This window comes from Streptomyces sp. NPDC048462, from assembly GCF_043200175.1.
GTDB lineage: Bacteria > Actinomycetota > Actinomycetes > Streptomycetales > Streptomycetaceae > Streptomyces.
Map to the genome: position 1 here is coordinate 2,311 of NZ_JBICXG010000029.1, position 56,023 is coordinate 58,333.

A 56,023-nucleotide genomic window follows, 5' to 3' on the forward strand; every position below is an offset into this window, starting at 1 on the left:
CGCGTCACCGAGTGCCGCGCGGGGGTTTGGCGCCGCATTCCCGACCGCTCGCTGGGGGTGCCGCCCGGGCGGGCGGGGGCCCCCGGCCCCCCGGGCCCCCCCCCCCGGGGGGGGGGGGCCGCGCCGCCGCTCACTGTTGTGCTGGCGAAGCTGGAAACTGCTGGAGCCAGTGGACGAGGGCAGCTACTTCAACCTGGGGAAGTTCGCGGTCGGCCCTCTCCACGGCGGCGCGTAGGACGGGCACCAGGGCCTGTAGGGCCAGCCACACGTCCTCGCCGACGTACTTGTGGCTCTTGGGAGCCCCAGCTGCCGTGCGCAGCTGCTCCTCGATCTGCGGAGCCATCTTGCGGATCTTCGCGAGGGACCGCGAAAGGTCGGCCGGGGTCGGTGCGGTTGGTTCCTGGCGCGGAAGCGGCAGGCGCCGCCGTACCACGTGGCTGTAGCGGGCGGCGTAGCCGAGCATGACCGCCGGCGGGCGGCGACGGTAGTTGGCGAAGCGCCCGTCGCCGGGATCACGCTGGCTCTCCCGCTTGTTGCACGGGTGGCACAGAAAGCCCCTGGCCTGGTCGGTCTGGTGGTCGTGGTCCAGGACGAGGGATTCGGAAGCCGTCCCGCCCATCCGGCCGTGGCGCCCGCAGATCGCGCAGCGGTCCTGCTGCCAGGTGAAGAGGCTCGCCTCCATGCTGAACGGCGCTGAGTCGAGAGCGGCTGCGGGCAGCGGCCAGAACCAGCACGCGGGGGCCAGGTGTGGGAGCCACCGGTCCACCAGCCTCTGGGCCCCTTCCAGTATCTGCTGTACGGCACCGAGCTCCTCCGGCTCCAGGTGACGCAGACAGGCGGGCACGCCGGGAAGAGTTCCGTACCTGCACGGTCGTCGGTCGCCGTCCCGGCCGCTGTTCCAACTGCCTCGGCAACGTCCGGCGCGGCGGCGCTCAACCACGCGCTGAGCTTGGAGTACCTGTTCAACGAGGAGCGGCGTCATGAGGCGGGCCATCCTCGGAGCCCGTAAGCCTCGCCCGCTGAAGTCGACCTGAACGCCGACGGCTTGGGGGCGGATCGTCGCATGGGACATAGCGGCACCGTAGGGGACCTACTGGCAGCTGCGCTTGGGTCTGGTGGTTACTCCGCGAAAGATCTTGTGGTGCCCTCTTGCCTCCTCCCGGTGTATGAGATTCAATACATGTATTGAATCTCATACACCGGGAGGAACCCACTGTGTTAGTCACCCTCGTCACCGCCGCACTCGCCATCGTCGGCACTCTGCTCGGCTCGATCGTCAGCGGCCGCTTCCAGGAGCGCGCCGCGGAGCGGTCCGTCCGCGTGAGCCACGGCGAGGCGATCCGCCGTGACCGCCTGGAGGCCGTCACCGCCCTCGCCTGCGCCATCAGCGACCACCGCAGGGCGATGTGGATGCGCGGCGACGCCGTCCTCAAGCAGGACGGCTCCGAGCGGATCGAGGCCCTGCGCGGCGAGAGCCACATGACCCGGTCCGCCGTCACCCGCCCGCTGGTCGCGCTGCGGGTGCTCATCAAGGACCAGGCGGTGCGCGCCGCGGCGGACGAGATGGTCACGCTGACGTACGCGCTGCGCGACGCCTACGCCACCACCGAGGCCCTGACCGCCGCCCGCGAGGCCGCGAAGGTCGCCCACGACTCCTTCGTCGACGTCGCCGCCGGCTACCTCAGCCGGACCGCCTGAACCCGACCAGCCGAGACAGGAGCCCGTCATGGAGCGCACGTCCACGGAGATCGTGAAGGCCGCCGCCATCACCGCCATCGAGACCCCCGCCGACCGGGGCGCCGTCGACAGCGAGCTCGCGTACCTGGCCTCGGCCTCGGCCGCGGCCGCCGCGCTCGGGCTGCTCGCCGACGCCATCAAGCGGGGCACCGCCGACCGCGAGAGCGTCGTCCAGGCCCTGAAGGAGGCGGCCGTCCACGAGCGCTTCGCCGACGTCCTGGCGGCCGCCTCCGAGGACGTCATGGACGAGACCGAGGACCCGTTCGACTTCGACGCCCGGCTGGACGCCGACAACCTCTCCGGCGCGGCCTCTCAGGTCCGCGACCTCTTCTGCTGGCTGTAGACCCACCCGCCGGCCCCGCCCGACACCCACGAAGGAGACAGCGTGTTCACCGGAACCGCCGAAGAACTTCGCGCCCGCCAGGCGCAGGCCCGCGAGCTCGCGGAGCAGGCCGCCGCGCTGCTGGACCAGATCGACGCCCTGGGCCTGGGCGCGGGCGGCGGGCAGCTGCACACCCCCGGCGGCATCATCCGTAACCGGCCCGGCCAGGGCTGGACCGTCGCCGACCGCTGACCGATCCACCCGAGGAAGGAGACCGCGGTGAGTACCGATCCCGCGTCCGACAACCACCGCCAGGAGCACCTCCTGGTCCCGCTCGCCGCCGAGGACGTCGCCGCGCTCGGCAGCGACGGCGAGCAGCTGGCCGCGCTGCTCGCCGCCGCGCTGCACGGCCTGGCCCGGCTGCGCACCGGCCGCGCGACCACTGCCGAGCTCGCGGCCGCCATCGAGAACACCACCGGCCTGCTGGAGCGGCTGGAGGCCGTACGGGACGCCGCCGTACGCCAGGACGCGGCCCGGGACGTCTCCATCTCCCACAGCGACCTCGCGGCCGCCATGCACCTGAAGAGCCGGGCCACCGCCCAGACCCGGCGCCGCACCCTGCTGCAGACGACGCCGGGCGAGCTGGAGCGGTGGGCCACCGGCACCACCGGCTGACCCCGATGCAGCGGCCCCTTGCAGCAGACGAACGCCCGTTTGCTGCAAGGGGCCGCTACCCGTGCAGCACCCGTGTCCCGCCCGGGGCCGGCCTCGAAATGTCATCGCTCTCCGGCACCACAGAACACCACCACCCACCCACCGAGCAGCAACCCACGGCCCACGAGCAGCACCAGGTGCTACCCGGTGGCAGCACACACAACAGCGCCCCGGACCTTCGCGGTCCGGGGCGCTGCTATCGGTGCTCGGGAGGCCCCTACGCCTCAACGTAAGCGACGATCGTGATCGTCCGCAGGGCCGTCACGAAGTAGATGACCCGCACACCGTCGATCTCGTCCGCGTAGTCACGCAGCAGGGTGCCAGGCACCGCCGTGCCCAACTCGGGGTTGACGCTGATCGCGACGATCGCGCGGTCCAGGCGGTGCGTCTCGGACGCGGTGAGCTTGGACAGCTGGGTGAGCGCGGGCTCCACCGTGATCACGCGCGAGCGGCGCGGGCCGTGCTCAGGCGACACGGGGCTGCTCGTCAGCAAGACGGGCGAGGTGCGCGTCGCGGGCCGTCTCCCACGGCACCCCGGACTCGGGCGAGGGGTAGCCGTTGGCGGCGATGTCCTCCAGCACCGAGGCGAGGACGTCGACCTTCGCGCGCTGGTCGGCCGCGTACGCGCGGACCGATTCGGCGGCGTGCTCATCGAGGGGCTGGCGTTCGGGCGCGGTGGCCGGCTGCTGGCTCATCCAGGGCTCCTGGGCTTCTCTCTGGGGTGTGTCACCACGGTAGCGCCGGGCCGGGCACCCGGGCCCCAGTACGGACGAACCGGGGGCCGACGCCGCACGGCTATGGGCGATTGGAGCGCCGGCACTCCCAGCCAGAGACTGCCCGGTGTCACTTTGACCGGTGGCGTTCAGCTGCCCTGGAGGACCTCGTTGCGCAGTCCGTGCAGCAGAGTCAGGGCGCCGGAGTCATCAGCGTCGGTGAACGCGTGGACCGCACCAAGGACCGAGATGCCGATCCGCTTGGCCGTGGCCAGGTCGTCGCCGACCAAAGCCGCCTGCTGGCGCAGGGCCTCGGCCAAGAGGAAGGTGAGGCGGGCCTGCGGGTCGGCGTTCAGCTCCGCGACCAGCCGACTGGATTCTTCGCTGTCCGTGCTCGCGGTGATGCCGAACGCCGCGACCAGGATCCGCTCCAGCGTGTGTCTCCCGTACGCGGCCAGGAGTGCCGGCAGTGGCCGCTCTCCCTCGCTACCCGTTCTCAGGACTGCGAGGCCCGCGTCGTTGTTGCCGACGATGGCCTCCAGTGCCGCCAGGGCTCGCAGTTGGTCATCGTCAGTCAGCTCGATCGCCATGGCACCGCAGGGTAGGCCAGCGCCGAAAACGTGCTGCGGTGTTCGCCTCTAAACCACCCATGAGCGTCTGGTACCTGGCAGTTCCTGATCAAAATGACACCGGACAGACGCCTCGGACGCGGTGACGCTCTGTTTACTCGTATGTGCGCGTCACGCTCGATCTTAAGTGTCACGCTCCCCACCGGAATCGCCCTCCAGAGGGGGTTTGTCCCGTGCCATCGAACCTGGACCGTTTGCCACTGAAGTTGGACGACCGGTGGTTCCGTGACAGCGAAGTTGGGCCGGGCGGGTGCCCCCTGAACGATCGCTACGCCAGATTCCCGGCTTCCGTCCCGGGCTCTTGGCCCGTGCCAGGCGCGACATCTACAGCAAGGAGCGCGACGGCGATGCGATCGGTCTTACGCCGACGCTCCGGATGACGTCCGAGATGCTCACGCGCGGCGGCCAGGGTCTCGGCCGAGGGGACGGCACTGCGGCCGAGCAGGCGCTGCACCATCTCTTCCTGCCCGAACCCGACCGCCCAGTCCAGGGCGGTCCTGTCCTTCATCACCGCGTTGATGTCCACCCCACGGTCCAGCAGCAGGTCGACTGTTTGCGGGTGTCCCTCGTCGCCGGTCGTGGCTGCCAGCACCAGCGGCACGTAGCCCAGCCGGCCCTGGGCTCCGGTACGGGCACCGGCATCGAGAAGAACCCCGACAACCGCCGTGTGCCCCCGGCTCACCGCCAGGCACAGCGGCGTCGACTCCTGGTACTCACCCGCCCGCTGCTCCAGATCAGCCCCCGCTCCGACGAGTCGGCGGACAACATCGGCATGCCCCTGCTCCACCGCCCGGTCCAGCGCCGTACGCCCGTCACGGTTCGGCGTATCCACCACGGCACCCTGCTCCAGCAGCCGGGCCACCTCGATCATGTCACCGTCGCCCGCCGACCTCACCAGTTGATCCGCGATGTCCATACCTCGATCATTCCGGACCTCCTGACCGGGGAACACCAGGGTCGTCCAACTTCATTGGCAAACGGTCCAGGTTCGATGGCACAGGACAGGGTTCACCGACTCAAAATTCAGATATACGGGTATATGCCCGGCGTGGCTTGGAGAGTAGCGTGACACCTGAGCCGAAGGAGCGTGACGGCTACTCTGCGTCGACATCACGGCCGTCCGGACCGGTGGCTGCACTCCCAGCAGTCGGCGCAGCCGCCGCACTCCTGGCACCACGCCTTCGGGGTGCGCGGGCAGTTGCACACGGGGTTGTAGTCGGGGTCGTCGTCGCCGGGGTAGAGGCTCTCGCCGAAGGGCGGCTCGGTCCAGGCGATGACCCGGCCGTCGGCGAGCAGGTCCTCGTAGTGGTGGCCGATCTGGCTGTGCTCGCTCCAGGTGGCCACGACCACCTCGTCCGCCGCGCTCACGCCGTGCCGCCCTTCATCGCCACCGCGGTCTCCAGCCACGCGGCGAGCGCGGTCGTGGCGTCCGGGTCAGCCTGGGCGAGACGGCCGACGAACTCGAGGCCGCCGTCGACCGGGGCGCCGGTGCGGGCGAGAGCGGCGAGCAGCGCGGCGCGGGCGCGCACCGAGGCGGGCAGGGAGCCGACGGCGGCCGCGCGGGCGGCCGGGTCGGCGTAGTGGCCGGTGCGGTCGGCGAGGGCGTGGGCGAACCAGTCGTCGACCGCCGAGACGCGGTCGTCGTAGTCGTCCAGGAGGGTGCGGGCGGCTTCGTCGCCCGGCCGGCTCGCCACGGTCCGGTCGAGTCGGCCGGCCCCGGCGAGGTCGAGCAGTTCGTCCGCCCTGCTGGCGAGCTGCTGCTGCTCCTGGCGGCGCTGCTGCTCGGCTTCCTCGCGGCGCCAGTCTTCGGCGAGCTCCTCCTGGACGACGACGTCGGCGTCCGGGTCGTACGGGCCGCCGGTCGCGGCGAGCAGCTGCACGACGCGCTGCCACTCCGCGAGCTCTGCGGCGCGACGGCCGCCGTCGTCGAAGGCGGATTCGTCGCGGCGGTCCAGGTGCGCCTGCTGCTCCGCTACTTCGAGCCCGGCCACCGCCTCGCTGTGCGTCATGCCCCGCGCGCGACGGCGTACCGAGGACCGGCCGACCTTCGCATAGTCGATCGGCGTGCGCGGGGCGCTGGCGCGGCCGCGGGCCTCGGGGACACGGCGCGGCCGCCACCCGTCGGACGTGTTCATCAGGACTCGCTTTCAGCTCGGATACGGAAATGAGGGACCGGCCGGTAATGCGGATCGATGGGCTGTTCAGACAGGTCTACAGCACGCCCGAATTCCGCGCTGCTAGAACGTGATGTTCAACCATTCCACGTCCGCGAATTTCACCTCCAGGCCCGCGCGGCCGCCACCGCCTTGACGGAAATAGGCGTCCGCGATGGCCTCCGCGACCGCTTCTTGCAGATCGCTCTCCGTCGCACCTTCCTCCTGCGCAGCGGTGATGGCGGCCGCGTGGGAGGGGCTGACGGCGACCGTGATGTCCCGTACGCGTCCCGCGTCCGAGGTGCCCTCCGGACCGAGTCCGAAGTACGCCCGGCAGGAGATGACCAGCCCGCCCGAGGACGCCGCGCGCTGCCTTGCCTGCGCTCTGACCTGCGGTTGCCACTCCGACTCGGTCTCCTGCACCAGCGCCTCCTTCAGGCGCTTGTTCGGCTTGGTGGATGCGCCCGAGAGGTAGCGCTGCACCGTCTTGAGGGAGACGCCCAGCCGCTCCGCCGTGCGCTTGGTGGAGCCCTTCTCCCGCGTGCGAAGGAATTTCATCTGCGCTCGTGCGGATTTCGGCGCGGGGCGGGTGAACAGGGCCCGCTCCGCGCGGGCGAGGCCGTCCAGGATCTTGGCGCGGGTCCGGGCCGCGCGCAGTACGTCGTCAGCAGTCATGTGATCATCAGGCCCGACCGGGCCTGTGGACAGAGGCCGACGGTGGGGCGCCGTACGGCCGGTCTCCACCCCTGCGGGTGACGCGCCCTGGTGGGTGCCGGCGCCGGGCCGCTACGTTCCCCTGGACTTGATGATCGAGGGGGAGGGCCAAGGGATGAGCGAGCGCCGCGCGTTACGGGAGCTGCGGGTCTTGATGTGGGTGGTCATCGCGATCGAGGTGCCGGTGTACCTGGTGTGGCTGGTCGAGGTCGGCTACCTGACCGGGCAGGAGCTGCCCCGCGGAGACGTCGCGCGGTGGGCGCCGCCGGTGCTGCTGCCGCCGGCGGCCGTGCTGTTCTGCGTGATGGCGGGCTGGACCTGGTGGCTGAGCGTGGTGGCCGGCACCCGGTCGGCGCTGCGGGAGCGGTGGATCGTCGCTTCGCTGGTGTTCGTCGCCGCCTTCTCCGTGTTCTGTGGGGTGGCCTCGGTCGACGACCCGTCGGTGTCGGTGGGTCTGCTGAGCGCCGTCGTGACCGGGCTCGGCATGACGGGGCTGTTCTTCATCCCGGCCGCCGCCTCCCGCGAGCTGCCCGACGTCATCCGGCGGCGCTCCCGTCGTACGGCGGCCGCGCCCGGCGAGGCGGACCCGGGCCCCCAGTAGGTCCGCCGTCGGATTGCCCAGGGCGCCGCACGGTGGGCATGCTGCGCGTTCCGCGAGGAGAAGGGGAGAGCGTGTCCGAAGACGACCACAGCGGCGGAAGCGTCGCTCAGGAAGGCCGTGGAGCAGATGTGCGGCGACGGGGGCGGGCGACGGTGGCGAAGCCGCTCAGGAGGCCGTCCAGGCGCTTGCTGACGGCTCTGGGAAGGCATGGACGCCCGAGCAGGAGACGCAGATCAGAGCCATGGTGGAGCAGATTCGCAAGCTGCGGGATCTGAACCGGCCGGGCGGTGGCTGGTGGAGTCGGCGCCGGGAGTGGAGAGCCCGGGAGCGGCTGGTCGACATGATGATGGCCAGCGGCCCGGAGCTCCTGAACGAGGCGGAACTGCGGCACTGGAGGAGCCACGCGATGGTGGAGCTGCTGCTGAAGTTCATGGACACCGCGATGAAGAAGGACGACGCGGTGGAGACGCTCGCCCGGATCGAGGCGCTGAACGCCGTGACGTACGAGGACTACCAGCAGGCCAAGAAGACGCTCGTCGAAGAGAAGTCGGCCGTCGGCTGACCCGGCGACAGCATGGGAGGGGCCCCGAACCGGCGCGCGGTTCGGGGCCCTGCCGTGGCGGGTGATCATAGCTCGATGCCGAGCTGCTCCACGTCGGTGAACTCCACCCCCAGGCCGTGGGCCCTGCTGTTGTTGGCGCGGAAGTACATCCGGGCCAGGCCGTCGGCGGCGATCTGCCGTAGCTGGCCCCGTTCGCGCCCCTGCTGCCCCTGCGGCTCAGCGCGCTCTCGGGACGCGTAACTTCCGTACGTCACCGACTCCTGTGCAGTTGGTCTTGCCTTCCTTGTAGAGCTCCTTGATGGCTGCGCGGACGTGCATCTCCCGGGCTTCGCCGATCACCCCGGCCAGGACCTCGCCCTGGTGGTCGCCCACGACGAAACTGCCGTGCTTGTGAAGGAGGTTCTCCAGGTTGCTGCGGATCGCCTTGATCCATCCGAGGCGGCGGACCTCTTCCTCCTCGTCGAAGGTGTCAGCCGGGCTGAAGAGCATGTCGGCGGCGTCCGGTGGGAGGCAGGCGCGGCGCCATTCCACCTGGGCGAGGCTGGCTGCTTCTCCGAAGAGCCAGAGGCCATCCCTGTGACGGGTGAAGAGGACCAGGTTATAGGCGACCTGGAGGTTCGCCCGGTTGCGAACCTCTACGGTGTAGGCGCCGGCACCGACGAATTGACCGACCCGTCGGGCGAAACCGCGGGTGATGCGGTCGACGGCCTCACTGTTGTTAGCGGAATCGAGGAACTCCTGCTGCCACCAGTCTCCGCCACAGGCATCGTCCAGCGCCTTGAGGGTCGCCGGTTTCCCGGGGGTGTCTTTCTTGCTGGTGAGCAGGCCACCGATGCGGCGTACGGCGTTGGCGTTGAAGTTCAAGAGGATCTCGGTGGGCTGGCCCCCTGCGCGACGACTCCCGAAGATCTTCTGCGTAAGGGCTTCAAAGGTAATACCGAGCCCAAAAGGGTCGAGGAAGGCGAACAGCGGTGACCCCTGAGCCGCTTCCAGGACGTGATCCAGGTGCCTTTCGGCACGGCCCTGCAGCGCGTGGGCCAAGAGTCCCTGCTCGCGGGCTTCTGTGACGAGCGCCGACAGGGACTGGTAGTTCTTGCGGTTCTTCTCGATGAAGTAGCAGTCGAGCTTGCGGAAGTCCGAGATGGCAGCGGCGGACTCGAGGATGAGGGCTGGTGACCCGGAGGTGCCGTCGTCGTACCGGCCGGGGCCGGCATAGCCGTCCAGGTAGACGACCCGGCCGTCCGGGGCCCATTTGCCGACCTTGCTGGCGAAGGGGACCACGTACTTGTCCAGGAGCGCGTGCTTGAGTACGGCTGCGGCCTTCTTACTGACGAAGAAAGGGCTGGCGACGTCGGTGGCGTGTTCACCGGCGGTCTCACCACTCAGGTCGAGTACGGCGTTGTTGAGCACCGCTTCATCGGGTTCTTCCAAGATTTCCGCCCCCCATCTCAGAATGTCTGGGACAAGTTTGCGGCGGGTGAACCCGGTGTGTATCGGTATTGCCGAAACTGGATCACGCGGCTCAGACAGCTGCAGGGATCGGCATCTGGTCCCAGGTCCGCCCGTCCAGGGAACGTCCGCCAGCCTTGGGTGTGTGCCCGCCCCACTGCTTGAAGAAGAACGCGACCTGCTCCTCCATACACCGATCGCGGATTTGGGCGGCCCAGGTGGGGTCCATCAGACGGTGGCGAGGTCCTGACTCTCCACCAGCGATCACCCAGTGGATGCCGTCAAGCCGCAAGCCGTCGAGCGGGCCCAGCAGAGGCTCACAGGAGAGGAACCGGACCGCGGCAGGCACCTGACGCAGGTCGTCGACTCTCGGAAGCTCCTTCGCGGTCTCCACCGACACACCCATCCACACGTTGGCCGGCCACTCCAGGCGGTCCGCGACCTGCCGCAGCCGGCGGGCCCGCTTGGTGAGGACCTGATAGGTGTGCTGTGGGGTGTCCGCCATGACCTCGAAGACACGGCGTACAAAGTCCAGCGGCACCCGGGCGTGAAAGAGGTCCGACATGGAGTTCACGAACACCGTACGCGGGCTCTTCCACCCGTACGGAACGTTCAGGGCATCCGGATGAACCGTGAGGTCGAAGCCGGGCCCTGAGGTCCGCGGATCACCGTCGTTCTGGTACTTGGCCGCTCCCATCGCCTTCAACCGCTTCGCCAAGGTCAGGGCATAGCAGTTGTCGCAACCCGATGAGACGCGGTCACAGCCCGTCGTCGGGTTCCAGGTCGCCTCGGTCCACTCAATCGAACTCCGGTCACTCACCGGTTGCCTCCTGTCTGGCCGCGCCCCAGCAACGGCGGGCAAAAAACGTCACGGCAGCACGGCACCTGCCATCCAACCACCCTTACGAACCTGCTTCTTGGCCAAAGTTCCTTTCTGGAGTTGAACAGCTGTGACTGAGCGCTTCGGATGGCGAGTGAGTGCCAGCGCGGAGGCCGGTAGTTGCCTCTACGCCTTCTGGCCGGCGGCGCCGTGCTCATGGACCGCAGCGTCGAGCATCCCGAGAAGACGGAGTAGCAGGTCCGCAGCGTCGTCCCGGTGCTCGGTCAGTGCCCAGGAGAGAGCTGCAATGTGTCCGGGGATCGGGGCGGCGCCCCCGGACGCGGTCTTCAGGATCCGCGCCACCTGGCCGTGGCTGACGGGCTTGCCCTCCTCGATCAGCGCGGCCAGGTCGGCCGTAGCGGTACGCAGCCAGCCGAGGCCGTCGGCCGCGGTCGCAGGGGCGGGCTTGTGTGCGGCTGGGCGAAGGGCGGCTTGGTCCAGGACCTCCAGCTTCAGCCCGGCCGCGTCGCACAGCTTCCGCGCGGTATTCCGGACGGCCTCGGCGACTGGGGTGACCGAGGCGAGCAGGTGCACGTCGGCTCCGAGCCGCTGGCTCAGGGCGACGTCGCGCCGGAGCTGGGCCTCGGTGAACTCCGAGGCTGAGGTCTTCACTTCCCCGGAGAGAACCTTCCCGTCCCAGACACCGAAGATGTCCACCTCCTCCTGGGTGCCGTCTTCGAAGGTGACGTCGGTGCCGGGGAGGAAATGCGAACGGGGCTTGCGCCGGCAGAGCTCGGCGATGACGAGTAGATGGGGCAGCAGGCCGTTGTCGCTGGCCCGGTCGGTGAAGCTGTCGAGCCGGTAGTGCACGGCGGTCGGCGCGCCGCCGGACTGGTAGGCGGAAACGGCGCGGCACCCGGGGCACTGCGGGGCACTGCTGGTCTGGTCGAGCGGAACGAACGACCGGCTGGTGCATGAGGGGCAGACGCTCTCCAGCCCGCGCTCGGCCCAGCCCAGCGCACACAGCCGTTCCAGCGCCGCCGCCTGGTCTTCCGCCTTGACGTTCGGCAGCTTGTCGGCGGGCAGGTAGCGGCGCTCGGACCGGCCGCCCCATGTCGCGGCCAACTCGGCGAGGTCGGCGTCCGGATCGCCGTCAGCGCGAAGCTCCTTCAGCCGTTTCAACAGTTCCTTGGACCGTGGCGTAGTCAGGGCGATGGCCGCCTCGTAGACACCGGGGTCGAGAAGCGCGGAGCTGTCGGCGTTCTCGGTCAGGGCCGTTCCCAGCCGTCCTGCGGAGGACAGCTGGTGTCTGGTGGCGACATCGTCCAGAAGCCGTTCCGTGGCCTGCGGCAGCAGGGGGAACGTCATGGCAACGGTGAGCTGACGGCTCATCGGCATGACCGCAAACTGCAGCTTGTCGTCCCGCCACTGGGCATCGGGGTGGATGAGCCGGGCGATGGACGGACGGGCTGGCAATCCGAGCAGGGGCTCGCCCCAGAACCTCACGAGGGCCCCGGCGTGCCCGTTGAAGCGGACGGGCTGCGCGAAGCGCAGGGTGCTCGGCCCGTCGGCGAAGACCTGGATGTCGAAGGACGTCGGCACGCCGTAGTGGCGTTCGAGGGTCACCCAGGCCGTGGGGCCCAGGTCCGTCCGGAAGGTGAACGGGGCGGTCCGGGCCGGGGGCGCGGGGATGCGAGCTCCGGCCTGCGGCTCCTCCTCGGTGGGCTCCAGGCCGAGCACGGAAGCGAGTTCCAGCAACTGGTCGGGCGACGCCGAGCGGCTGACGAGCGCCACGTCGGGCGCGAACTGGGCGGGGCGAGACCCGAGGAGATGGGCTACCTGCTTGGGAAAGTCAAGCCAGTGCTTGACCGCGTCGGCGCCCGGCAGCAGCAGCATAGGCATGTCGATCGTGTCCACCGGGCGCAGCGCCCTGGTGTTCCAGAAGTCGAGGCTGTCGGTGAAGCCCTCGCCCTCGACGACCCACAGGACCAGCGAGGTGTGCCCCGGGGTGGTGCTCAGGTACTCGCCGAACTGCGCGACCGTGCTCTGGATCTGGGTGTCACCCTGCAGTTGATACCGGCCGAACTCGTCCTCCCGCTCGCTCACCCTCGCGTGTTCAAGGAGGCCCGGCTCTACACAGCCGGCCACCGCCAGCTGCCAAAGCGCTCCGGTCGGGCTCGCTGCGATCGGAGCGTACGCCAGGTCCGTGAATTCCCTGACCTCGGCCGGGGAGCAGGTGAACACCACACCGCCCTTCCGCATGTCCGCAAGGGCGACGATGGGCAGCCCCAGGCTCTCCGCGACCTCCTTGGCAGCCTGAGGGTCGGCGTCGATGTTGACGAGCGCCTCGACCTTGGCAACGCGGACGGTCTGCTCGTGCAGCTGGGACAGGCCCGAAGCCTGGGCTTCGACGATGGGCTCGGTCATGCCGCCCCACCGGCTGCTGGCCTGCGTCACGGCTGTACGGAACCCGGCCACGCTGCCGCCCGCAATCAGGTAGGCCGCTCGGGAGGGGAGGACGGCTGCCTCCATGCCTGCCTGCCCCAGATATCTCCTCGAATCCACGGCGCCAAGCCTCCCATGGCCGTGGCCGGGCGCGGAATGACGGTGCCGGCACCGAGAGCCGCCCCAGGAGCGGCCTACCTGATGCCGGGCCGCAGTTTCAGCGACGCGCGGACCAGACCTCTACGCGCTCAGCTCGCCATCTCGACCGCTCACCCGCCATCTGAAGCGCTCAGTCACAGCGCTTCGGGTCCCCTGCTGTGGGCGGGTGATCACAGCTCGATGTCGAGCCGTTCCACGTCGGTGAACTCCACGCCCAGGCCGTGGGCCCTGCTGTTGTTGGCGCGGAAGTACATCCGGGCCAGACCGTCGGCCGCGATCTGCCGGAGCTGGTCCTCGGTCCTGCCCTCCTCCCGTGCGCTGAACAGCTTGTCGGCGTACTCGGGTGGCAGGGCCTGGGTGATGTCCCGGATCCGGGCGTCGTCGGTTGTGCCCCCGGCGGCTTCGAATCCGAAGCGGGCGCGGGTGGAGACGACCAGCCCGCCCGTGGACGCCGCCTTCTTCCTCGCCTTCGCGCGGATCTGCGGCTGCCACCGCTTCTTGACCTCGCGCTCCAGGCGGCCGCGCAGGTCTTGGCGGGGCCGCTTGAGCTTGCCCGAGACGTACCGTTCCACCGTGCGCTGGGAGATCCCGAGCGCCTGGGCGGCGGCCTTGGTGCCCTTGAGCTGCTTGACCAGATACTTCATCTGCGCCTGGGCGCTCTGTGGGATGCGGCGGGTGAACGCCCCCTGAAGCGCGCGGTCCAGACTGTCCCCGAGCGAGTCGACCATGACCTACTCCCCTTCTCCGGCGCTCTGGTCGGTCTTGATGAGGTTGGCGATGTTGAAGACGCCGCCGCGCTCCTCGAACTGCTGCTCTGCCCATAGGACGGTCTGGGTGCCCTGGTGCTTCACCATGCCGGGCGAGACCCCGAGCCGGAACGTGCCCGGCGTCGACTTGTCCTCGGGCGTGTGCGGCAGGACGTCCAGCGGGGAGGGGCCGGACGAGGGGTAGACGATCGCGTCGGTGCCGATGGAGACCGGGTATAGGTCGGCGGCGGCCGCCGTCTTCATCAGCTTGCGGTGCAGGCCGACCCGCTGATTCGCGAGCACGGCGGCCCGGATGTCGGGGCGCCAGGTCTCCCGCTTCAGCGCCGGGTACTCCTCGTAGTACGGCACCTGGCCCCGGCTGCGCTGGCGCAGCTTGCCGATGCCGCCCTTCGCCGTCGCCTTGATCGCGGTCTCCAGCAGCGCCATCGTCGGGTCGACCTGCTTGCGCCGTCCCATCGCGTTCAGGAACTCACTCCCCCCGAGGTCGGTGGTGACGCCCATGTCGGCCATCGTCTCCACGTACGCGTCGCGCAGCCGCTTGTACCAGGCGTCCAGATAGCGGCCCGACTGGGTGCGGACGTGCGCCTCGAGCGGCGCGACGTCGAAGCCGAGCTCCACCGCGTAGGCGACGGTGGGCGTGGCGTACCAGGCCGGTCCGGTGGGGTGGTCGCCCTTCGGCGTGAACGGGCTGGGGAGCCGGTCGCCGTCGACGGTGCGGCCGTTGATCGACACGCGGGACAGGTCGACGTGGCTCAGGTCGACCAGCCACGAGCCGGGCAGTGAGGCGTCGAACTTCGGGTTGCCGGTGAGGTGGGTGGGCCCGTTCAGCCCGACGGTGAGGCTGTTCGCGGCCGCGGCGAACGACATGTTGAGGTCGACCGCGACCAGGAACTGGTTCACGCATTCGTCGTCGGTCAGTGGCCGGCACCAGTCGTAGGGCTCCTCCATCAGCATCTCTGCCGGGGTGCGCATGTGGTGGCGGGCGAACTTGTCCTTGAGGAGCGGGTGTTCGTCGGGGACCTCGCACTCCACCACGTCGTACACGGCGGTGAGCGCGTCGTCGTTGAACGCGCGCTTGAACTCACCGGTCGCCGGGTCCTTCTCCGCGCGGGTCGGCGGGCGCAGCGCGACCATCAGCTCGAGGCCGGTCGTCGCGGTGGTGCCGCGCGGCGTCATCACCCGCGCCGCGTACAGCCCGAGGTACTGGGCGAGGTCGGCCGGGTGCATCGTCAGCAGCAGCTGTGGGTCGTCCTTCCGGCCCCACTCCCGGGTGTCCAGGGCGTTCCACGGCAGGATGCACAGCTGGACGCAGCGCCGCCTCGAGCCCTCGGGCTCGCGGAAGACGCGGGCCCACGGGCCGAACCCGCGCTGGGTGAGCTGGAGGCCGGCCTTGCCGATCTGCTTGACCACCTTGTGGCCCTCTGGCAGTCGGCTCGCGTTCCGCTCCCCCTCCGACAGGGCGGCGGGCAGGCCGAAGCGGGTCAGCGCGGCCTCGGTGAGGATGAGGATCGGGTCGGCGTCGCGGCCGTTGCGGTGCAGGCGGGCCTGACCGAGGCGGGCCTCGGTCAGCGTCCAGTCGACCAGCGCCGGGATGGACTTGGCGGGCACGTCCAGGACCAGGCCGCCGACGCAGTACGCCGACACCTGCCCGTCCTCGCAGTCGATCACCGCGAGCGGGCCGTTCTCGAAGCGCGGGTCGACGGCGCCGGCGGCCGCCGTGGTCTTCTTCGCCACTGCCTTCTTCGCACCCGGGCGCCGCGATGAGGCCGACGGCCTGGTGGTGCTGCTCGTCTCGGTCTTCGGCCGGGACGGCGGCACGGCGGGTGCCGAGACCGGCTCCGGCTCCGGGGCCGGGCCGGTGAATGCCTCCGGGACCACGGGCGCCGGGGCAGCGGGTGCGTCGGCGGCTGGGGCGGGGTAGCGGGCGGCGAGGCCCTCGAGGAGCCGGGCGTACGCGGCACGCTTCGGCGGCCGCGGATCGGTCCGCCCGGCCTCCCAGTTCCCGACCGCTTCTCGGCGGGCTTCCAGCGCCGTGGCGATCTGCGCCTGGCTCAGGCCCGCCGCCTCCCGCAGACGCTTGCGCTCCGCAGGGCCCGGCAGGTCGTCCTGCGCAACTTGCTCGAGCAGCGCATCGACAGCGCTGAACAGCTCGTTCTCAGTGGACACAGAGGTCACCTCCAATAGACAGCATATCCGATCGCGCATTGAATCGCCCACTCAATCGCACATGAATCGCATGCATGGTTGGAGTGAAACACGGGGGCGGGTAAGCCGCGCAGCGGGTGTTCGTGCAGGTCAGAGCTGAAACGCGAGGGCGTTTCAGGCAACGCCGCGGAGTTAAGCCTTGGCGGCATCGGTCAAGCGATTGGCCGACGAGACGACCTCAGCTTTGGCGTATGACATCCACTGCTCGCGTGCAGGGGCCAAGCTGAACCGCCGCTACCCCATGGCGGCGGCCACGGTCTCCAGCAGGGGTTCGCCGGTCCGGCAACGGCATCCTGAACACTTTCTCCCCTGCCGAGACGAACGGCGTGTCGGCCGCGTGGTCGCTCCGCCTGCCGGATGGCCGTCCGGGGCCCGCCCGATCAGGTTCGGGCACCCGGGCAGGACAGTGCTTCTCGGCCTGGCGGCGTGTTTTCGCTCTTTCGCTCGCCGTGGTCCTACGGGTTGTCTTGGCTCCTACACGCACCGCATCCCCCCTGGTGGGAGGGGTGCGCATGGTGCGCAGGCATCAATTTGAAGGAGCACGCCCATGACCGAGCAGCTGCAGCCCGATGAGAGTGGCCTGGTGGTCATCCCCTCGTCCGAGGTGAAGCCCGCGGACAAAGCGGTGCTGGCGCTGGAGGAACAGGACGGGGGACCCGTGCTGACGGTCAGCTCCGGCACCGTGTTCCCCGAACAGCTCGCGGTCCTGGACGCCGAGGGGAACCTCCTCGCCACCTACGTCGCCACGCCCGTGGTCCAGCCCCAGACCCGCGGTGTCCGAGGCCTGGAATCGATCCTGAAGACCTACGACTACCCGCTCCAGTAGACAAAGCCGGCACAACATTGCGTGTGCTGCCCACCCACCAGCCGGGCAGCACACATCGGCGGCAGGCCCCAGCCGGACCACGGCCCGTCCCGGGCAGCTGCCCAAACCATCCCGGGCGGCACTCCAACATTGCGGTCGGCCGATGTGGAAGTGTCGGTTGTTCCGACACCGGAAGTGCCAGTGGTCCGTGCGCGGCCGTCGTCCGGCTCGGCGTGCGCCTGGTCGTGTTCGTCGACGGCGCCGTCGCTTCCGTACGGACCGAAGGGGCCCGTGCTGTCGGTCAGGGACGCCGCGGGTAGTGGTATCGAGGGCCATGTGGACGAGGCGGCTTCCCAGTGCGGTGCCGGCGCCGCAGACAAGGCCGCCGCAGAACAGGACGGCGGTGGTGGCCGCGCCCCAACGGAGCAGAGGCTGCGAGTTCGTCGCTGAGCTTAAGGTGAGCAAGCTCACCACGGGGAGATGGACCATACGTCCCCTACTTGGTGTCCGTCCGGATCGGGGGCGCCAGAATCGTGCGGATCAGGATCGAGGACGACGTCGATGCAGGCGACGGACTCGGACACGCGGTAACGGTGCATGTCACGCGAGGTTTCTTCGAGCTCCACCGTGTGTCCCAGGGACAGGATGGCGGCCCGAAGTTCCTCAAACGGCAGCCGAGACGCGGAACTTCCATTCCGTGACTCGGTCAACCTTCGGTGAGATGCGCTCAAGATTGTGCCCGACGGGACAATGGCCGTTCTTGTCCTTTGTCAGGGAATCCAGTCGCATTGACAGCGAACCGAGGCGACTGTCCCGGACGGTCGGCCCTCTGCTTCTCCTGTCGAGTGCAGCAGGCGCGGACGGCCTGTCTGTCGGTTTCCGGCCATGGGAACGGCAGGAAACCATCCAGCCGTTCACGTGCAGCGAGTGATCGGCTACGTTCCACCTGCATGTCCTCGGCCTGCCGGTATTCTGCCTGGCCAGGGCCTGTTGCGGGTCCCGTGTGCGCCGGCTGCACGGCTGACCAGCATGATCCGATGCCGGGTCCGCAGTTCACCAGGGCCCGGCATGTCCACGTCCCGTCCCTCTGGGAGCACGCATGAGCAACTCCGCACCCTCCGAGAACGCCCTCATCCCGAGCGACTTCGGCAAGGCACTGGCCGCAACGTTCGCGGCCGATGCCGCGGTGCAGTCCTGCTGCACCGCAATCCTCTCCCAGCCCGACGTCCACCTGGACGGCATCCCGGAGCTGGCTCCGTCCCAGCGTTCGGCACGAGAAAGCGCCTCGCACTGGCTGGACAGTCTCCACCCACAGCTACTCGGCGTCTTCACGCAGGTGAAGGAGTTCACCAGCTTCTACGGCGCGATGAGCGAGAGCGACATCGAGCAGCTCGTCGCCGACCTGAACTCCCCTGGCGGCAAGGCGCAGTTCCGCGAGGTCATGCTGCACTTCCACCAGGAGGCGGCGCTGGCTGCGGAAAGTGTGGGCAGTACCGCTGCCGCTTTGAACGGCTTCGCACAGTCCCTTGATGAGGATCTGCGTCCCTTCCGCGCGATCGCTGACGAGGCCCACACCCTGTACGGTGCGGCCGACAGCAAGTTCTACGAGCTCTTCAACGTCCTCTCGGCGCTGAGCGAAGCGATCCGGAGCACGGACGTGGCCCTCGTGGCGGAAACAGCTCTCATGGGCGAGCCGCGTCCCTCTTTCCTCATCCGGCTCGGCTGGGCTGTGGCGGGGCAGGACACTCTTCTGCGGGCCACCCTCACCACGGCGGGTGCTCCCCTGCAGGAACAGACCAGCGCCCAGAGCAAGGCACGGCAGGCGCTGGCGCAGGAGCATGACGCCGTGCTCGGCGACTTGTACGCACTCCAGTCGCAGGCAGCCGCCCTGTACGTCCTCGACGACAGCTACCGGTCGCTGGCGGAATCGTCCCTGTTCGCCGCATCGGAACTCGCCCCGGCGATCGACGCCTTCACGGCACTCAGGAACAACTTCGCCGGCCTCGCCGACCTCGTCCAGGGCCTCGTCGACTCGACCATGGTCGCCGAGCTGAAGGTCCGCCTGTCCGCAGCTCTCCAGGACGCCGCCGCACTGCACGCCTTCGCCGAGGAACGCGAGCGCAACAGCCGGCTCCCCGTGATGCCCGACGACGACCTCGCCCGCACCCTCCAACTGCCCAGTTCCTGGTCCGGACAGCAGATCCCCGGAGATACGTTCACGACTTTCGTCAACACGAAGTAGTGCCAGCACGGGTGCCGGCCCCGCTATGCCAGGGGACCGGCACCTCGCGTCTGCGGCCTGCGCCAACGGACGACTGGCTCCGCAGACTGCCGGCCTCGGCCAGCGCGAGCACCCTGAAAGCCGTCATACCAACCAGCTGACCTGTGGCTTTAGGCTGGCGCAGGATCATTTGGTACTCAGCGATCCCAGCCCACGCGGACCGGTTCCAGCTACCGCGTCACGATTCCACCGGTCATCGGCAGCCGCCCGATTTCGCTGTCAAAGCGACTGGCTTCCCTGTCCAAGGACAGTTCTGTGCGTGGGGGAGTTGGTCCCTCGGGTAGGAGAAAGGATCTGCCGAGATCCATCGCTCGCGAGGCTCCGTTGCATCGTCAGTTTGCCGTCAGCACGTTCCCAGCCACTTTCACCGTCGGCGAAGGTGTCCTTGCCCCGGGGCACCTGGGTGAGTTGACCAAGTACGTTCCCTTTGAGTTGGTCGACGCCGTGCTGGAGGAGACGGGGACGGTCGAACGGCGAAGGCGGATTCTGCCGTCGCGAGTGGGTGTCTACTTCGTGCTGGCGCTCGGTTTGTTCCCGCATCTTGGTTACGCCAAGGTCTGGAGCAAGCTGGTTGCCGGGCTGCCCGGATTTCTGGTCGTGACGCCTTCGGAGAAGGCCCTGCGCGATCTGCGTCGTCGCCTGGGTGCCACACCGTTGAAAGCGCTGTTCGAAGTAGTCGCCGGTCCGCTGGCCCAGCCACGTACACCGGGGGTTCGCTACCGGCGGTGGCGCACGGTGGCATTCGACGGATGCAGTTCGATCAAGGTGCCGGACGGAGAGCGCAACTACGCTTGGTTGGGGCGGGTCCGCCACCGGCTGGGGATCGTGGGCTACCCCACGCTGCGGCTGATGTCGCTGGTCGAGACAGGGACGCGCGGCCTCCTCGGCGCTGCTTTCGGGCCCAAGCGGCACGGCGAGAACCACTACGCCCGGCAACTGCTGCATCTGCTCAATGAAGACTTCCTCGTCCTGGCCGACCGCGGCTTCGACGACGGGAAATTCCTCGGAGAGGTCGCCGATACGGGTGCCCAGTTCCTGGTCCGTCTCAGCTCCACCCGGCGTCTGCCCACCCAGGACCGATTGCCAGACGGCTCGTATCTGACCCGGATCCGCCACGTCGCGGTCCGTGTCATCGATGCCGAGATCACGGCCAGCTGCGCGGACGGCAGCACGGTGCGCGACGGATACCGGCTGGTGACCACATTGCTCGATGCCTCACTCGACCCTGCGGAGAGACTGGTCCGGCTCTACCACGAACGCTGGGAGATTGAATCCGCCTACTACGCCCTGCGCCACACCCTCCTGCAAGGCCATGTGCTTCGCTCCGGTGACCAGGTCGGCCTCGAACAGGAAATGTGGGCTCTCCTCACCCTCTACCAACTCCTGCGCACCGCCATGATCGACGCGGTCGAGTCCCGAGCGGGCACAGACCCCGACCGGGCCAGCTTCACCGTGGCCCTCGAAGCGGCACGCGACCAAATCCTCATCGCACCAACCACGCTGAACGAAGATCCTCTTGTCGGCCGGATCGGACAGGCCATCCTGACCCAACTGCTGCCGGCGCGCCGCATGCGCATCAGCGCACGCCGGGTCAAGTGCCCGCTGTCTCGCTACGGCTACGCCATCCCCACAGAAAGAAGGCCCCTGAGCAGTTCACGTGTCGGTTCACTCGTGATCGCCATCCACTCCACCCGACCGACGACGCCAGCCTTCCTCTCGCACCGACACCCCTCCCAGACTCCCCTCCCGCCTCCGAATCCCAGCGAACCATCCCTGCTCGATCGCGCCTTCGCTGTTCTACGCTCCGAGCCCGGCCGCCGCTGGGGGCCTCGCGAACTCGCCAAGGCAGTCAACGCAGACAACGTGCACAGTTACGCGGTACTGCTGGCCCGCTGGGCGAGGAACGGGCTGATCCACAAGCCGCAGACCGGCGTCTACATGCTGCTCGATGAGGCGGCACCCACAGCAGCATCACCACCCCCACCCCCGCGCACCCAGGGAGCTTCTCAGCTCCAAGGCACACTCGCCGTTTTGCGCTCTGCACCCGACTACTCCTGGACACCTCACGAGGTCGCGCCAGCACTCGGGATCACGAACGTCAACAGCCTCAACACGCAGATGGCCAAGTGGGCACGAAAGGGCCTTATCTACCGGACTCGCAGGGGCGCCTACGCCGCTCGTCCCTCTCATTCACTCGACCATCAGCCCTTGACATGCCTCGGCGCCCGCTAACTACGCGGCATTGGCGTTTCAGGCTCCTGTTGCACCGCGTGTTGCACGCTCTGCCCTGGTGTCCCGTGCCATCGAACCTGGACCGTTTGCCACTGAAGTTGGACGACCGGTGGTTCCGTGACAGCGAAGTTGGGCCGGGCGGGTGCCCCCTGAACGATCGCTACGCCAGATTCCCGGCTTCCGTCCCGGGCTCTTGGCCCGTGCCAGGCGCGACATCTACAGCAAGGAGCGCGACGGCGATGCGATCGGTCTTACGCCGACGCTCCGGATGACGTCCGAGATGCTCACGCGCGGCGGCCAGGGTCTCGGCCGAGGGGACGGCACTGCGGCCGAGCAGGCGCTGCACCATCTCTTCCTGCCCGAACCCGACCGCCCAGTCCAGGGCGGTCCTGTCCTTCATCACCGCGTTGATGTCCACCCCACGGTCCAGCAGCAGGTCGACTGTTTGCGGGTGTCCCTCGTCGCCGGTCGTGGCTGCCAGCACCAGCGGCACGTAGCCCAGCCGGCCCTGGGCTCCGGTACGGGCACCGGCATCGAGAAGAACCCCGACAACCGCCGTGTGCCCCCGGCTCACCGCCAGGCACAGCGGCGTCGACTCCTGGTACTCACCCGCCCGCTGCTCCAGATCAGCCCCCGCTCCGACGAGTCGGCGGACAACATCGGCATGCCCCTGCTCCACCGCCCGGTCCAGCGCCGTACGCCCGTCACGGTTCGGCGTATCCACCACGGCACCCTGCTCCAGCAGCCGGGCCACCTCGATCATGTCACCGTCGCCCGCCGACCTCACCAGTTGATCCGCGATGTCCATACCTCGATCATTCCGGACCTCCTGACCGGGGAACACCAGGGTCGTCCAACTTCATTGGCAAACGGTCCAGGTTCGATGGCACAGGACACCTGGGGCCGTCGTGCGCAAGGCCCGGGAGCAGCGGGAGCTGGCAGGGACCCGGGCCTTGGGCCCCGCCGCCCGTACGGCGGCCACACCAACCAGGAGCTGACCCGGCTCATCACCACCGGCCCCGTCGACGCCCTCCGCGAGGACCAGGACGCAGCCGCCGCCGAGGAGGCCAAGGCGACGCTGCTGCAGGAGATTGCCGACGCGACGGCCGCCGGGACGAGCCGGGGCCAGATCGAGGTCGCGCCCATCTACCTGCTGCTGGACCGTGCCGATGAGCACTTGGCCGTCGCGTTCACCGAGCAGGCCCGGGAGAAGGCGGCCGCCGGGGTAGCAGCGGCCGCCGATGAACACCTGCGGGTACTCTCGGCAGCCGACGACAAGGGGAGGCTCGCCCTACGTATGGCAGGCACCTCCCACAAAGAGCACCGGCAGCTCAGCAAGCAGGCCAAGGAGCGACGCGCCGGCGGATGGCAGGAGGCTGCCGACGCTCGGGTCGCGGCCTCCCGTGCAGCCGAGGCCGCGTGGAAAGCCGTGCGGGACAGCCCGCACGCCACAGTGCTCGGTGCCACGCCGTACACAGCCCCGGACGTCGACACCCTCGCGGCCCGGCTCACCGAGATGCGTGAGCAGCGGGTGCCCGCCCGCGCCCAGCAGAAGGACGCCGGCGACCAGAAGCGCGTCGCCCGTCTCCACGCCCAGGCGACTACAGCCCGGGAGTCCGCCGCGATGTACCGGACCATCACCAACGAGGCACGCACCGAGCAGACGTTGCGGACCCGGATTGCCGAACAGGATCCCAAGCTCCACGAGTCCGAAGTCCGAGCCCGCACAGAACTGCAGCGGAAGGCACAGGAAGCTCAGAGCGTGCGCATCGCGGCCCCAGAGCAGCCCAGCGATACCAACCACCCGCCGCGGGCCGCTCAGGCCGTCTCGGAGGCCCTGAAGAACGGATTCCGCGCGCCCGCCTGTTGCGCGCGAGGAGGTGTGGCCCCAAGGCTCGAACCTCGGGGCCACACTGCAGACAGCGTCAGCGGCCGATGAGGGCGTGCAGCACCGGAGTGCTTGCGCCAGCACCAGCGAGACCGGCAAGTACCGCGGCCGCTGTGTTGCTCACGCTGAGGTACGTCAGTACAGCCACGGCTCCTCCGATGACCACGGCCGTCAGCAGAATGAGGGCAGCGTGCGAGGTCAAGAGCGGATCTGATTGACGCTTATAGCTTGCAGCAGACGAGGTACCGTCAGGATCGGTTGGGGTGCTCATTCATGCCTCGTGAATTCAGTGTCGGATAGGACACGGACACCTCGACCACGAACACCGGGGAGTCCTCCTCGTGCACCGGCCGTCCAAAGCATTGGTGCACGCGAGGACTCCCCGGCGTCATGTCCGGGAGTTCCGCTACTACGAGCCTAGCCAGGTGACCGCGCGAAACCTCATGCTGCGCCAGGAGCAGGTTCGGAAACCCCTTGCGTACTCGGGTGATTGACTAAATGTCACGCTCTGGCAGGCGGAAGGCGTTGCCCAACTTCCTCACGTATTGGAGGGGATCCGGAACTCGGTCCGCGAGTCCCTCGCCCACCACCTGGCCGACGGCGGCCCGCACATCCGCACCAACGACCGACGCCCCGCCCTGCGGGCAGTCAACGCACCGCACACCCGCCAGACGGCATGGGACGAGACGTGCTGACGGTCCAGGCCCAGGCGCCCGCGTCCACCGGGGTTGACGACGGGCTGTGACTGACGGTCCGCCAGTGGAACACTACGGCGCGTGTCTGGATTCGCGAGAGACCCGAAGTACTACGGCGACCGACTGGTGTACGAGCCTCTGGAGCGAAAATGGGCCGGGTATCACGCCCGGCACTGTGGCTGCGGCCGAGACTGGCTCGAAGCCCATGCCGTCCCCGCCGGGTTCACCGTCATCCCTCGGGGCAAGTCCGGCTACTACGGGCTCGTCGGCCCCGGCCTCACCGAGGGCGTCGACGAGGAGAAGCTGACGGCCGACGCCCTATGGGAGGCAGTGACCGGCAAAGCGGGCACCCAGACCTGGTTCGAGAGCGTGCACATCACCTGCCGCAGCCCGGAGGCCGAGGCTGCCCGTAAGGCTGAGAACGAGCGGATCTACGCTCCACGGCGCGAGCGCGCCGAGAAGGCGAAGACAGAGAAGGCCACCCCCAAGCAGGTGGAGTACCTGACCACGCTCGCGGAGAAGCTCGGCAAGGAGCGGTTCGACGACGAGTTCGCCAAGGTGATCAAGGGCAGCGACATCGAGCCCCGCACTCCCCGGCAACACTGCGCGACGGCCGCCAAGCGGCTGACCAAGGCGAGGGCCCGCCAGCTGATCACCGCCCTGTTTGGCAACGCATAGTCCAGCCTCTTCGCCCGGGCCGTGCCCGCTGGGCCTCAAGGGGTGCCAAGTTGGGAACATGACGACGAATGAGTACGGCAAGTGGATCCCGTTCCCGTTTATGGGTCCGCCGTGCCCCGCATGTGACCGCCTCCCGCAGTTCCCTCCGGGCGAGTTGAACGACGATCAGACGGTGGAGACTCGCGCGTGCCCAGAAGACGGGTGCAAAGGATCGATCGAGACAACCACGTACTTCACTGCACCCCCGGGTGAAGCCACCACCAACTTCGGCGACTTAGGCTCAGCTGGTGCCCGACTCCCGAAGCGGGCACCAGCCCGACCCTTCAATCCGTTCACCCCGGGAGGGGGAACCGGTCGTACGGGCCAGGTCCTGTGGCTGTCCACGTGCTGGCCGCAACCGTTGACCGAGACACCTTGTCTTCATCGTCATGGCATCCAGGAGAAGGTCACGATCATCGAACGAACGGGAGCTGCGGTTGTGGCGGGTCGGCCGAGCACTGGTCCTCACCTTCGTCGCTGCGATCTTGGTAGCGGGCGGCGTCTTCTACGCGCTGGTAGTGCTGCTGGACTTCAAGGAGATTGACACCAGCGCGAAGCTTGACGCGAAGACGCTCTTCGACTTGGTGAAGCTCTCCTTCGGGGTGGTGGCGGGGACCGGTGCTCTCGTCGCCCTGGTCGTGGCCTATCGCCGACAGCGCGTCGACGAGGTCGGCGCCCACCGTGAGGCGACCCGCCTGCACACCGAGCGTTTCTCTCAGGCCGTCGACAAGCTCGGCTCGGAATCCCCGGCCGTCCGGCTCGGCGGCGTTCACGCTTTGGCCGGACTAGCCGATGATGCCCCCGACGAAAGCCTGCGCCAGACCTGCATCGACGTCCTATGCGCCTACCTTCGGCTGCCCTTCACTCCAGACCCCGGCGATCTGCCCGACCCCTTGCCCGACGGCAACTCACTCAGCGAAGAACGTCGCGACACCCACCAGGCCAAGAAGGACCGATACCGCGCATTGCGTGAGGTCCGGCATACGATCCTGCGCCTCACAGGAGACCACTACCGCATCCCCAAGGGCACTCAGCGCTCCTGGCAGGGCTGCAACCTTGACCTCACCGGAGTTGCCATCGACGGTGATATGGACTTCCGCGGCGCGGTGTTCTCGGAGAGCACCATGGACTTCCGCGGCGCGGTGTTCTCCAGCGGCACGGTGGACTTCCGCAGCTCGGTCTTCTCCGGTGGCACAGTGCACTTCCGCGGCGCGGTGTTCTCCAGCGGCACGGTGGACTTCCGCAGCTCGGTCTTCTCCGGTGGCACGGTGGACTTCAGTCGCTCGGTGTTCTCAAGCGACACCGTGTTCTCCAGCGGCACGGTGGCCTTCAGTGGCGCGACGTTCTCCGGTGGCGCGGTGACCTTCCGCGACTCGGTGTTCTCCGGAGACACGGTGACCTTCCGCGACTCGGTGTTCTCCAGTGGCACGGTGGACTTCCGCGGCTCGGAGTTCACCAGCGGCACCGTGACCTTCCAACGCGCGAAGTTCTCCGGAGGCAACGTGCTCTTCAGCCGCTCGGAGTTCTCCGGAGGCAACGTGGACTTCCGCCGCTCGGAGTTCACCAATGGCAACGTGGCCTTCCAACGCGCGGAGTTCTCCGGAGGCAACGTGGACTTCCGCCGCTCGGAGTTCTCCGGTGGTTTCAGCGTGGACTTCCGCGGCGCGGAGCTCACCGGCAGCACCATGGACTTCCGCGACGTCACAGGGTCAGTTCCAAATGGGCTTCTCCCCGCAGCCGGCAATCCTGTTCTCGCGGGGGTCATCCTGCCTTCCGCGTGGCTGCCCCCAGCTCCGTAGAGCTCAGGGGGCGAAAACGGTCGATTCCGTCCCCCGCCTCCCACTGTGCGACGACCGACCCGACTCCTGGAGGCACTGACGAGGAATAGCCAGGCCCCAGGGGTGGGTGGCGGCGCCGAAGGAGCGACCAGATTGGATCGCTCATGAATCGCTCATGGATCGCTCATCATTGGTAGGGTCGGCTGAAGATCGCAGTCCCCTTGCTGGGCTGTAGGAAACGGCCGTAGATACACGGGGGAGGGAAAAAAATGGTGAGGGAGCAGGCGAACGCTTCGGTTGCGCTGTCTCGCGAGGAAAGCTATAAGGTGCTGGCCGGGACGATCCTGCCGGAATGGGCGGATGGTGTGCTCAGTCAGGACCATCCTGTAGTCGTCATCGTGGGTGGTCAGCCCGGCGCTGGAAAGACACAGGCTGCGGATCTGATCGAGGCTGCGCTCGCCCGCCGGGGTGGTGCCGTGAGGATTTGCCGCGACCTCTACAAGCTCGCTCACCGTGAGTACGCCGGCTTCTTGGCCGCTGATGTCCGCACCGCGGGTGTGAACGTTCGACCGGACACGAGCCGCTGGCAGGCCCAGGTCGAAGAGCATGTTCGTACGAACCGTTTCGACGCGGTCGTCGAGTCAGCCCTTGCCTCTCCTTCGGAGTTCCGGGCCGCGTCTGCGGCCTACCGGCAGTCCGGGCACCGGATCGAGATCGTCGTGGTCGCGACCGCGGAAGCCTGGAGTCAGCTTGGAACCCTGGACCGGCTGCTGACCGGGGTAGCCAACGGTGAAGGCGGCCGGTACGTGGCGTGGGACAACCTCGACACCTGCACAGCGGGGCTACCGGAAACGCTGTCGGCTGTCGAGGCAGAGCTGCTGGCTGACCGGATCACCGTGGTCCGGCGCGACGGCACGGTCCTGTACGACAACGAGCTCGTGGGCGGCACGTGGCAGCGCCGGATCGCAGCTGACCGAGCCGTGCTGCACGAGCAGCGCCGGCCGTGGAGCGCCCGGGAGACGGCAGCCTTCCACCGTGACCTCACGCATGCCGAGGTCCGCGTACACCGCGACCTGCCCGAGGACGAACGGCTGGCTGTTCACCGGGACGTCGGACGGGCCGCGGCGCTCGCCGAACCGGTCCGACGCATCGCCCAGCCCCGCCGGCAGTCTCCCGGAGTCGACTACCACCGGCTCTCCAACGCCGAACACCGGTGGGTCTTCGACGAGCTGATCGCGCCGTCGTACCTGAACGGCATCATCGCCCGGGAGGATCCTCGGGCGGTGTACGTACTGGGCCAGCCCGGCGCCGGCAAGCTGCTCGCCACCAGGATGGTCCGGCGGGCGATGCGCCAAGGAACGACGCACCTGATGGGTGACGACTTCAAAATCTCACACCCCGACTATTACCAGCTGCTGCGCGACGACCCCAGGAACGCCGGCGCAGCGATCCGGGCCGACTACCGGGCCTGGTTCGCCGAAGCCGAGGCTCACGTACGGGCTCGCAGCGGCGACGTCCTCATCGAGGCCGCCCCCGGCAGCGTGACGGAATTCCTCAACAGCGCGCTCCCGTTCGCCGCTGGCGGCTACCCGGTCGAGCTCGTGGTCCTGGCCGTCCGCGAGGCGGACAGCCTGCAGGCAACAGCTCTGCGCTACGCCCGCTCCCTCCAGATCGGCGGCATCGGCCGATTCACCACACGGGCTGGGCACGGCACGTGCTTCCGTGCGCTGCCCGACGTCGTCGACGTCGCCGAACACCATCCGCAGATCGCCGCCATCACCGTGATCCGGCGCGACGGACACGCCCTGATGCGGCACGAAGCCGGCGGCGGCGCGGGACGGGCATCGTGGGCCCTGGCCGCGGAACGGGAGCGCCCGTACACCGAGCAGGAGGCTGCATCGTTCCTCCAGCTCCACCATGCGCTGCGCCGGGCGCTGCCCCGGCACCGCGCCGAGCTCGATGAGATGGTGGCGCTCGCCCGCCCGTTGATGCCGCTGCGGGCACAGCCGGCCCGGATCGACCGGCCGCACCCGATCGTCTGGCCCCTGCCCGTTCCGCATCGCCGGGCCTACGACTCGTTGAGCTCCTTCAGCCGGGCCGCGTAGACCGCGGCAATCCGGGCCGCCTCCGGCGGGTCGGCGGTCACCAGCTGTGCCTGATCGGCGAGTGCGGCCTCACGCTCGGTTTTCAGCTTCTCGATCAGCTCGTCGTCGGGGGCCGGTGAGCGGATTTCGGACGCGAGCTGGGTGTTGTACCAGAGCACGACGTCCCGCACGATGCCTGCGGCCTGCTGGTCCTCACCACCCTCCAGGTGCGAGAAGTCGACGTCCTGGGGTTGTTCGTTCGGGTCCGGCACGGTGCTGACCACCTCTGATGTTGATCTTGAATGGAGATGGTCATTGTCCTACCCAATCCCCCTCGCACGGCAGGAGCTCCACGACGGCACACACGCGAAGGGCGGGAAGCCGTGCTGTGTCCGAGGCGCTGATCAGGAGATGCTGTCCCCGAAGGCCCGTGCCGGGAGACCCGGTTGGGCCCGTTGATCAACTACTGGGGGTGGCATGGCAGGCCGGGATTTGCGGGCGCTGTTCAGTACGAACGACCCGCACCTCGTCACCGAGGAGGCGTTCACGAACCGGCAGGCGCAGTGGGGCCTGGTCGCGGCCGCGCTCACTGAGCACCTGCAACACATCGCAGCCCCGGCTTTCGATGTCGCGGACTTCGAGGCCCCCCGTACGAACGTGCTGGTGTTCCACGGGGTCGGCGGCATCGGGAAGTCCACGCTGTCGCGGAAGCTTGAGGCCGCGCTCACCGGCGCCGAACACCGGCCATCCCAGTGGGGCGCTCCTGTCTGGTCGGGCGGGCGGATTCTGCCGATCCGGGTCGACCTCGCCCGCTCAGCGGGAACCGACTTCGAGCGCGTCATCCTGACCATCCGGCTCGCCCTGGCTGAACTGGGCCATCCGCTGCCGGCCTTCGACCTCGCATTGCGCCGGTACTGGGAGCACCAGCACCCCGGCGAGCCGCTGGAGGAGTACCTGAGCCGCAGTGGCCTCGCCGCCCGGGCAGGGAAGGCGCTGCCACAGCAGATGCAGTCCGTACTCGCAGACATCGCCCAGGCGCTGCTGCTGCCCGGCACTGTCGGATCCGTCGTCGGCGAAGTGACCGGCTCACTCGTACGGGCGCTGCGCGAACACCGCCGGTCCGTACGCGCCCTGGCCGGATGTACACGGCTGGCCGACCTCCTGCAGGCCGAACCCGACATCGATGCCCTGTCCTACTACCCACACCTGCTGGCCTGGGAGCTCGCCCAGCTCCCGGCCAAGAAGCGGGTCGTGCCGGTGATCCTGCTGGACACGTTCGAGGACACCGGTGACCGCACCCACCGAGACCTGGAGCGCCTCCTGCAGCGCGTGGTCTGGCTCATGCCGAACGCGTTCTTCGTCATCACCGGCCGCTCCCGGCTGCAGTGGGCCGATGCGGGGCTGCAGGGACAGCTCGACTGGACCGGCCCAGCCGCATGGCCCGGCCTGGCCGACCGCGACATCCCCCAGCCACGCCTCGCGGTCACCGCGCGCCCGCCGCGGCAGGTCTTGATCGGTGACTTCAGCCCCGAGGACTGCGCCGACTACCTCGCCCGCCGGCTCACACGAAGCGGTCAGCCTCTCATCGATGAGGACCTGCGGACCGTGATCGCCGCCCGCTCCCACGGCCTGCCGCTCTACCTCGATCTCGCCGTGCTGCGGTTCCTGGAGATCCGCCGTACCGGCCGCCGGCCACAGCCTGCTGACTTCGACGTCGACTTCCCCGCCCTGATCGCCCGCACCCTGTCCGACCTCACCCCCGAAGAACGCCATGTCCTGCGCTCCGTCGCGCTGCTGGACTCCTTCGACCTGCCTCTGGCGACCCGGGCCGCGGGCATGACCCACGAAGCACCCGCGCTACGGCTGATCGAGCGCCCGTTCGTCCAGCACAACGAGTTCGGCCTGTGGCCGTTCCACCTTCATGCCCTGATCCGCTCCACCATCCGCACCGCGGACGACCAGACCGACGACCGCTGGTCACCACGGGACTGGCAGCAGGCAGCCGAGCGCGCCTTCACGGGACTGGGTGAGCAGCGGAACACCAGCCCCGCATCGGACCGGATGCTCCTGATCGGGTGCCTGCGCCAGGGTCTGGCTCTCGCCCGCGACTTCCGCCTGGACCTCGGCTGGCTCACCGACGCCGCCTGGGCCTACGTCAGCGACTCCGTATGGGAGCCCCTCAGCCCTGCGGCCGGGCAGGAGCCGGCCAACACCCCGGAGACGGCCGCTGACGCCCTGGTGGAACTGCTCAGCGCGCTCGCCCGCCGCCAACACGAGAGCCGCGAACGCACCGCGGACCGGCTCACCGCACTCGTCCACACCGGGCTGCTGCCTGCCGAACTTGACGAGATGGGCATCTACTACCTGGCCAAGGCACAACGCGACCTCGGACGCACCGAAGCCTCCCGGCACGGAATGCACCGCGTGATGGAAGGGGGCGGCCGCCTCGCCCCTGCGGCCCGCCGCGGTCTGGCCCACCTGGCCCGCCTCGCCGGAGACTTCCCCGCCGCCCGCGCCGCGGCAGAGAACCTCGGCTGGGCCGGCCGCCAGCACCGCGTCCTGGGTGACGTCTTGTGGCCTCACGGCGACATCGACCGTGCGGCCGGTTCCTACGCAACCGCCCGCGACCAGGCCGACCAGCACGGCGTCGCCGGCGAACGCGCCACCAGCCAGGCCCAGCGCGCTCTCGCCCTGGCCTTCAGCGACCCCACCCTCGCCGACGACGAGATCCACTTGGCCCAACAGCTCCTGACCGGGCTCGACCTCCGGGCCACCAGCCTCACCGTGCAGATCGCAGCCCTGGTACGTAACGCCGGCACCACCGAAAACCTCGAGGCCACCCGCGCACTGCGCGCCAGCATCCGTGACGCCGCTATCACCGCGACCAGCGCCACGCTCGAACTCGCCCTCGCCTTCCACCACGCGGTCCGGGACGAGCCGGACGACGTACAAGCCGTCATCACCCGCCTGCGGGAGCTCACAGGGGCCGATGACCACAGCTTCTACGTCGACATCGCCCACTACATGGCCGATCTTCCGCTGCCCGGCCCTTCCTCCGTGGTGTGGCTCAGCAGCGACCAATCCGTTCGCTGGCACTGGCTGAACCTGGTCTCCGACCGACGCGAGCACCTGCGCAGCATCCGATAGCGCGCTTCGGCCGCTGTGGTCAGGCAGTGAGGTCCAGGACGCGGACCGGCTCTCCCGCCCACCGGTGCGGAGCGGTGGTGGCGATGATCGCACCGTCGGGACGCTCAGCCGTTGGCTGCGCCGCGTACTGGCTGTGAGCCGCGGCCCAGGTCTCCTGCTGCGCGACGGCCAGCGCGGCGGACAGGTCCAGGTCCAGGACGGTGATGCCGGGCAGGGAGGCCAGGTGTTCGGCCGTGCCGGGCCGGGCCCGGTCCGCCTCCACGAGCGCGCAGGCCGGGACGTACAGGAACCAGCCCGGTTCGGCATGGGCCCGGTGGATCAGCCGGGATGCCAGAACGTTGCCCTGCCCCGCCGCGGCCATCGCCGTATCGTCCAGAACGATGTGCATGGCGTCGCTCACCGGGCGGTCACCTGCGCCAGGCGACGGTCCAGCTCAATGTCCAGGTCGTCCTGCTCAGCAGCGGTCGGGGCGTAGCCGTTCCACTCCTTCAGCACTGCCCGGGTCTTCTCGGCCCGCTCGGCCCGCTCGGCCGGAGTCAGCAGGGTCTCGGCCAGGCGCGCCAGGTACGCGCGCAGCGACAACCCCTCCGAGGCCGCGATCGCGGCGAGCCGGTCCTTGGCTTCCTCGGGGATACGGACATTGGCATCAGACATCATCGTGCTCCTTCCCATCACATAAGGGTACGGGTACGTACCCGTACCCGCCGGCACCCGTGCGCGCCTGCAGGGGCCGATAGGCATTTCGCGGTGAGTGCGCAGGTCAGAACCGCAACATGCCTGCGTTGCAACCCGATGTTGCACCCTCGTGTTGCACACCTCTTCGGTCAGGTCATGCCGTCTGCCGGCGCTGGCGCGGGACTGCTCGATTGGAGCCCTCCGGGGCGGGCGCGGTCCTCGGCGGCTGGCCTAGTCAGTCCACGTGAGTATCGTCCGGGGTATCAGGATCGGCCTCGGCATCGGCAGTGACATCTGACGACGATTGCTCAGTCCGGTCCTCCTCATCCGCAACCGACGGCTCTGCGACATGTCCTGTTCCCGTAGCGGCCGCAAGGTAGGCAGGGAAACTTGCATCTGGCAGGAACGCGGCGATGTCGAGCTTTGCCTTGTTCGCTGCCATCTGCTGAGCAAGCCGTTGCACCGGGCCGTTGGCCAGGTCCGCCCGGGACGCTGCCATCTGCTGAGCAAGCCGTTGCACCGGGCCGTTGGCGATGTCGAGCGTCGATTGACGCATTGCAAGTAGTTGAGCGATCAGGCTCTCCGCCGGTGACGCTCCGACGTGTACGCCCCCGAAGGCTCGCCGGGACAGGCCAACAACCCGTTCCTTCAGACGCTGCAGGATCTTCATGCTCGTCGAGTCGGACGCGTCCGGGGCCGACGGCTCGCCCGGTTTGAGGAGCGTCGGCGTCTCGTCCCCGTCGCACGTGGAGAACAAGACCTTCATTTCCCATACACAGGCGACGTATTGGGCGTCAGAGTCCGGACCGTCAGCCGCGAGCCCGTACAGCAGCCATTTCGCGTTGGCTGTGTACCAGACGTCCCCCTCGATCTCGTGTCCGGTGACGTCCGTGACGCTGAGCAGCTCTACCTCTGGCGAGGCCAGCCACTCACGCCACTCGACAGCAGCATCGGCGGCACCGAGACCCACAAAACCGGTCGGAGAACTGAGCACCTCCACAGCGGTCTGCGCAACCTTGCCCCGCACGGATAGCGATGTAAGCAGCTCACGCGCAGTCTCCTCCGCATCCTTCCCGGATACCTCCTTGGTGAAATGGGAAACGACCTGATCGAAGTCACTGAGTCGAGTGAGTCGATCCTCCAAGCCCCGAAGGTCCTCGTTCATCGGGTACGGATAGACGACCCCGTCGCCGAAATCGTTCGTGTTATCGGTGACGAAACAAACGTGCTCGTCCGGGTTCGCTTTGAGGAATTCCAGGATCGAGAACCAGATCGCCACGTCGCGAGCACCCTTGGAGTAGTCCTTGGCCCGCCCCGCTGGCTTAAGGGCCATCGCCTCACGAGAGAGCGCCCTACGCGAGACCTCCGGGCTGGTCTCGATCACCTCGAAGATCTCGTCATAGAGCTTCCGCCAGTGATCCAGGTATCGTTCGAGGTCAAAAGGCTCCACCGAGCTTTCCAGTTCCCATGGAAGCACCTCCCGCAGTCTCTCCAGGGTGTTCACGACGGCTTGGTGCTTGACGGGATAAAGCGCCGCCTGGTGCGCGGCCAACTCCTCCAGCACCATCCAGGTCACAGTCACCCTGTGGTGCCCCGACTGCCGAAGCTTCCGAATGATGTCAGCTCGCGGCCCTTCCGCCGGCAGCTGGTTCAATGCATTCGTATCAAAAGTGATGATCAAGTGTGCCTCCGCGTCAGATGGTGTGAACATCATCCGACACAAGGCCTGGCTCGGTGGAGAATTCGACGACGTCGTGGGCGAGGCTAGCGATCTGCCCCACGGATGGTGACTCGTCGGCCGCCGCCGGGGGCGGTGGATCGGCGGCCTCATGATCCTGCGTGTCCGCATGCCTGATCCTGAAAGCATCCCGGCCGAGACGCCCGCCCGGCGGGCCGTACGGCCTATCCGTCTGTGCGGATGCTGCTCGGGTCAGGGTGTGTGCGGCGGTATGCGGCTGCGCTGCCTGCGACGCCGGACCCGAAGCGGGCTCGGGCGCGGTCGAGGGCGGCTTCGAGGTCGCGGCCCGATGGTGACCAGGTACGTGCGCCCGGTGAGCCAGTAGGCTCCTGCCAGGCCAGATATCGCGCTCATTCATAGGAGTTGACCGACCGATACGCATGGCCACTTCGCGCTCTAGCTGACCCGCGCCTACCCTGCTCGGGCGCCCGCCGCCCCCGCTCCTGAGCAGCCTGGCCTGGGCGTTAGCCTCAGCGGATGATTCCTCAGCCGCCACCGAAGGTCATCACGCGTCACCGCGACGGGCGGATCCACGCCTACGTCGTGGGCGTCGGCGTCTACGGGCCGCTGGAGCCCGCAGCGGTCTTCCAGCTGCGGGATGGCGAGGAGGTCGTAGCGTCGGTGGTCCGGCAGGATCTGGAGCGGGTCGTGTACACGACGCTGAACGGAGTCGTCTGCCTCACGCGTGCCGGCGACCTTATGTGGGCCTTGGACTTCGAGCCGCACTCTGACGTACGCCATGGCCACCGGCCTGGCTGTGCGCTGTCTCAGGACGGCCGGACAGTGTGGGTCTACCGGCCGGACGCGATGGCGGGACGCGGGGGCGGGGACCAGTGGGTGGTGCACGACGCCGATAGTGGTGTGGTTGTCGCCCGCCGGGAGCTGGAGACGGTCGGGCACGGTGCCTTCCACCACGTGCATCCCGTGGACGGCAGCGTCTACCTCGACATTGGTGAGGGCCAGGACGGCTCCGTCATTCTCCGGGGTACGGGCGGGGCGGACAGCGAGCCGGAGTTCGTGACGTACCCGTGGTCGGACCGCTGCCTGATAGACCTGGCGCCGTCAGGGCAGCAGTTCATGACCGTGGACCACGGGCAGGCGGACGTCGCCTTCCACGATCACCCCGACGGGGGCGTGCTCTTCACCCTCCCCATTGAAGCCTTCGGGTACGACCCGGAGGAGTCCTTCGTGGAATGGAGCGGCGGCTACCTGGCCGAGGACACGGCCGTCGTCACCCTGGGTGGTGAGAGTCAGGGCGAGGAGGAGTGGTTCCGCTACCACTTGGTCGACGTACGCACCGGCACGCTGAGCGGCGAAATCACCGTCGAGGTGGGCAACCCATACGAGCTGGTTCCCCTGGGTGACGGTTCCTGGCTCACCGGCGGCGCCGGCGGCGACCCCGTCCGTTGGTCCCGCTCTCCGCAGCCATAGGCACCGCCGCGCCCGGCCGAATCAACCTCTCCCTGCGAAAGGCAGAAGTGATGACGGCGGACACTCGATTGCCACTGATTCCTCAGGCGCCTGAAGGCCTGAGCCGACGAGCCCGCTACTTCGTCGAGGGGCACGGGCTGCGTGTTCCCCGCCGCGACCTCACGCTCTATCGGGAGGTATGGCTCGGACACGGGATACCGCCTGCGGAAATCGACCGGGCCGTGGCCTTCCAAGAGCGCTGGGGCGGCATCGCTCTGCCCCCTGCCCCCGCATACGAGGGCGGCCCGCGGGTTCTGGAAGCCGATGTGCCCGAAGGCTCGGCCGTGGGCGGATGGCGGTTCTCGGCAGGCGGCTGTCGCGTCTCGATGGCCTACGGGTTCATGATCGGGCCGGGAGGCGAGTTCGGGATCGACGCCGACCACTGGACACCGCTACACGCCAGCACAGAGGGTTGGGTGGAAGCCCTGGCTCTGGCCGCCCATGCGGGTTACTGGGCCAAGACGATCACGAAGATCAAGGGTGGCGCCGTTGAGGAGCTGGGCCTCGACGGATTCGAGCCGGTACCTGAAGTCCAGGGACTTGCTGACACATGGTGGCGGGGCAAGGACTCCCTGATCGCCGTCTACCGCGGCGAAGCCTCGGGCTTTGACGCCCCCCACTGCCTCAGGACCCATATCTACGGCGGACTCGATGCGTGGGGCCTGGGTGGCACCTGACCCCCGAAGGCCAAGCTCGTCGGTCCCGCCGTTGAGCGTTCGGGTTGGCCGTAAGGGCCAAGTGGAGCGCTCAGTCACAGGTCTTATGGGGGCCGCGCGACGAAAGAGTTAGTCACGAGGTGGGACGTCGACAATGATCACCTCATGACGACCAGAAAGGGACATGCCGTTTAGGCGCCCCGCTCCCCTCTCTACCGCTCGCGCACCGCCGCCCGCCGCTCACCGCAGCGCCCGATGGCCGTGACTGCCCACCCAGGAGAGCCCGCCCGTGCAGACGACCGCCCTCACTCCCTACGCCCACCTCCCCCGAGCTCACCACGACCACCACGTCCTGACCAGTACCGTCGACGTATTCGGTGTCGCCCAATGGCTGCTCGCCGAACACGCTCCGCAGCCCGGCGGCGATGCCCGGGTCTTCGACGCCCTGGTCGTATCCGTCCATCCGGACGGCGCCGTCGGACTTACCGAGCTGCGCGCCGTCCGGGCCCGCTGGCCGCATCTGGACCGCCTGCCCGACGGCGGATTCGTCGTCGCTGCGTCTCGCGCCCGTCGGTACGAGGACGGGAACCAGGTCCAGCTCTTCGACGGACTCGGCCAGGAGACCTCGTCCTTCTCCGTCGGAGACGCCATCGAGCACCTGCTCGTGGACGAGGCCGGCCTGATCTGGGTCGGGCACTTCGACGAGAACCCGTCCGGAATCCGCCGATGGAGCACCACAGGCCACCCCATGTGGGCGTCGGACAGTGCCGACATCCCCGGTCTCTTCGACTGCTACGCCCTGAACGTGTCGGGCACCACCGCCTGGGCCTGCACCTACACGGACTTCCCGCTCGCTGAGATACGCCCCGACCGACGCGAACAGCCCGTGAGGGTCTGGACGAACCAGATACGGGGCGCCAAGGCAGTGGCTGTCCACGGAGATCAGGTGGCCTTCTACGGCGGCTACGGCGAGGAGCAGGACCGACTCGCTCACGGCCAGCTCACCAAATCATCGATCGAGCCAACGCACGTCGGCCTGCTCACCCTCCCTGATGGCACCGCCCGGGCCGCCGACGGGTCGTCGGCCGAGGAAGCAGGATCTACGTCCAGGCCGAGCCGTTCACCGCGTGGGGCATGCTCGACCTCAGCAGCTGATACCCGGCGCTGGCGGGACGCATCAGCGAGGGGCAGATGGTCTTCGACTGGTTGATCGAAATCTCCGATGCGCAGGCGCCCGGCGCTCCTGTGCTGCGCTGAGTCCTCGAAGCCGCAGCGGGCCACGTCCGAGGCACCGTTCCGCTGGTCGACGCGAGCAGGCGGGCCAGCTCGCGCTCGGCGTCACCGTCGGGCCGAATCTGTGCATCGGAGTTGTCAATCCGGGCCAGGTACAGCGCTCAGTCACACCGCCGCGGAGCTGAGCACCGGGCGTGGCTGACCCGGCACAGCCGGACCCCATTCCACCTGCTGGGAGTCCCGGAGGAACTGACCGAGTGGGCGCTCCGTCGGACGTGCCATCGATCTCGGTGGTTGTCCAGGCCGAGGCGAAACGACTGACCGACGAGGTGATGGATACGGTGCGACGCGTCGTTGTCCGCGCCTCGGGTTGTTGAGTGATGCGGCGGTCCACAGCTGGTCGGCCACAGCCTGGTTCGCACCGCATCCGGCCGGGAGCTGGCTGATCATCTCGCTGACAGGCATCGCCCTGAGTGGCAGGGTCGGCGTTGATCGGTTACGGCAGGTGGAGGGGGCTCCCGTGGATGCACTGATGTGGAACGGTCTGGTTAGCGTCGCGAAGGAGACGTACAGCGCGTCGCTGGGCGAGGGGAGCGTGCCGAGCCCGCTGATGATGCCGCTGGTGCGCGGCGAGCTGGTCGGGCTGGTCTGGGGCCGTCCGCTCAAGGTCGGCCAGGACGCGCTCGCCGGGATCGCGGAACTCGCGAACATCGCCGCGGCGGCCGGTGCGGACGAGGTGGTCCTCGCCTGGGAGACGCACGACGTCGCCACCGCCTGCGAGCTGCCGATCGTCGGCCCGGCGCCGTGCCTGAACATGGTGCTCGCCACTCCGGCCGGGCACGTGCTGTACCAGTTCCCCTACACCGAGCAGTTCCTGTCCCGCAGCCCCGAGGGCTGGGCGGCGGTCGCCCCGGACTGGAGGCCGGCCCCCGCCCCGCAGCCCGGCGGCGAGCTGGTGCCGCCGATCCAGGCCGCGGTGAACTTCTCCTTCACCCCCATCGAGCTGGATCACCCCGATCCGTTCGGCGTCACCGTCGTGCTGATGGAAGAGAACGGCTACCGCATCAGCCTGACCGAAGCGTTCGCCCGCTGATTCCATGGCACGGAGCCTCGACGACGACGCGCCCAGCCGGATGCGGGCCGCAGAAGAACGGATCTCACAGGCAATGACCGAGGGCATTCGTGAACAAGAGCCTGGCAGCGAGGTGGCGCCAGACGAAGAACCTGAAGAGCAATCGCGTTGGGAAGCGGCCATGCGGGAAGCCGAGGGCCTCGACGTCTACCGGGATCTCGCGAAGGCTGAGCGAGAACTTGGCCGCGCGCAATCTGTCGCACGGGTTCGGACGGTGGCTCTGTCGGTGGCCGCCTTTTCGCTCCTGGCCAGCGTCGGCTGGACGGCCTGGATCTGGGAGACGCCCGCCCGTTTCATCGGGCCCGACATTGGGTTCGCCATCGTCATCGCACTGTGCCTGGGAGGGGTCAAAGCCGACAAGCGACGACGAGGCCCCCAGGAGAGCACGGCCGAGCTGGAGGATCGGCTCGACCTGACACGGGGATCAGCGCGCATCGTGAGTGCCTTGCGCGGAACTTCGCTTGACCTCCAGCGGGGTCTTTACCGCGAGGATGCTGCGGACGTCATTGAGCAGCACAGGACAGACAGCCGAAAGTATCGACACGTCCACAACACGCTGCAGAACTTCATCATGATCGGCTCCGCAGCGACGACGACTGTGGCCGCGTTGGACACCGGAGGGAAGCTGACCTGGCAGAACGTGACGATCGTCGCGATCGGTTTTGCCGTCACGCTGTCCGCTGCGTTCACCGGCTACTACAAGTACCGCGAGCGCAGCTACTTCCTGCTGCAGACCGCCGACTCCATCGAGGAGGAAGTCAACGCCTTCAACCTCGGTATTGGGCCCTACAGCAACTACGACCAGGACCGGCCCCAGGCCCTGAAATTGTTCACCCAGCGCGTCGAGGAGCACCGCAACGAGCAGCGGCGCCGCCAGCAGCAGCTGGACCAGCCCGCCGACCAAGCCGTGCCCTCCAGTCAGCCACCCGCAGCCTGACGGCGAAGCGTCTGCCGACGCCGGAGCCCGACCTTGCTCGCTCCGGTGGCTTCGGAACCCGCCGTGTACCGCCCCTCTGGCCCTCCCCGTCGCCCTCGCTACCTGCCGACGCCGGGGTAGGCCCGCGGCGCGGCGGCCTGATAGCCCATAGTTCTGCTGAATTGCTCACAATCGAAGTTGACTCATGCTGCTTATGTCGCTTACGATCAAAGGAAAAGCAAGTGATGGGGTCCTCGGACCTTTACCGGCAGGAGCGTTCATGGCCACCCTCAGCATCCACTTCAACCCCGCCGTCATCGCGAGCCTCGCGAGCGCGAGCAACGACGACACCATCCACGTCACCCTCACCCTCGGAGGAGGCGAGACCTCCTCCCAGCCGGCCACCGTCGTCCCGCACGGGCCCCTCGCCGCCCTGATGCAGGCCGGACTCCTCGAATCGGGGTCTGAGCTGACGTTCCACCAGCGCCGCGCGAACCGGTCGGGCCGGGCGGTCGTGACCGCCGACGGCCAGCTGATCGTCGACGGCCACTCCTCGACGTTCCCCTCCCCCTCCAAGGCCGCCGAGGCGGTCACGGGGAACGTCATCAACGGCTGGACCCTGTGGCAGACCCGCGACGGAGTCACCCTCGACAAGCTGCGCAGCCAGCTGGACGCCGAGTAGAACCTCCTCCTTCGTGCCCGTGCCCGGCTACCCGCCGGACACGGGCACGAAGGAGCGAACACCAACCGGGATCAGGCAGCAGGCTGCAGGAGAGGGAAGTGGAACGGGTGATGAGAGACGAGGGCATCGTTCCCGTCGAGTTGGCCAAGGATCAGTACGAGGCGATCCTGACGTCGCAGATCCTGCCGGCCTGGGCCCAGGGCGCCGTCACGCAGGACCGCCCGGTGGTCGCGCCCGTCGCGGCGCACCGTGCGCACCGGCCGCGGCTGCTTCTTCGCCTTCGGGTCGGTGCCGTTCTTACGGGCGGCCTCCATCGCGGCCCGCAGCGCGACCCGGGCCAGGTCGACGCCGGGCGGCTCGCCGCCGCTCACGCCTGCCCCCAGCTGGAGTAGCCGAGATCCAGGTGTCCGAGGCCGGACAGGCGCTGCACCTGGGAAACGAACGCCCGGGTGAACAACCGCTGCGCCGACAGCTCGCCGTACCGGTCGATGTGATCGTGGACGAGCTGGTGGTTGGCGGCGGCGCGGTCGCGCCAGTCCAGGACCTGCTCCCGGGTGAGCTCCTCGAGGACCAGCTCTTGGTCGACGTCGGCGTCGGTGAACTCCGGCCCCGGAGCGGGAACGACGGCGACCGGGCGCGGCGCGGGCAGCACGACCGGTGCCACCGGCGCGGCCGGGACGTCGTCGGCCGGCTGCGAGGCCGCGGCACGGGCCTGAGCTGCGGCGGCCCGCTGCCCACGGGCCTGCTCCCAGCGGCGGGCCTTGGCCCACGCTTCGGCGGTCACGTCCTGATGCAGCTGCTGCTCGGTGGCCGTACGACGCTCGGTCTCCGAGGCGTGCGGCATTGCGGTGTCGACGGCGGCCGCGACCGTGCGGCGCTGGGCGCGGCGCTCTGCCTGCCGGTCCTCGCAGCGCGGGCAGTCCCGGCCGGAATCGAGCAGCGCGCCCTCATCGCACCGGGGCTCCGCGCACAGCTGGCGCTGCGGCAGGCCCCGGCCGATCAGCCAGCCCACCGGGTCGACGATCGGCTTGCCCAGCCGCATCTGCTCGTCCAGGCGCCGGGCGAGCCGGTCGGCGAGGATCTGCGGCGCATCCGTGCGACCGGCGAAACCGATCACCCGCTCCAGCTCGCTGCCCGCCGCAGCTTCCACCAGCTTCCGGGCTGCCGGACGCTCCAGGCGCGCCCAGACCAGGTCGACCGGGGCCAGGACGACCCGCAGATCCTTCGGCGGCCCAGGCACCCTCCCCCGCTGCTGCCTGCCCTGGCCCGCACCGTCCACGACCCGCACCGGAGCACCGGCCACCGGCCCGAGGCTGGGCTTCTCGCTGCTGATCGACGGGGACTTCTTCGGCTGTTCCCCGCGGAGCGGGCCGCCGTCCTCGCGCACGCACGCGCGGTCCGGCAGATCACCGGACCCACCACGGCCTTCGCCGGAAAAGCCACCAGAGAGCGAGAGAGACCCACCGGGAGTAACCACAGAAGCGTGAGAGGCGTGAAGGTGTGCAGCATCGGCGCGGTCTGCCGAACCTGCCTCCAGGGCCTCCCCGGCGCCCTGAACCCCAGTAACCACAGGGGTCACAGCCTCCATCGTCGCCTCAAGATCGCCGGATGCAGTAACGGCGAGGTCTGAAAACACCGCGTCGGCGACCTCGCGGGCCTCCCGGACGGCGATCCCGTGTGCCTTGGCGACCGGCAGGAGCCGGACCCGGCTGCGCGCGTTCAGCCCCGACGCCGTATCCCGCCGGTCCACCGACAGCACGTCCTGCTCCTGGAGCCGGGAGAGCACCTTCGCCCCGCCCGCCGGCGAGCAGCCCAGCAGCTGCGCCACCGTCGCCGCTGGACGGCCCCGCTCGGTGTCCACGCTGCCCGAGCACAACGGCAGCCAGCCCTTCGCGTTCGAGGACAGCACCATCAGCAGCAGCCCGAGCCGGTCGGTCGCTGCCCCGCGCCCCGTACGGTCCGCGAGCATCCCGGCCGGGGTCACCCGGCCGTCCTTGTGATTCCAGCCCGGCGCGAACAACGCCTCGATCAGCGCCAGGAGCACGACCAGATCCACCCGCGACAGCGCCAGGGCGTGCCGACGGTCCCCGCCGTGCTGCGCCCGGTACATCGGGATCACCCAGCACTTCAGGCCCGTCACCCGCCCGATCGGGCTGACCTTTTCGTTCGAGCCGAGCACGCCACGGTCACGCAGCTGCGGAAGGACGTGGTGTCCGATCCGGGACGGCTTCAGCCCGACCCACCGACCGAGCTCCTTCGCGGTGACGGTCGCGCGGTAGTTCTTCGCCACCTTGGCCTTCGCCATCAGCACGACGGCCGCCAGGCGCACCGGGTCGTCCGCACCCTTCAGGCCGGGGTCCGACAGCAGGGCGCGCACGGCCGCGAGCAGCCGGGTGCGCATCGTCTCGGTCAGCTGGAGCGGGTTGCCCACCTCCAGCCGCGCGACCGGCCCGGCCTGTGCCGGGACCGACCGCAGCCGTCGGCGCGCAGCCCCGCCGACGAACGTACGGGGGCGCGGGAGCGCGGTCGGTGCCGCCACGGCGCTCATCGGCCCACCGCCCCGGCGAGAGCGGAACCCGTACGGGCCGCGATCTTCTGCGTCTGCATGGGGCCGGTGTACACGCCAAAGCAGACACCCCCCTGAGCAGCCGAAACGCTCGATTTGTCATCCACCTGCCGAGCCTGCACGAGGCGGCCTGTGGACAGAGGCCGGCGAACCCCGATTGCCCCCGTCGCTCCCGCACGGCGGGCAACAACTTCAGATCGCGTCCCGTCACATGGGAAGCCGCCCCCGAGGACGGTCCCGTCGACGGAGTTGCGGACGACGTCCGCGAGCGGGTGTACGAGCCGGACGGCCAGCGCCGCGAGCGAGCCCGGCGAGACCGCCCCGAAAGCACCGTGCTTGTAGCTTCCTACCGGAAGACCCTCTTCCTGTACGAACAGGAAAAGAGGGGATGAACCGTACGGCGATTCAGTCACACGGGACGACCGCCGCGCCTGAACCGGGGTGAAACGGACAGGGTCAAGCTGACAGGGGACACCACTCTCGTGCACTATGAGAACGACCGCCTCTCTGTACCAGTCGGCGTATCGCCGGATGGATGTTTTTGCAGATGGGTGAGACCCGCCCCCTTCGTGAGAAGCGGGCACACACCGACCGGGTGGGGGAGATCTCTCCTCTCTCTTGGTTGCTTGCGGATCGCGAAGACCCCTGTGGTGGGGGCTCCGGTGAAGCGGGCGGTACTGATCTGGCTGTGGTGGCCGTGGTTAGTGGCCGGTTGTGGATGGCCCTGGTTAGGGGCCGTTGTGGAACGAGCGGCTTGGTAGCCGCAGCTCAGGACCAGCGCGAACTGGGACCTGGGCGAGACCGACACGGTGGTAAGCCGGTCGGTAGACGGGCCGCGCGAGGCCAGCGGGTGGTAAATCCGCTTCTCGGCTGCGCGGTCGATGGCCGCTAGGTCATCCCAACCCCCCTTCGGAGGCTGGCGTCAGCATGTGCGGAAGCGGCCACGGCCGTGAAGTCATCCCTCATCGGACGCCACTTCGATAGCGGCCTCGGGATGCTTCTCCGCCAGCCGCCGAAGGAGATGGGCATACGCACGGCGATTTCCACGGTGCGGCTGTGCTCGCCCAGCCTCCCACTGTGAGATCGCGAGGCGCTTCACGCCGATAGCGTCGGCGACCTCGGTCTGGGTGAGGCCGGCCGCAAGCCTGAGGCGCTGCCGAACGGCTGGCTCGGGGAGGACGTCTTCCTCCACCAGGGCGTCAATTCGCCTCAGCGGGTCAGACACTGGAACCTCCACCGTAGGCAACCATCCCCGAAAACATACATCACCCAAGCGATCTTCGGTACCTAGAACGAGCGTGGTGCCTGCGGAGGTCACATCTGTTCTCGATCGCTCCCCGCTGTTGCGGAACCCGGAGCTACGCGGCCGGAGCATCGCGAACGTGCCCATCACCCCGGGGCCTCCCATTCGAAGGTGTGACGGCCCGGGTGCCTGTCGAACAAGATGCAGACCTCGGACAAGACCTGACCCCGAGCTGTTTCCACGGGGCAGTTCCCCATAGGGACCACGTCGCGCCGACCAGTGGAGTCGTCCCAACGCACCCACCAGGCCACGGCCTCGCCGTTGGCTAGCCGCCCCGCACCAAACGAATGCGACGTGTCCCCAATGCTGTGGTGCGGACCCCTGTGTCCGCACTCCAGCTCGCACTCCAGGTCCACATCGAGCGACGGCGACCCGTGCGGGATCTCCGAAAGGAAGCGGACCTCCCGCTCCCCCAACGTCACGCGACCTCCGCATGCACGCAGCTCTGCCATGGCACTCCTCCCCCAAGACAATGAAGCTGGCAGCCAACGGATCCCGGTCGACAGCAGCCGGGTATCGTCCGTGACCGTGACCGCCCAACTCGCGCTCTTCGACCTGGACGGCACGCTGACCGACCGACAGTCGGCGCTCAGCGACGCGTTGACGTGCCTGTGCCGCTCCCGCGCCCTCTCCCCAGACGCCGGACAGTGGCTGCGCATCGAGCTGGCCGACCGCGCAACCGCCAACGACTTCGCCCGGCTGCGGGACGCCTTCGGCCTGGAGGCATCGGCCGCAGACCTGTGGCAGGAGTACGTCGACCTCATGTCGGCCGCCGTCACCTGCCGCCCCGAGGTCCTCGAGGGCCTGGCCCGCCTGCGCGCGGCCGCCTGGACGATCGGCATCATCACCAACGGGGCCGGCGACATCCAGCGGGCCAAACTCACCAGGACCGGCCTCGCCCCCCTGGTTGACGGCGTCGCCGCCTCGGGCGACCTGGAGATCCGCAAGCCTGACCGGCGTCTCTTCGAACTCGGTGCCGCTCGGTGCGGAGTCAGCCTCGCGGAGGGCGGCTGGATGATCGGCGACAACCCGACCGGAGACATCGGCGGCGGACACCAGGCCGGCCTGCGCACCATCTGGCTGCGCGGACGCCCCTGGCCCGACGGACTTCCCGCCGCTCACCACGTCGTCGACGACGTCACCGACGCCATCACCATCCTGCTCAACGAAACCTGGGAGTAGCACCGTGGACCAGCCGACCGTCGGCATCCTCCACCCCGGCAGCATGGGCGCCGCCGTCGCCGCCTGCGCTGCGACCAACGCGGCCGAGGTCCTGTGGTGCGAGACCGGGCGCAGCACCGCGTCCGTGGAGCGCGCCACCCGGTTCGGGCTGTCGCCCGTGGCCACGCTGGCCGAACTGGTGGACCGCAGCGACATCGTCATCAGCCTCTGCCCGCCAGCCGCAGCCGAGGGCCTGGCCCGCAACGTTGCCGGGCACCACTTCGCCGGGGTGTACGTGGAGGCGAACGCCATCAACCCCGTGCGAACGCAGCGGATCGCCACGTTGCTCGAACCGGATGCCACCGTCGTGGACGGCGGGGTTGTCGGCTCCCCGCCGGTGCGCGGCAAGGCTCCGACCTTGTACCTGTCCGGCCCGGTCGGCGCGACCGAGTGCATCAAGGCGCTGTTCGCGGGCACCGCAGTCCGGACGGCGGTGCTGGGCACGGAGGTGGGGAAAGCGTCTGCGTTGAAGCTGTCGTACGCCGCATTCCAGAAGACCTCGCGGGTGTTGGTGGCGCTCGCGGTTGGGATGGCGCGCGAACACGGCGTTGACCAGGAGCTCATCGAGATCGCCTCGAAGCGCACCGACTCGTACCTGTCCGAGCCGCAGTACGTCGCCAAGACCGCGGCTCGCGCGTGGCGCTGGGGCCCGGAGCTGGAGGAAGCCGCCGACGCGCTCGCGGCCGCCGGCCTTCCACCGGAGATCCTGCGCGCGGCCGCGACCACGCTGGCACGGTGGCACGACGTCAAGGACGACAGCGAGCTCACGCTCACCGATGCCCTGGACCGACTCGCCCAGCCGTAGCCCGCGCTCATGCCGACGCCACTCCCGACCGCTGCGCCAGCAGCTGGTCGATGAGCCGCGCTGACTCCTTCGGGCCCGCTGTCGCGGTGTCGATGGTCAGGTCCCAGTTCGTACCCGGGTGATTGTCCAGATCGGCGCGGGTCGCGTCCCACGCCGCCAGGCGCGCCGTGGTGTCGCTGTCGCCGCGCTCCGCCGACCGCTGCTCGGTCACCTCGCGCGGACACCACAGCAGCACCACCGACCAGTCGGCCGGGTAGCCGTTGACCAGCGCGCGGATGCCATCGACCTGCCCGAGGTGCACCACGGGCACCCCGGCCGCGAACGCTGCGTCGACGCCGGGCCTGTCGATCGCGTACGTGTTGCCGTACCGGGCGTTCACGTAGACGACGTCGCCCGCGGCCTCCAGCTGCCGCAGCTGCTCCTCCGAGCCCATGCGGTAGCCGGCGCTCTTGCCCGTGCCGACCTTGAGGCGGGCGAACTGGCTGTACCGCGGATCGAGTTCAGCCAAGGCGTGGGTGATGGTGTCTTTCCCCGAGGCCGGCGGTCCGTACAGGATGACGCTCTGCTTTTGGCTCATGCGTACATCGACCCCATCGCCTGGCGGGCCTGATCAGCGAGCGAGACCGCAGTGCCCATGCGGTTGTCGACGACCAGGTGCGGAACGGCCGGGCGCAGCTCCAGGTCGATCGTTTCGAGGTACTCCTCCCAGCGGGCCAGCTTCCACGCGTCCCGGGCAGCGGAGCGAAAGGTGATGTACTCCCGCATCGACTCCTGATCGCAGCGAACCCATACGGGGAAGACGTCGACGCCCATCGCGGAGCACCGGTTCGTCAGACGTTCCATCCATTCCGGATCCGTCATCTCGCCGATGAACGGCGCGGTCAACACGGTGCTGATCCCGCACTTGATGTTGGCCATGGCTGACTGCATCAGGCAGCTGTATTCCACCGGGCGGACCTGCTCGCGGTAGAGATCGGTGTGCCTGTCGTTCGCGTCGCCGCGCAGCGCGACCAACAGCCGTTCGACGAGAGGACGGGTGAGGGGGTCCTTGTCGAGCAGCGGCCAGCCGGTGAGCTGAACGAAGAACCGGGCCAGCTCGGTCTTACCGCTGCCCGCGTATCCGCCGACCAGGATGAGGACCGGGCGGTGCGGATCGCCGCCAGTGTGCCTCCGCTTCCAGGCATCGATGATGCGCTGCTGGAGGTCGAAGTGATCAGCTTCCCCCGAGCCCGGAGCGATGCGGTGAATCGCACGTTCGACGGCCAGGACGTGCGACCCGTTGAGGCGGTCGTCCATCGGTGTGAGCTTGAAAGACGTCTCCTCACCCGGCAGAGCGGTCCGGAAGCCAAGGTCAGGCTCGGTGGCGCGGTACAGGAGGCAGTAGGCCCGCCGATAGTGCGGGCCCGGGTAGACCTCGCCCTGCTCGTGCTGCCACAACGTCTGAGGGTTCGCGGCAGGGATGCCCTTCAGCTTGGCCCGCTCGGCAACCTCCCGGAGGCGTTCGCCGGCCTTCTCCAGGGTCAGCCCGTGAGCCTCCCGCTGCTCGAGTAGCCGGTCGGGCCGCCATCCCGCTCGTTGCTTCGCCATCCTCTGCCCCTCCGTCATATGCATGGGCGCGAGCCTAGGGCTCGGTCCCCAAATCCCATGTGTACGTGGATGTTGAAAACCCGTGAACAGCGATGCGCACGAGCTTCGACAAGCCGCTGTGATGTTCCGTCTCTGCTGTCGCCGGTGTGATTGGCCCCACAAGACAACCAGTCAGGGGGCGGCGATGCAGGGCATCGAACGGTTAGGCATCGAATTCGTAGTCCAGAACGTACGAGGCGCTGTCGAGGGTCATCTCGTTGATCTCGACGACGCGCTCCTCGCGGTCGAAGGCCGTACGGCAGAGCTTGATCACGGACCGCTCATCAGACATGCCGAGTGCCGCAGCCTCGGAGCTTGTTGGCAGCCGGCCTCGGATCTCCTCGCGGAAGCGCACCACCGTGTGACCGAGGTCTACGAGCCGCGCGTAGATGCCACCCGGTCCTGTGTCCGCCTGCGTGATTGCCGAGCCTTCCACCAACTCGTAGGGGAGGTAGGAAATGGCGATCATCACTGCGCGACCGTCCAGCACGTATCGGCGGGAGCGCACGCAGGCAGTTTCTCCTTCCCCCAGCTCAAGCACACGAGCGATGTGCGGCGGCGGAACTGCTTGGTCGACGGTTACTTGATCAACAGCAAGCGGCCGGTCTTCGTCGGCCGACCAGATCGACTTTCCTGCGCCCCACTGGTCACGTGCCAGTCGCTGAATGCCATGTCGCCGGATTGGGCGGAACGACTGAACGAAGACGCCCGCGCCCTTCCGGGACTCAGCAAGCCCCTGGTTCTTGAGGGTGCGAAGAGCCTGGCGGGCGGTGAGTGCAGCGACACCGTACTGCGCAGCGAGTGCGTTTTCGCCTGGCAGTCGATCGCCGGGACCGTACTCCCCGGCCTCGATAGCTGCCTTCAGGTCGTCTGCGATCCGCCGGTACTTGGGCAACTGGCTGCCCGCATCTTTCGCCATGTGTCTCCCTACCTCGCTAGCGATCCTATGGCGGCCAGCTATCGGGATCGCCGTAGGGGCGGCTTGATCCAGGCAAGAGCCACTCGAGGAGAGTACCTCGTTAACGAGCTGCTTGACATCACTAACGAACACCGCTTCACTGAGTCCATCAACCTCGTTAACGAGGTGAACGAGACCTCGTCTCGGGACTGCTCAGCCCTGCCTGACCGCCATTGGGACGCCTCCAGCGCCCTGCCTTTCCGAGAGGAGCACCACCCCATGAACGTCACCCGCCGCCCCGCCGCCAGCCTCGCCACCGAGTACTTCGACACGGAGACCCAGGAGCTGCTGGACGCCATCGACGTGGCACTGCCGGATTTCGGCGACATCGACCTGGACATCGCCTTCGGTACGCCGCTGGAGCTGCACGAGCCCTTCGCGACCTCTCGCGAGAAGGGTCTGACTGGCCAGGAGCTTCTGGAGCAGTTCTTCGCGAGGCGGTACGCGGCCCGCGACATCGTTGCCGACGACCCGACCGCCACCGAGCTGGTGCGCGAGCGCCTGGTCGACGTGCTCCTCCCCTACGCCACGCAGCTGCGCATCGCGCCGCCGGTCACCGCCACTGAGCCCGTGCCGCTCGCGGCCTAGCTCCAGCCGGGTCTTCACGGACCCGGCTCCCCCACCCGGAACTGCCCCTGCGGGCGGCGCCGGATGAGGGAGCCGGACCCTCGGTCCCCGATTGACCGCCCGGAGGAAAGCCCGCAGGGGTGAGTACGAAGGAAGCGGCCGTTACTTGAGAACTCAACAGCGTGATCCACCACCGCAGTTCCGCCCGTGAGCACACCGGTCAGAGGTGAGTGGAAACCCGTCGTGAGGCGCCATTACCCCTGGTGGTGGCAGTCGGCACGTGCAATGACCCGTCAGGTGCCCTGCGCTTGGGGCGGCCCGGTGCAGTACCAACCGGGCGCTCATTACTGATGGCGAGTGCGGAGGGCCTACATCCCACGACGTAAAGAACGACGCGACCCGCTCCCAGACCCTCGGTACCTGGTTCCAGCCGAGGCGAGGAGCCGCGTCGGGACTGAGGGCACCTCGTCTCCCTCCAGCACGGCAAGACGAGCAGCGCGGCGGCAGAGGCCGCGCCCCCTGTTTTGCAGCCCCGCGCTGCCCAGTCGCTCATCGCCCGCTTCGGCGGTCGGTGAGCGGTGGAGAGCGTGGAGGAACGCGCTCAGAACGCCGTGACAGCCCCTGCTGTCCCGAACGTTGATGGAGGCCCGATGTTCGACAGCACCGTCCGCCCGACCGTGACCCCCGCCGTCCACTCTCTGCTTCTCGCCGTCTACGCCACCCCGGCCGGAGCCGAGGTGGACGTTCGGGAGCTCCCCGACCGCACGGTAACGAGCACCTGCACCGGCTGCGGCGAGTGGGCCTGGCCGACGCAGCCCACTGCGGCCCAGGCGCAGGACCACGCGAACAACTGCCGCCGCCGCCCCCGCCGGGCTTGACGTCCTGCTTGTCCAGCCGCCCCGGCTGGAACGGGCGAGGGCGGGAGTCGGGACAACCCGTCCCGCACCACAACGACGGCCCCGAGGATCGCACCCCCGGGGCCGTCAGGACCTGATGAGGAGGCCCGATGAACATCATCACACGCAACCAGGCCGACGAGGCCTTGCGCAGGGCGCAGGAGGCCGACCGCCGCAACGCGCAGGGCGGTGGCCAGCGATGACCGACGCCGAACGCGCAGAGCTCGCCCGGAAGAACGCGGAACAGAACCGGCAGTCGAGCGGATCGAACGCTGGCAAGAAGTGACGCTCTGGATCACCCGGGCCCGGACCGCGCAGCACACCGCGGGCCGGGCCCTCACCGCCCACGGCATCCACCACCCGCTCGCCCAGGCCCTGCTCGTTGCCGCAGCCGCGGCCGCCGCCAGGGCCTGGGCGGCTGGGCACCCGGTACACCGCCTGCACGCTCCGGTGGATCACCCCCGTCCGTCGCCGCGATCCGCCCCCTGACCCCGGAGGTACGAGCTATGCGCGTCATCTATCTGCTCGGTATGGCCAGCCCGTTCGTCGTCATCGCCACGGTGCTCCTGTCCCGCTGATCGGTACGCCGCGCTTCCTGCGTTGCCCAGTCGCCACCGGCCCGCCCCTCGAGGCGGTCCGGTGGCGGTGGAGAGCGAAGGAGCACCCGCTTCCAGCTCTGTTCGGCCCTCGCGGCTGGAGAGCACTTCCCCGACTCCCCGTCCTTGGAGGACCTCGTGATTGCACTGCCCTTGTTCCTGTTCGCCGGTGGCGCCACCTGGCTGTTCTGGCGTTCCGACATGCGTGCCGGAGTCCTGCTCGCCGCACTCGTCTGCGGCTACGCCCTCGCCACGTCCCCGCTCGCCGGGGCCATCAACGGCATGGGCAGCGGCATCAGCACCGCCGTGCAGAACGCCGGCAACGACCAGGCCAGCACCAGCAGCCGGTGAGCCTGCCGTCTGCCCGTGGCTCCGCACCTCGAGGTGCGGGCCCGCGGGGAGGTGGCAGCCCCCCATCCCACACAACCCCCTCACTGGAAGGAACTCATCCCGACATGAGCGACAGCGACAGCGGCGAGAAGCTCGGCTCGAACCTCTCCCAGCTCATCCAGCAGCTGGAGAAGATCGAGTTCGCGACCGACCGCGACCTCTACCAGTACGCCCGGATCCTGCGCGCGATCGGCCTTGAGCTCCACATGCGGATCGGCATGGACGCCGACATGGTCGGCGCGATCTTGTCCCAGTACAAGGGCAAGTGGTGGACCTTCGGTGCCCAGTCCAAGATCCGCTCGAAGCTGGTGTCCGCCCACCTCAAGGGCGGCGCGTCCGCCGCGAAGGTTCTCGGGCTGAGCGGCGTCAAGATGTACGCCTCGTTCGTCAAGCACTTCATCCAGCCCGAGATCGAGGCTGAGCGGAAGGCGCGCGAGGGCAAGGGCTCGAAGCCCGGATTCTCCATCGGTGACAAGCCCAAGGGCGCCGCCGGGCGTCCGGGCGAGGCCGGAAAGGCAGCGTAATGGCTCGCCGTATCTCCGCACGAGCGAAGAAGATCGACACCCGTACCGAAGAGGAGCAGGAGTCCTCGAAGAAGGCATGGGTCACCTACGGCGGCCCGTGGGGCATCAACATCGGCGGCTGCATCGTCGCCGAAACCGCCCACGTGCTGCTCTCCACCACCCCGGCCTCCCTGGCGCTCGCCGCGCTCGGTCTGGCCGGCACCGGCGCGGCCTTGGTCAAGCTGATCAACCACATGGACGTCAAGGCCAAGCGCGAGAAGGACGTCCGTTACCTCCACCAGGTCAACAGCGTCGCCACCACGGCCGGGATCACCCTCGGCACCGTAGTGGGCTTGGAGTCCGGCGCCACGATGGGCGCCTGGGCGCTCGCCGGGTCCGGCCTGTGCATCGCCAACCACCTTTGGTCGGCGCTGCACAAGAAGGGCGCGGGGGAGAAGGCCGATGGCAAGTGGGCCAAGCTCGAGTCCGAGATCGGCCTGGCCAAGCACGAGCTGAAGGAGGCCAAGTCCAACGGCAAGGGCACGGTCGTCGCCAAGGTCGAGGCGAAGGACGGGGCTACGGCGGACGAGTTCGCCCGCCGTATCCCCGCCATGACCTCCGCGCTCAAGCTCGGGTCCGGCCGTATCACCCACACCGTTGATGACGACGACGCCTCGCTGATCACCATGCGGGTCCAGGTCGCCGACCTGTTGAAGGACGGGTTCGCCTGGCCCGGCCCCTCCGCGTTCGGCGCCGGGTTCGGCGACATGCCGATCAACCTCGGACGGTACGAGGACGGCGAGACGCTCAAGCTCAACCTGCCCGGCATCCTCAACGACCCGCAGGAAGTCGAGGGTGGCGAGAACGTTGAGCACTGCGTCGCCCAGGGCGTCAACGGCGCGGGCAAGACGGTCGGCAACTCGATCATCGTGACCGAGGCCGCCACCCGCACCGAGGTGTCCGTCATCGTCATCAACTGCAGCAAGTTCATGCAGGACTACGGGCACGTCCGGCACGCCGCCGACATGGTGATCACCAGCGAGAAGGACGCCCGTCGGTTCTTCAAGCAGATGCACACGGTCATCAAGGCCCGCGGCGAGTACCTCGCGGCCAAGGGCCTGGCGAAGTGGAAGCCGGGCTGCGGCCTGAACTTCCTGCTGATCATCGGTGAGGAAGCCGCCGACTTCGCCGACGGTGATGCGTACGGCAAGGTGCTGCGGACCCTGCGCTCCACCGGCGGGTGGTTCCTCTCCTCCATCCAGCGCGCCACGCACGACCAGATGGACACCACGGCGCGCTCCAACCACCCCGCTGGTATGGCCTACGGGCTGTCCGACGGGGCGGAAGCCCAGTACGTCCTGCCGCCCGAGGCGATCGACGCCGGCGCTTTCCCCGGCTGGGCGAACAGGAAGCCCGGCTACCTGTACGCGGCCGGAATGGGGATCAAGGAAGACCGATGGGCGGTCACCGCCCGTACCTACAACGCCGACCGCCCCACGCTGGCGGCCGCCGTCACCGCGGGCATGAACGTGCGCACCCCCATGGACGCTACGACCGCTGAGGCGTTCGGCGCGCTGTGGACCAACCGCACCTCCTACACCACCCCGCTTCTGGAGGGCGACACCGACGGGACCGGTGCCTTCCCCCAGCAGCCGGCCGCACCCGCCGCCCCGGCGGCGGACCCGGCCTCCGAGTACGACGCCGACGACGAGTACGAGGAGGACGAGGACGTGGAGATCGACCCGGACCTGCTCGCGAAGGAGACCGAGGACTTGGACGAGGAACTGCGGCAGATCCTGGCCGCCGACCCCGAGCCCGGCGCGTACGACCACCTGAACGTGGAGACGGACATCGAGCCGCCGGCCGACGACGCCCCGGTCTTCTCGCTGCCGGGCCTGGTGGACGACCAGGAGAAGCTCTCCCCCGAAGACGCCAAGGCCGCCATCTTTGCTCGCCTGGATTCCTGGGTGCGCGATGGCAAAGGCAACTTCGAGCCCAAGGAGCTCAACGACCTGTGGATGCGGGTCGACAAGAAGGGCGCCCGCGACTGGTGGAACCGCCTGAAGAAGCAGCTCCTGGACGACGGCGTCATCGCCAAGGACGAGTCCGAGGAGGGCTACGGATCGTACGACCTGATCCGCTCCCCGCTCGAAAACGGCAACTGAGAGTCACTAATCCCGGGACGGGCCGCACACCGCACACCGCACTGTGCGGCCCCTCCCCTCCCTAAGGGGATTTCCAGTGTGCAGGCCCGCACACAGGTGATTGATCCCGGTTTGCACCCTGTGCAATGTGCGCCGCACACCCCCCCGCACATTACGGAAGGTAATCAACATGAGTCCCCCGACCGTGCCCCGGCCGACACCGGCCGGGGCCCCCCGCACCCCCGCGCCGGTCAGCGCCGACGACGCCGCCAAGGCCAAGAAGTCCATCGCCAAGCTGGACGAGGTCCTGGCCATGGTCACCAAGGCGCTGCTCACCCTCGGGGGCGGCGCTCTGATCTTCACTTGTGTGAATGTGACCCGGTTCGGCGTCTCCCACGAGATCCCCTGGTACATCGCCTGGATGCTGGACCCGCTGGCCAGCCTCGCCCTGATCACCGTCCTGTACGTCGACGGTGTCCTCGCGGAGCACGGCGGTGACTACAAGCCCGGCGGCTGGCCGTTCCTGCTGCGCTGGACCGCCGGCCTCTCCACCTGGGTGATGAACTGCTGGACGTCGCTCTACCCGGACGGCCACTTCCACTTCGTCCCGCAGAAGCCGGACGCCGGCGGAATCCTGCTCCACTCCGTTGCCCCGGCCCTGTTGATCCTGCTCGCGGAAGCCGCCACCGGCTACCGCAAGTACGCCACCCGCCGCCGTGGTGAACTGGCCGCGATCATCGCGCAGTTCGAGAGCGTGAAGGTCGCGGAACGCGAGGCAGCCGAAAAGCGAGCCCGCGAGAGGGAAGAACGCGAGGCGGCCGACAAGCGCGAGGCGGCAGATCGCGAGTCCGCCGCGAAGCGCGCGGACGCAGAACGCGAGGCGGCCCGGCGCGAACGCGAGGAAATCGCGAGGCTCGAAAACGAGCGGCGCACCGCAGAAATCGAGGCGGCTGACCGGACCCGCCGCGCAGAAATCGAGGCGGACCGCGAGCGGCTCGCGCTGACGGAGCGCACCGCAGAAATCGAGACGACGCGGCGCAAGACCGAGGCCGAGATCGAGGACCGCCGCCGCCGCGAGCAGTGGGAGCGGGAGCAGGCCGAACGGGACCGTGAGGCCACCCGCCAGGCGGAGATCGTCAAGGCAGAAGCGCAGGCAGAGGCGCTGCGCAAGGAAGCCGACGCCCAGGCGGAAGCCCTGCGCCGGGAGGCCGAAGCCGCTGCGGATGCCGAGCGGATCAGGGCTGAGGCTGAGGCCCGAGCGCTGGAGGAAGCCGAGAAGATCAAGCGGCAGCGCGCCCTTGAGCGGGCCGCCGCCAAGACTCGCGGAACCTCGGAAAGTGCAGTCGCCCGCGCCTCGATTTCTTCGGGCCGCGCCTCGGAAAGTGGGGTCGCGCTCAGCGCGGTTCCCGCCCTCACCGCCTCGGAAAACGGTGGTCGCGTTCCTCGCGAAGTGCGCGAGCAGCAGCGTGACGAAGCCGAGCGGTACATCGCGAAGTGCTCGCTGTCCGGTCTCGCGCCGGATCTGGAGCGCCTCGCGAACCAGTACGGCAAGGGCGAGACGTGGGTCGGAGACCGCGTCCGCACCGCGAAGAAGCGCCTCGCGGAAGAGGACGGATTCGAGGAGTCGGTCATCGCCGATGCCCTGGACGTCTTCGAGGACGACAACAGCGACAGCGTCGGTGCGGCGTGACCCACCGGCCGGAAGAAGAGGAAGAGGACACCGTGGACACGGACTTCGAGTTCGACTTCACCCACCTGGGCACCGAGCCGGTCGCTCTGCTCCCCAAGGCCGGGCCCGGCCACCCGACGACGATCCTGATGCGCCGGGACGAGCTGCTGCCCACGCGGTGGCGGCACCTGACGGACTGAAGCGGACACGAGCTTCGACGGCTCCACTGGCCCCCGGGGATGAATTCAGCACCCCCGGAGGCCGGTGAAGAGGCCGAAGCCTCCCCGGGCGATCTCACGCCATGACATGCGCCCGAGCTCCCCAAGCAGAGGAGAGACCCATCATGCCGTCTTACGGCGAGCAGCCCCAGCCCACCTACTACCCCGAGCCGCTGCCGCCCCAGTACGGGCAGCAGCCCGCCCCGCAGTACGGACAGCACGTTGTCCCGCTCCCCCACGGCAGCGTCGTCTACCCGTCGACCCCCAGTCTGGACGGGGTGGTCATGATGCCCGGCCCGAACGGCCAGCCCGTCGCGTACTACACGGCGCCGCCCGCCCCGGCCCCGCAGCCCTACGTCTCCCCACTCCTGGTGAAGACCGCCCTGGTCGCGGTCATCCTCGGGATCGCCGGTATCGGCGTCTACTTCCTGGCCGCCGCGCT

57 protein-coding genes (1 of these 57 cut by a window edge) are annotated in these 56,023 nt (G+C 68.7%); 32 read left to right on the forward strand and 25 right to left on the reverse strand.

What is annotated here, in order from left to right:
- Window positions 1-130: 130 nt before the first annotated feature.
- Window positions 131-844 (reverse strand): endonuclease domain-containing protein, encoded by a 714-nt coding sequence (locus ACGFU6_RS32625; protein WP_393616188.1) that lies wholly within the window; start codon window positions 842-844, stop codon window positions 131-133.
- 371 nt (window positions 845-1,215) lie between these two features.
- Between ACGFU6_RS32625 and ACGFU6_RS32630 the strand changes: the two genes are divergently transcribed.
- From ACGFU6_RS32630 to ACGFU6_RS32645, 4 genes are read left to right on the forward strand one after another with little or no spacing between them, the layout of a single operon-like run.
- Window positions 1,216-1,698, forward strand: coding sequence for a hypothetical protein (locus ACGFU6_RS32630; RefSeq protein WP_393616189.1), 483 nt, complete (start codon window positions 1,216-1,218; stop codon window positions 1,696-1,698).
- Window positions 1,699-1,726: 28 nt separating this feature from the next.
- Window positions 1,727-2,080 (forward strand): hypothetical protein, encoded by a 354-nt coding sequence (locus ACGFU6_RS32635; RefSeq protein WP_393616190.1) that lies wholly within the window; start codon window positions 1,727-1,729, stop codon window positions 2,078-2,080.
- A gap of 42 nt (window positions 2,081-2,122) precedes the next feature.
- Complete coding sequence (locus ACGFU6_RS32640; protein WP_311314884.1) at window positions 2,123-2,311, forward strand: hypothetical protein; 189 nt, start codon at window positions 2,123-2,125, stop codon at window positions 2,309-2,311.
- Between the two features lie 27 nt (window positions 2,312-2,338).
- Window positions 2,339-2,734, forward strand: a complete 396-nt coding sequence (locus ACGFU6_RS32645; protein WP_393616191.1) for a hypothetical protein — start codon at window positions 2,339-2,341, stop codon at window positions 2,732-2,734.
- A 256-nt stretch (window positions 2,735-2,990) separates the two neighbouring features.
- Here the strand turns inward: ACGFU6_RS32645 and ACGFU6_RS32650 are convergent, their stop codons facing one another.
- The 7 genes from ACGFU6_RS32650 to tpg (ACGFU6_RS32680) form a co-directional block, all read right to left on the reverse strand.
- Window positions 2,991-3,248: a hypothetical protein gene (locus ACGFU6_RS32650; RefSeq protein WP_393616192.1), complete on the reverse strand. Its 258-nt coding sequence runs from the start codon at window positions 3,246-3,248 to the stop codon at window positions 2,991-2,993.
- The gene (locus ACGFU6_RS32655; protein WP_393616193.1) at window positions 3,238-3,468 is read right to left on the reverse strand and encodes a hypothetical protein; all 231 of its coding nucleotides are present in this window, start codon (window positions 3,466-3,468) and stop codon (window positions 3,238-3,240) included. Before ACGFU6_RS32655 ends, ACGFU6_RS32650 begins: the two co-directional genes overlap by 11 nt.
- A gap of 167 nt (window positions 3,469-3,635) precedes the next feature.
- Window positions 3,636-4,076 (reverse strand): hypothetical protein, encoded by a 441-nt coding sequence (locus ACGFU6_RS32660; protein WP_393616194.1) that lies wholly within the window; start codon window positions 4,074-4,076, stop codon window positions 3,636-3,638.
- A 307-nt stretch (window positions 4,077-4,383) separates the two neighbouring features.
- Window positions 4,384-5,031: an ankyrin repeat domain-containing protein gene (locus ACGFU6_RS32665; RefSeq protein WP_393616195.1), complete on the reverse strand. Its 648-nt coding sequence runs from the start codon at window positions 5,029-5,031 to the stop codon at window positions 4,384-4,386.
- A gap of 194 nt (window positions 5,032-5,225) precedes the next feature.
- A complete protein-coding gene (locus tag ACGFU6_RS32670; protein ID WP_393616196.1) occupies window positions 5,226-5,483 on the reverse strand; it encodes a hypothetical protein in 258 nt (85 codons plus the stop codon).
- Window positions 5,480-6,250 (reverse strand): hypothetical protein, encoded by a 771-nt coding sequence (locus ACGFU6_RS32675; RefSeq protein ID WP_393616197.1) that lies wholly within the window; start codon window positions 6,248-6,250, stop codon window positions 5,480-5,482. Before ACGFU6_RS32675 ends, ACGFU6_RS32670 begins: the two co-directional genes overlap by 4 nt.
- A 102-nt stretch (window positions 6,251-6,352) precedes the next feature.
- Window positions 6,353-6,943, reverse strand: a complete 591-nt coding sequence (gene tpg, locus ACGFU6_RS32680) for a telomere-protecting terminal protein Tpg (protein ID WP_393616198.1) — start codon at window positions 6,941-6,943, stop codon at window positions 6,353-6,355.
- A 154-nt stretch (window positions 6,944-7,097) separates the two neighbouring features.
- Here tpg (ACGFU6_RS32680) and ACGFU6_RS32685 point away from each other — a divergent pair, with 154 nt between their 5' ends.
- Window positions 7,098-7,583 (forward strand): hypothetical protein, encoded by a 486-nt coding sequence (locus ACGFU6_RS32685; RefSeq protein WP_393616199.1) that lies wholly within the window; start codon window positions 7,098-7,100, stop codon window positions 7,581-7,583.
- Between the two features lie 241 nt (window positions 7,584-7,824).
- Window positions 7,825-8,145, forward strand: coding sequence for a hypothetical protein (locus ACGFU6_RS32690; protein ID WP_393616200.1), 321 nt, complete (start codon window positions 7,825-7,827; stop codon window positions 8,143-8,145).
- A 65-nt stretch (window positions 8,146-8,210) separates the two neighbouring features.
- On the opposite strand, the gene ACGFU6_RS32695 is transcribed toward ACGFU6_RS32690, so the two are convergent.
- The 6 genes from ACGFU6_RS32695 to tap form a co-directional block, all read right to left on the reverse strand.
- Window positions 8,211-8,399: a hypothetical protein gene (locus tag ACGFU6_RS32695; RefSeq protein ID WP_393616201.1), complete on the reverse strand. Its 189-nt coding sequence runs from the start codon at window positions 8,397-8,399 to the stop codon at window positions 8,211-8,213.
- Window positions 8,362-9,576, reverse strand: coding sequence for a three-Cys-motif partner protein TcmP (tcmP, locus tag ACGFU6_RS32700; RefSeq protein ID WP_393616202.1), 1,215 nt, complete (start codon window positions 9,574-9,576; stop codon window positions 8,362-8,364). Before tcmP ends, ACGFU6_RS32695 begins: the two co-directional genes overlap by 38 nt.
- 91 nt (window positions 9,577-9,667) lie before the next feature.
- Complete coding sequence (locus tag ACGFU6_RS32705) at window positions 9,668-10,414, reverse strand: DUF5131 family protein (protein WP_393616203.1); 747 nt, start codon at window positions 10,412-10,414, stop codon at window positions 9,668-9,670.
- 186 nt (window positions 10,415-10,600) lie between these two features.
- Window positions 10,601-12,841, reverse strand: a complete 2,241-nt coding sequence (locus ACGFU6_RS32710; protein ID WP_393616204.1) for a hypothetical protein — start codon at window positions 12,839-12,841, stop codon at window positions 10,601-10,603.
- 347 nt (window positions 12,842-13,188) lie between these two features.
- Window positions 13,189-13,746 (reverse strand): telomere-protecting terminal protein Tpg, encoded by a 558-nt coding sequence (tpg, locus tag ACGFU6_RS32715; RefSeq protein WP_393616205.1) that lies wholly within the window; start codon window positions 13,744-13,746, stop codon window positions 13,189-13,191.
- Window positions 13,747-13,749: 3 nt separating this feature from the next.
- Window positions 13,750-15,951, reverse strand: a complete 2,202-nt coding sequence (tap, locus tag ACGFU6_RS32720) for a telomere-associated protein Tap (RefSeq protein WP_393616206.1) — start codon at window positions 15,949-15,951, stop codon at window positions 13,750-13,752.
- A gap of 586 nt (window positions 15,952-16,537) precedes the next feature.
- On the opposite strand from tap, the gene ACGFU6_RS32725 reads away from it, so the two are divergent.
- The 3 genes from ACGFU6_RS32725 to ACGFU6_RS32735 all read left to right on the forward strand — a co-directional run bounded on the left by ACGFU6_RS32725 (window position 16,538) and on the right by ACGFU6_RS32735 (window position 21,308).
- A complete protein-coding gene (locus ACGFU6_RS32725; protein ID WP_393341327.1) occupies window positions 16,538-16,816 on the forward strand; it encodes a hypothetical protein in 279 nt (92 codons plus the stop codon).
- Between the two features lie 1,078 nt (window positions 16,817-17,894).
- A complete protein-coding gene (locus ACGFU6_RS32730) occupies window positions 17,895-19,037 on the forward strand; it encodes an HBL/NHE enterotoxin family protein (RefSeq protein ID WP_393341326.1) in 1,143 nt (380 codons plus the stop codon).
- A gap of 363 nt (window positions 19,038-19,400) precedes the next feature.
- On the forward strand, window positions 19,401-21,308 hold the full coding sequence (locus tag ACGFU6_RS32735; protein ID WP_393616207.1) for an IS4 family transposase: 1,908 nt from the start codon (window positions 19,401-19,403) through the stop codon (window positions 21,306-21,308).
- A gap of 160 nt (window positions 21,309-21,468) precedes the next feature.
- Here ACGFU6_RS32735 and ACGFU6_RS32740 read toward each other — a convergent pair whose 3' ends face one another.
- Window positions 21,469-22,116 carry an ankyrin repeat domain-containing protein gene (locus ACGFU6_RS32740; protein ID WP_393616195.1) on the reverse strand — a complete coding sequence of 216 codons (648 nt, stop codon included), beginning with the start codon at window positions 22,114-22,116 and terminating at the stop codon, window positions 21,469-21,471.
- A gap of 75 nt (window positions 22,117-22,191) precedes the next feature.
- Between ACGFU6_RS32740 and ACGFU6_RS32745 the strand changes: the two genes are divergently transcribed.
- From ACGFU6_RS32745 to ACGFU6_RS32765, 5 genes are all read left to right on the forward strand, one after another.
- Window positions 22,192-23,247, forward strand: coding sequence for a hypothetical protein (locus ACGFU6_RS32745; RefSeq protein WP_393616208.1), 1,056 nt, complete (start codon window positions 22,192-22,194; stop codon window positions 23,245-23,247).
- Window positions 23,248-23,741: 494 nt separating this feature from the next.
- Window positions 23,742-23,891, forward strand: a complete 150-nt coding sequence (locus ACGFU6_RS32750) for a hypothetical protein (RefSeq protein ID WP_393616209.1) — start codon at window positions 23,742-23,744, stop codon at window positions 23,889-23,891.
- An 81-nt stretch (window positions 23,892-23,972) separates the two neighbouring features.
- Entirely contained in the window at window positions 23,973-24,569 is a 597-nt protein-coding gene (locus tag ACGFU6_RS32755; RefSeq protein ID WP_393616210.1) for a hypothetical protein, read from the forward strand.
- 428 nt (window positions 24,570-24,997) lie between these two features.
- Window positions 24,998-26,407, forward strand: a complete 1,410-nt coding sequence (locus ACGFU6_RS32760; RefSeq protein ID WP_393616211.1) for a pentapeptide repeat-containing protein — start codon at window positions 24,998-25,000, stop codon at window positions 26,405-26,407.
- Window positions 26,408-26,655: 248 nt separating this feature from the next.
- Window positions 26,656-28,491, forward strand: a complete 1,836-nt coding sequence (locus ACGFU6_RS32765) for a zeta toxin family protein (RefSeq protein ID WP_393616212.1) — start codon at window positions 26,656-26,658, stop codon at window positions 28,489-28,491.
- On the opposite strand, the gene ACGFU6_RS32770 is transcribed toward ACGFU6_RS32765, so the two are convergent.
- Window positions 28,455-28,742 carry a hypothetical protein gene (locus ACGFU6_RS32770; RefSeq protein WP_393616213.1) on the reverse strand — a complete coding sequence of 96 codons (288 nt, stop codon included), beginning with the start codon at window positions 28,740-28,742 and terminating at the stop codon, window positions 28,455-28,457. The genes ACGFU6_RS32765 and ACGFU6_RS32770 overlap by 37 nt on opposite strands.
- Before the next feature lie 205 nt (window positions 28,743-28,947).
- Between ACGFU6_RS32770 and ACGFU6_RS32775 the strand changes: the two genes are divergently transcribed.
- Window positions 28,948-31,617 carry an ATP/GTP-binding protein gene (locus tag ACGFU6_RS32775; RefSeq protein WP_393616214.1) on the forward strand — a complete coding sequence of 890 codons (2,670 nt, stop codon included), beginning with the start codon at window positions 28,948-28,950 and terminating at the stop codon, window positions 31,615-31,617.
- A gap of 19 nt (window positions 31,618-31,636) precedes the next feature.
- Here the strand turns inward: ACGFU6_RS32775 and ACGFU6_RS32780 are convergent, their stop codons facing one another.
- The 3 genes from ACGFU6_RS32780 to ACGFU6_RS32790 form a co-directional block, all read right to left on the reverse strand.
- Window positions 31,637-32,005 (reverse strand): hypothetical protein, encoded by a 369-nt coding sequence (locus ACGFU6_RS32780; protein ID WP_393616275.1) that lies wholly within the window; start codon window positions 32,003-32,005, stop codon window positions 31,637-31,639.
- Between the two features lie 8 nt (window positions 32,006-32,013).
- Entirely contained in the window at window positions 32,014-32,271 is a 258-nt protein-coding gene (locus tag ACGFU6_RS32785) for a hypothetical protein (RefSeq protein ID WP_393616215.1), read from the reverse strand.
- A gap of 256 nt (window positions 32,272-32,527) precedes the next feature.
- Window positions 32,528-34,159, reverse strand: a complete 1,632-nt coding sequence (locus tag ACGFU6_RS32790; RefSeq protein ID WP_393616216.1) for a PIN domain-containing protein — start codon at window positions 34,157-34,159, stop codon at window positions 32,528-32,530.
- Between the two features lie 348 nt (window positions 34,160-34,507).
- Here ACGFU6_RS32790 and ACGFU6_RS32795 point away from each other — a divergent pair, with 348 nt between their 5' ends.
- The 6 genes from ACGFU6_RS32795 (at window position 34,508) to ACGFU6_RS32820 (ending at window position 40,119) form a co-directional block, all read left to right on the forward strand.
- Window positions 34,508-35,461: a hypothetical protein gene (locus ACGFU6_RS32795; protein ID WP_393616217.1), complete on the forward strand. Its 954-nt coding sequence runs from the start codon at window positions 34,508-34,510 to the stop codon at window positions 35,459-35,461.
- Between the two features lie 50 nt (window positions 35,462-35,511).
- The gene (locus ACGFU6_RS32800; protein WP_393616218.1) at window positions 35,512-36,177 is read left to right on the forward strand and encodes a hypothetical protein; all 666 of its coding nucleotides are present in this window, start codon (window positions 35,512-35,514) and stop codon (window positions 36,175-36,177) included.
- A 268-nt stretch (window positions 36,178-36,445) separates the two neighbouring features.
- The gene (locus tag ACGFU6_RS32805; protein WP_393616219.1) at window positions 36,446-37,366 is read left to right on the forward strand and encodes a hypothetical protein; all 921 of its coding nucleotides are present in this window, start codon (window positions 36,446-36,448) and stop codon (window positions 37,364-37,366) included.
- Window positions 37,367-37,921: 555 nt separating this feature from the next.
- Window positions 37,922-38,482, forward strand: a complete 561-nt coding sequence (locus ACGFU6_RS32810) for a hypothetical protein (RefSeq protein ID WP_393616276.1) — start codon at window positions 37,922-37,924, stop codon at window positions 38,480-38,482.
- Between the two features lie 4 nt (window positions 38,483-38,486).
- Window positions 38,487-39,458 carry a DUF4231 domain-containing protein gene (locus ACGFU6_RS32815; protein ID WP_393616220.1) on the forward strand — a complete coding sequence of 324 codons (972 nt, stop codon included), beginning with the start codon at window positions 38,487-38,489 and terminating at the stop codon, window positions 39,456-39,458.
- A 259-nt stretch (window positions 39,459-39,717) separates the two neighbouring features.
- Window positions 39,718-40,119 (forward strand): DUF4357 domain-containing protein, encoded by a 402-nt coding sequence (locus ACGFU6_RS32820; RefSeq protein WP_393616221.1) that lies wholly within the window; start codon window positions 39,718-39,720, stop codon window positions 40,117-40,119.
- Window positions 40,120-40,190: 71 nt separating this feature from the next.
- Here ACGFU6_RS32820 and ACGFU6_RS32825 read toward each other — a convergent pair whose 3' ends face one another.
- From ACGFU6_RS32825 to ACGFU6_RS32835, 3 genes are all read right to left on the reverse strand, one after another.
- On the reverse strand, window positions 40,191-40,490 hold the full coding sequence (locus ACGFU6_RS32825) for a hypothetical protein (RefSeq protein WP_393616222.1): 300 nt from the start codon (window positions 40,488-40,490) through the stop codon (window positions 40,191-40,193).
- Window positions 40,487-42,667, reverse strand: a complete 2,181-nt coding sequence (locus ACGFU6_RS32830) for a hypothetical protein (RefSeq protein ID WP_393616223.1) — start codon at window positions 42,665-42,667, stop codon at window positions 40,487-40,489. The genes ACGFU6_RS32825 and ACGFU6_RS32830 overlap by 4 nt, the downstream gene beginning before the upstream one ends.
- 973 nt (window positions 42,668-43,640) lie before the next feature.
- The gene (locus tag ACGFU6_RS32835; RefSeq protein WP_311314901.1) at window positions 43,641-43,910 is read right to left on the reverse strand and encodes a helix-turn-helix transcriptional regulator; all 270 of its coding nucleotides are present in this window, start codon (window positions 43,908-43,910) and stop codon (window positions 43,641-43,643) included.
- Window positions 43,911-44,516: 606 nt separating this feature from the next.
- Here ACGFU6_RS32835 and ACGFU6_RS32840 point away from each other — a divergent pair.
- Window positions 44,517-45,170: an HAD family hydrolase gene (locus ACGFU6_RS32840; protein WP_311314902.1), complete on the forward strand. Its 654-nt coding sequence runs from the start codon at window positions 44,517-44,519 to the stop codon at window positions 45,168-45,170.
- A gap of 4 nt (window positions 45,171-45,174) precedes the next feature.
- Window positions 45,175-46,014: a DUF1932 domain-containing protein gene (locus ACGFU6_RS32845; RefSeq protein ID WP_393616224.1), complete on the forward strand. Its 840-nt coding sequence runs from the start codon at window positions 45,175-45,177 to the stop codon at window positions 46,012-46,014.
- Window positions 46,015-46,021: 7 nt separating this feature from the next.
- Here the strand turns inward: ACGFU6_RS32845 and ACGFU6_RS32850 are convergent, their stop codons facing one another.
- From ACGFU6_RS32850 to ACGFU6_RS32860, 3 genes are all read right to left on the reverse strand, one after another.
- Entirely contained in the window at window positions 46,022-46,591 is a 570-nt protein-coding gene (locus ACGFU6_RS32850) for a guanylate kinase (RefSeq protein WP_393616225.1), read from the reverse strand.
- Window positions 46,588-47,601 (reverse strand): AAA family ATPase, encoded by a 1,014-nt coding sequence (locus ACGFU6_RS32855; protein ID WP_393616226.1) that lies wholly within the window; start codon window positions 47,599-47,601, stop codon window positions 46,588-46,590. Before ACGFU6_RS32855 ends, ACGFU6_RS32850 begins: the two co-directional genes overlap by 4 nt.
- Window positions 47,602-47,803: 202 nt before the next feature.
- Window positions 47,804-48,559 carry a GntR family transcriptional regulator gene (locus ACGFU6_RS32860; protein ID WP_393616227.1) on the reverse strand — a complete coding sequence of 252 codons (756 nt, stop codon included), beginning with the start codon at window positions 48,557-48,559 and terminating at the stop codon, window positions 47,804-47,806.
- Window positions 48,560-48,817: 258 nt separating this feature from the next.
- On the opposite strand from ACGFU6_RS32860, the gene ACGFU6_RS32865 reads away from it, so the two are divergent.
- The 9 genes from ACGFU6_RS32865 to ACGFU6_RS32905 all read left to right on the forward strand — a co-directional run.
- Window positions 48,818-49,186 carry a hypothetical protein gene (locus ACGFU6_RS32865; RefSeq protein ID WP_393616228.1) on the forward strand — a complete coding sequence of 123 codons (369 nt, stop codon included), beginning with the start codon at window positions 48,818-48,820 and terminating at the stop codon, window positions 49,184-49,186.
- A gap of 629 nt (window positions 49,187-49,815) precedes the next feature.
- Window positions 49,816-50,043 (forward strand): hypothetical protein, encoded by a 228-nt coding sequence (locus ACGFU6_RS32870; RefSeq protein ID WP_393616229.1) that lies wholly within the window; start codon window positions 49,816-49,818, stop codon window positions 50,041-50,043.
- Window positions 50,044-50,343: 300 nt separating this feature from the next.
- Entirely contained in the window at window positions 50,344-50,550 is a 207-nt protein-coding gene (locus tag ACGFU6_RS32875; RefSeq protein ID WP_393616230.1) for a hypothetical protein, read from the forward strand.
- 245 nt (window positions 50,551-50,795) lie between these two features.
- Entirely contained in the window at window positions 50,796-51,008 is a 213-nt protein-coding gene (locus ACGFU6_RS32880) for a hypothetical protein (RefSeq protein ID WP_393616231.1), read from the forward strand.
- 104 nt (window positions 51,009-51,112) lie between these two features.
- Window positions 51,113-51,571 carry a hypothetical protein gene (locus tag ACGFU6_RS32885; RefSeq protein WP_393616232.1) on the forward strand — a complete coding sequence of 153 codons (459 nt, stop codon included), beginning with the start codon at window positions 51,113-51,115 and terminating at the stop codon, window positions 51,569-51,571.
- Window positions 51,571-53,715 (forward strand): hypothetical protein, encoded by a 2,145-nt coding sequence (locus tag ACGFU6_RS32890; RefSeq protein ID WP_393616233.1) that lies wholly within the window; start codon window positions 51,571-51,573, stop codon window positions 53,713-53,715. The genes ACGFU6_RS32885 and ACGFU6_RS32890 overlap by 1 nt, the downstream gene beginning before the upstream one ends.
- A 169-nt stretch (window positions 53,716-53,884) precedes the next feature.
- Complete coding sequence (locus ACGFU6_RS32895) at window positions 53,885-55,384, forward strand: hypothetical protein (protein ID WP_393616234.1); 1,500 nt, start codon at window positions 53,885-53,887, stop codon at window positions 55,382-55,384.
- Window positions 55,381-55,563, forward strand: coding sequence for a hypothetical protein (locus ACGFU6_RS32900; RefSeq protein WP_329156361.1), 183 nt, complete (start codon window positions 55,381-55,383; stop codon window positions 55,561-55,563). The genes ACGFU6_RS32895 and ACGFU6_RS32900 overlap by 4 nt, the downstream gene beginning before the upstream one ends.
- Before the next feature lie 143 nt (window positions 55,564-55,706).
- Window positions 55,707-56,023, forward strand: the 5' portion of a protein-coding gene (locus ACGFU6_RS32905; protein ID WP_393616235.1) for a hypothetical protein. It continues 181 nt past the right edge of the window; the window shows 317 of its 498 coding nt (coding positions 1-317); the start codon lies at window positions 55,707-55,709; its stop codon lies beyond the right edge, outside the window.

Coding starts and splice junctions, on each gene's coding strand:
- ACGFU6_RS32885 (WP_393616232.1), top strand. CDS start 51,113: ATGAGCGACAGCGACAGCGGCGAGAAGCTCGGCTCGAACCTCTCCCAG.
- ACGFU6_RS32675 (WP_393616197.1), bottom strand. CDS start 6,250: ATGAACACGTCCGACGGGTGGCGGCCGCGCCGTGTCCCCGAGGCCCGC.
- ACGFU6_RS32855 (WP_393616226.1), bottom strand. CDS start 47,601: ATGGCGAAGCAACGAGCGGGATGGCGGCCCGACCGGCTACTCGAGCAG.
- ACGFU6_RS32865 (WP_393616228.1), top strand. CDS start 48,818: ATGAACGTCACCCGCCGCCCCGCCGCCAGCCTCGCCACCGAGTACTTC.
- ACGFU6_RS32765 (WP_393616212.1), top strand. CDS start 26,656: ATGGTGAGGGAGCAGGCGAACGCTTCGGTTGCGCTGTCTCGCGAGGAA.
- tpg (WP_393616205.1), bottom strand. CDS start 13,746: ATGGTCGACTCGCTCGGGGACAGTCTGGACCGCGCGCTTCAGGGGGCG.
- ACGFU6_RS32660 (WP_393616194.1), bottom strand. CDS start 4,076: ATGGCGATCGAGCTGACTGACGATGACCAACTGCGAGCCCTGGCGGCA.
- ACGFU6_RS32760 (WP_393616211.1), top strand. CDS start 24,998: ATGGCATCCAGGAGAAGGTCACGATCATCGAACGAACGGGAGCTGCGG.
- ACGFU6_RS32690 (WP_393616200.1), top strand. CDS start 7,825: ATGGTGGAGCAGATTCGCAAGCTGCGGGATCTGAACCGGCCGGGCGGT.
- ACGFU6_RS32635 (WP_393616190.1), top strand. CDS start 1,727: ATGGAGCGCACGTCCACGGAGATCGTGAAGGCCGCCGCCATCACCGCC.
- ACGFU6_RS32785 (WP_393616215.1), bottom strand. CDS start 32,271: ATGTCTGATGCCAATGTCCGTATCCCCGAGGAAGCCAAGGACCGGCTC.
- ACGFU6_RS32685 (WP_393616199.1), top strand. CDS start 7,098: ATGAGCGAGCGCCGCGCGTTACGGGAGCTGCGGGTCTTGATGTGGGTG.
- ACGFU6_RS32850 (WP_393616225.1), bottom strand. CDS start 46,591: ATGAGCCAAAAGCAGAGCGTCATCCTGTACGGACCGCCGGCCTCGGGG.
- ACGFU6_RS32820 (WP_393616221.1), top strand. CDS start 39,718: ATGGCCACCCTCAGCATCCACTTCAACCCCGCCGTCATCGCGAGCCTC.
- ACGFU6_RS32870 (WP_393616229.1), top strand. CDS start 49,816: ATGTTCGACAGCACCGTCCGCCCGACCGTGACCCCCGCCGTCCACTCT.
- ACGFU6_RS32800 (WP_393616218.1), top strand. CDS start 35,512: ATGACGGCGGACACTCGATTGCCACTGATTCCTCAGGCGCCTGAAGGC.
- ACGFU6_RS32745 (WP_393616208.1), top strand. CDS start 22,192: ATGGCACAGGACACCTGGGGCCGTCGTGCGCAAGGCCCGGGAGCAGCG.
- ACGFU6_RS32655 (WP_393616193.1), bottom strand. CDS start 3,468: ATGAGCCAGCAGCCGGCCACCGCGCCCGAACGCCAGCCCCTCGATGAG.
- ACGFU6_RS32790 (WP_393616216.1), bottom strand. CDS start 34,159: ATGCTTTCAGGATCAGGCATGCGGACACGCAGGATCATGAGGCCGCCG.
- ACGFU6_RS32730 (WP_393341326.1), top strand. CDS start 17,895: ATGAGCAACTCCGCACCCTCCGAGAACGCCCTCATCCCGAGCGACTTC.
- ACGFU6_RS32740 (WP_393616195.1), bottom strand. CDS start 22,116: ATGGACATCGCGGATCAACTGGTGAGGTCGGCGGGCGACGGTGACATG.
- ACGFU6_RS32775 (WP_393616214.1), top strand. CDS start 28,948: ATGGCAGGCCGGGATTTGCGGGCGCTGTTCAGTACGAACGACCCGCAC.
- ACGFU6_RS32830 (WP_393616223.1), bottom strand. CDS start 42,667: ATGAGCGCCGTGGCGGCACCGACCGCGCTCCCGCGCCCCCGTACGTTC.
- tpg (WP_393616198.1), bottom strand. CDS start 6,943: ATGACTGCTGACGACGTACTGCGCGCGGCCCGGACCCGCGCCAAGATC.
- ACGFU6_RS32810 (WP_393616276.1), top strand. CDS start 37,922: ATGTGGAACGGTCTGGTTAGCGTCGCGAAGGAGACGTACAGCGCGTCG.
- ACGFU6_RS32815 (WP_393616220.1), top strand. CDS start 38,487: ATGGCACGGAGCCTCGACGACGACGCGCCCAGCCGGATGCGGGCCGCA.
- ACGFU6_RS32890 (WP_393616233.1), top strand. CDS start 51,571: ATGGCTCGCCGTATCTCCGCACGAGCGAAGAAGATCGACACCCGTACC.
- ACGFU6_RS32725 (WP_393341327.1), top strand. CDS start 16,538: ATGACCGAGCAGCTGCAGCCCGATGAGAGTGGCCTGGTGGTCATCCCC.
- ACGFU6_RS32860 (WP_393616227.1), bottom strand. CDS start 48,559: ATGGCGAAAGATGCGGGCAGCCAGTTGCCCAAGTACCGGCGGATCGCA.
- ACGFU6_RS32795 (WP_393616217.1), top strand. CDS start 34,508: ATGATTCCTCAGCCGCCACCGAAGGTCATCACGCGTCACCGCGACGGG.
- ACGFU6_RS32665 (WP_393616195.1), bottom strand. CDS start 5,031: ATGGACATCGCGGATCAACTGGTGAGGTCGGCGGGCGACGGTGACATG.
- ACGFU6_RS32710 (WP_393616204.1), bottom strand. CDS start 12,841: ATGACCGAGCCCATCGTCGAAGCCCAGGCTTCGGGCCTGTCCCAGCTG.
- ACGFU6_RS32895 (WP_393616234.1), top strand. CDS start 53,885: ATGAGTCCCCCGACCGTGCCCCGGCCGACACCGGCCGGGGCCCCCCGC.
- ACGFU6_RS32780 (WP_393616275.1), bottom strand. CDS start 32,005: ATGCACATCGTTCTGGACGATACGGCGATGGCCGCGGCGGGGCAGGGC.